Annotated in this window: 55 protein-coding genes (2 of these 55 running past the window's edge); 30 read left to right on the forward strand and 25 right to left on the reverse strand. The window is 72.9% G+C overall.

Annotation, left to right across the window (positions count from 1 at the left end):
* Together treY and treZ are read left to right on the forward strand one after the other, a co-directional pair.
* Positions 1-1467, forward strand: the 3' portion of a protein-coding gene (gene treY, locus ASF78_RS02600) for a malto-oligosyltrehalose synthase (RefSeq protein ID WP_056584582.1). 1044 nt of this gene lie to the left of the window's left edge; 1467 of the gene's 2511 nt are visible here — the last part of the coding sequence; its start codon lies off the left edge, out of view; the stop codon is at positions 1465-1467.
* Positions 1468-1471: 4 nt separating this feature from the next.
* Complete coding sequence (gene treZ, locus ASF78_RS02605) at positions 1472-3259, forward strand: malto-oligosyltrehalose trehalohydrolase (RefSeq protein ID WP_056584585.1); 1788 nt, start codon at positions 1472-1474, stop codon at positions 3257-3259.
* Between the two features lie 2 nt (positions 3260-3261).
* Here treZ and zapE read toward each other — a convergent pair whose 3' ends face one another.
* Positions 3262-4284, reverse strand: a complete 1023-nt coding sequence (zapE, locus tag ASF78_RS02610) for a cell division protein ZapE (protein WP_235518363.1) — start codon at positions 4282-4284, stop codon at positions 3262-3264.
* A gap of 363 nt (positions 4285-4647) precedes the next feature.
* Here zapE and ASF78_RS02615 point away from each other — a divergent pair, with 363 nt between their 5' ends.
* Genes ASF78_RS02615 through ASF78_RS02645 form a run of 8 tightly spaced genes read left to right on the forward strand, consistent with a single transcriptional unit; the run spans position 4648 to position 11980 of the window.
* On the forward strand, positions 4648-6306 hold the full coding sequence (locus ASF78_RS02615) for a nitrite/sulfite reductase (protein ID WP_056584588.1): 1659 nt from the start codon (positions 4648-4650) through the stop codon (positions 6304-6306).
* Positions 6303-6461, forward strand: coding sequence for a hypothetical protein (locus ASF78_RS22675; protein ID WP_200940510.1), 159 nt, complete (start codon positions 6303-6305; stop codon positions 6459-6461). Before ASF78_RS02615 ends, ASF78_RS22675 begins: the two co-directional genes overlap by 4 nt.
* A complete protein-coding gene (locus tag ASF78_RS02620) occupies positions 6458-7156 on the forward strand; it encodes a phosphoadenylyl-sulfate reductase (protein WP_056584591.1) in 699 nt (232 codons plus the stop codon). The genes ASF78_RS22675 and ASF78_RS02620 overlap by 4 nt, the downstream gene beginning before the upstream one ends.
* The gene (gene cysD, locus ASF78_RS02625) at positions 7153-8067 is read left to right on the forward strand and encodes a sulfate adenylyltransferase subunit CysD (protein WP_082494757.1); all 915 of its coding nucleotides are present in this window, start codon (positions 7153-7155) and stop codon (positions 8065-8067) included. Before ASF78_RS02620 ends, cysD begins: the two co-directional genes overlap by 4 nt.
* Positions 8067-9500 (forward strand): sulfate adenylyltransferase subunit 1, encoded by a 1434-nt coding sequence (locus tag ASF78_RS02630; protein WP_082494758.1) that lies wholly within the window; start codon positions 8067-8069, stop codon positions 9498-9500. The genes cysD and ASF78_RS02630 overlap by 1 nt, the downstream gene beginning before the upstream one ends.
* Positions 9497-10693, forward strand: coding sequence for a uroporphyrinogen-III C-methyltransferase (gene cobA, locus ASF78_RS02635; protein ID WP_056584599.1), 1197 nt, complete (start codon positions 9497-9499; stop codon positions 10691-10693). Before ASF78_RS02630 ends, cobA begins: the two co-directional genes overlap by 4 nt.
* A gap of 10 nt (positions 10694-10703) precedes the next feature.
* Positions 10704-11498 carry a dihydrofolate reductase family protein gene (locus ASF78_RS02640; RefSeq protein ID WP_056587999.1) on the forward strand — a complete coding sequence of 265 codons (795 nt, stop codon included), beginning with the start codon at positions 10704-10706 and terminating at the stop codon, positions 11496-11498.
* Entirely contained in the window at positions 11495-11980 is a 486-nt protein-coding gene (locus ASF78_RS02645) for a hypothetical protein (RefSeq protein WP_056584603.1), read from the forward strand. The genes ASF78_RS02640 and ASF78_RS02645 overlap by 4 nt, the downstream gene beginning before the upstream one ends.
* Positions 11981-12038: 58 nt before the next feature.
* On the opposite strand, the gene ASF78_RS02650 is transcribed toward ASF78_RS02645, so the two are convergent.
* Genes ASF78_RS02650 through ASF78_RS22230 form a run of 4 tightly spaced genes read right to left on the reverse strand, consistent with a single transcriptional unit; the run spans position 12039 to position 15551 of the window.
* Positions 12039-13235, reverse strand: coding sequence for an ABC transporter permease (locus ASF78_RS02650; protein WP_056588001.1), 1197 nt, complete (start codon positions 13233-13235; stop codon positions 12039-12041).
* Positions 13232-13924, reverse strand: a complete 693-nt coding sequence (locus ASF78_RS02655) for an ABC transporter ATP-binding protein (protein ID WP_056584606.1) — start codon at positions 13922-13924, stop codon at positions 13232-13234. Before ASF78_RS02655 ends, ASF78_RS02650 begins: the two co-directional genes overlap by 4 nt.
* Entirely contained in the window at positions 13921-14958 is a 1038-nt protein-coding gene (locus tag ASF78_RS02660) for an efflux RND transporter periplasmic adaptor subunit (protein ID WP_056584609.1), read from the reverse strand. Before ASF78_RS02660 ends, ASF78_RS02655 begins: the two co-directional genes overlap by 4 nt.
* Complete coding sequence (locus ASF78_RS22230; RefSeq protein ID WP_056584611.1) at positions 14955-15551, reverse strand: hypothetical protein; 597 nt, start codon at positions 15549-15551, stop codon at positions 14955-14957. Before ASF78_RS22230 ends, ASF78_RS02660 begins: the two co-directional genes overlap by 4 nt.
* A 167-nt stretch (positions 15552-15718) precedes the next feature.
* On the opposite strand from ASF78_RS22230, the gene ASF78_RS02670 reads away from it, so the two are divergent.
* Both ASF78_RS02670 and ASF78_RS02675 read left to right on the forward strand, forming a co-directional pair.
* Entirely contained in the window at positions 15719-16378 is a 660-nt protein-coding gene (locus ASF78_RS02670; protein WP_056588004.1) for a response regulator transcription factor, read from the forward strand.
* Positions 16375-17499, forward strand: a complete 1125-nt coding sequence (locus ASF78_RS02675; RefSeq protein ID WP_056584613.1) for a cell wall metabolism sensor histidine kinase WalK — start codon at positions 16375-16377, stop codon at positions 17497-17499. The genes ASF78_RS02670 and ASF78_RS02675 overlap by 4 nt, the downstream gene beginning before the upstream one ends.
* 34 nt (positions 17500-17533) lie before the next feature.
* Here the strand turns inward: ASF78_RS02675 and ASF78_RS02680 are convergent, their stop codons facing one another.
* Entirely contained in the window at positions 17534-18793 is a 1260-nt protein-coding gene (locus ASF78_RS02680) for a hypothetical protein (protein ID WP_056584616.1), read from the reverse strand.
* Positions 18790-20244 (reverse strand): NADP-dependent phosphogluconate dehydrogenase, encoded by a 1455-nt coding sequence (gene gndA / locus ASF78_RS02685; RefSeq protein ID WP_056588006.1) that lies wholly within the window; start codon positions 20242-20244, stop codon positions 18790-18792. The genes ASF78_RS02680 and gndA overlap by 4 nt, the downstream gene beginning before the upstream one ends.
* 244 nt (positions 20245-20488) lie before the next feature.
* Here gndA and ASF78_RS02690 point away from each other — a divergent pair, with 244 nt between their 5' ends.
* From ASF78_RS02690 to ASF78_RS02720, 7 genes are all read left to right on the forward strand, one after another.
* Positions 20489-22741 carry a carbon starvation CstA family protein gene (locus tag ASF78_RS02690; RefSeq protein WP_056584619.1) on the forward strand — a complete coding sequence of 751 codons (2253 nt, stop codon included), beginning with the start codon at positions 20489-20491 and terminating at the stop codon, positions 22739-22741.
* Entirely contained in the window at positions 22738-22947 is a 210-nt protein-coding gene (locus ASF78_RS02695) for a YbdD/YjiX family protein (protein ID WP_056584621.1), read from the forward strand. Before ASF78_RS02690 ends, ASF78_RS02695 begins: the two co-directional genes overlap by 4 nt.
* Before the next feature lie 98 nt (positions 22948-23045).
* Positions 23046-23630 (forward strand): DUF3000 domain-containing protein, encoded by a 585-nt coding sequence (locus tag ASF78_RS02700; protein ID WP_056588009.1) that lies wholly within the window; start codon positions 23046-23048, stop codon positions 23628-23630.
* 71 nt (positions 23631-23701) lie between these two features.
* A complete protein-coding gene (locus ASF78_RS23370) occupies positions 23702-24217 on the forward strand; it encodes a LuxR C-terminal-related transcriptional regulator (RefSeq protein ID WP_255354791.1) in 516 nt (171 codons plus the stop codon).
* A gap of 91 nt (positions 24218-24308) precedes the next feature.
* Positions 24309-25601, forward strand: a complete 1293-nt coding sequence (locus tag ASF78_RS02710; protein ID WP_082494927.1) for an HRDC domain-containing protein — start codon at positions 24309-24311, stop codon at positions 25599-25601.
* A 121-nt stretch (positions 25602-25722) separates the two neighbouring features.
* A complete protein-coding gene (locus tag ASF78_RS02715) occupies positions 25723-26991 on the forward strand; it encodes a thiolase family protein (RefSeq protein WP_056584624.1) in 1269 nt (422 codons plus the stop codon).
* Positions 26988-29096, forward strand: a complete 2109-nt coding sequence (locus tag ASF78_RS02720) for a 3-hydroxyacyl-CoA dehydrogenase NAD-binding domain-containing protein (protein ID WP_056584626.1) — start codon at positions 26988-26990, stop codon at positions 29094-29096. Before ASF78_RS02715 ends, ASF78_RS02720 begins: the two co-directional genes overlap by 4 nt.
* On the opposite strand, the gene pflA is transcribed toward ASF78_RS02720, so the two are convergent.
* The 3 genes from pflA to dxs form a co-directional block, all read right to left on the reverse strand.
* A complete protein-coding gene (gene pflA / locus ASF78_RS02725; RefSeq protein WP_056584629.1) occupies positions 29093-29956 on the reverse strand; it encodes a pyruvate formate-lyase-activating protein in 864 nt (287 codons plus the stop codon). The two genes, ASF78_RS02720 and pflA, sit on opposite strands and share 4 nt — an antisense overlap.
* A gap of 7 nt (positions 29957-29963) precedes the next feature.
* Entirely contained in the window at positions 29964-32237 is a 2274-nt protein-coding gene (gene pflB, locus ASF78_RS02730; RefSeq protein ID WP_056584632.1) for a formate C-acetyltransferase, read from the reverse strand.
* Positions 32238-32378: 141 nt separating this feature from the next.
* On the reverse strand, positions 32379-34262 hold the full coding sequence (gene dxs / locus ASF78_RS02735; protein ID WP_056584635.1) for a 1-deoxy-D-xylulose-5-phosphate synthase: 1884 nt from the start codon (positions 34260-34262) through the stop codon (positions 32379-32381).
* A 178-nt stretch (positions 34263-34440) separates the two neighbouring features.
* Here dxs and ASF78_RS02740 point away from each other — a divergent pair, with 178 nt between their 5' ends.
* From ASF78_RS02740 to ASF78_RS02770, 7 genes are read left to right on the forward strand one after another with little or no spacing between them, the layout of a single operon-like run.
* A complete protein-coding gene (locus tag ASF78_RS02740; RefSeq protein ID WP_056584638.1) occupies positions 34441-35895 on the forward strand; it encodes a GuaB1 family IMP dehydrogenase-related protein in 1455 nt (484 codons plus the stop codon).
* 5 nt (positions 35896-35900) lie between these two features.
* Complete coding sequence (locus ASF78_RS02745) at positions 35901-36593, forward strand: type 1 glutamine amidotransferase (protein WP_056588019.1); 693 nt, start codon at positions 35901-35903, stop codon at positions 36591-36593.
* Positions 36590-37276, forward strand: coding sequence for a CoA pyrophosphatase (locus ASF78_RS02750; protein ID WP_056584642.1), 687 nt, complete (start codon positions 36590-36592; stop codon positions 37274-37276). The genes ASF78_RS02745 and ASF78_RS02750 overlap by 4 nt, the downstream gene beginning before the upstream one ends.
* A 1-nt stretch (position 37277) precedes the next feature.
* Positions 37278-38147 (forward strand): aminoglycoside phosphotransferase family protein, encoded by an 870-nt coding sequence (locus tag ASF78_RS02755; RefSeq protein ID WP_056584645.1) that lies wholly within the window; start codon positions 37278-37280, stop codon positions 38145-38147.
* Between the two features lie 20 nt (positions 38148-38167).
* A complete protein-coding gene (locus ASF78_RS02760) occupies positions 38168-38602 on the forward strand; it encodes a DUF1801 domain-containing protein (protein ID WP_056584648.1) in 435 nt (144 codons plus the stop codon).
* Positions 38603-38631: 29 nt separating this feature from the next.
* Positions 38632-39525, forward strand: a complete 894-nt coding sequence (locus tag ASF78_RS02765) for an arginase family protein (protein ID WP_056584651.1) — start codon at positions 38632-38634, stop codon at positions 39523-39525.
* Between the two features lie 44 nt (positions 39526-39569).
* Complete coding sequence (locus tag ASF78_RS02770) at positions 39570-40889, forward strand: hypothetical protein (RefSeq protein ID WP_156374012.1); 1320 nt, start codon at positions 39570-39572, stop codon at positions 40887-40889.
* Here ASF78_RS02770 and ASF78_RS02775 read toward each other — a convergent pair.
* From ASF78_RS02775 to ASF78_RS02805, 7 genes are all read right to left on the reverse strand, one after another.
* Positions 40886-41536: a hypothetical protein gene (locus ASF78_RS02775; protein ID WP_056584657.1), complete on the reverse strand. Its 651-nt coding sequence runs from the start codon at positions 41534-41536 to the stop codon at positions 40886-40888. The two genes, ASF78_RS02770 and ASF78_RS02775, sit on opposite strands and share 4 nt — an antisense overlap.
* Positions 41533-42174 carry a hypothetical protein gene (locus tag ASF78_RS02780; protein ID WP_156374013.1) on the reverse strand — a complete coding sequence of 214 codons (642 nt, stop codon included), beginning with the start codon at positions 42172-42174 and terminating at the stop codon, positions 41533-41535. Before ASF78_RS02780 ends, ASF78_RS02775 begins: the two co-directional genes overlap by 4 nt.
* Positions 42171-42857, reverse strand: a complete 687-nt coding sequence (locus ASF78_RS02785) for a hypothetical protein (RefSeq protein ID WP_056584663.1) — start codon at positions 42855-42857, stop codon at positions 42171-42173. The genes ASF78_RS02780 and ASF78_RS02785 overlap by 4 nt, the downstream gene beginning before the upstream one ends.
* Before the next feature lie 87 nt (positions 42858-42944).
* Positions 42945-45689, reverse strand: a complete 2745-nt coding sequence (gene acnA, locus ASF78_RS02790) for an aconitate hydratase AcnA (RefSeq protein WP_056584666.1) — start codon at positions 45687-45689, stop codon at positions 42945-42947.
* Positions 45690-45889: 200 nt separating this feature from the next.
* On the reverse strand, positions 45890-46060 hold the full coding sequence (locus ASF78_RS02795) for a hypothetical protein (RefSeq protein WP_056584669.1): 171 nt from the start codon (positions 46058-46060) through the stop codon (positions 45890-45892).
* An 81-nt stretch (positions 46061-46141) separates the two neighbouring features.
* Positions 46142-47410, reverse strand: coding sequence for a class I SAM-dependent RNA methyltransferase (locus ASF78_RS02800; RefSeq protein ID WP_056584673.1), 1269 nt, complete (start codon positions 47408-47410; stop codon positions 46142-46144).
* Complete coding sequence (locus tag ASF78_RS02805) at positions 47400-49403, reverse strand: APC family permease (RefSeq protein WP_056588022.1); 2004 nt, start codon at positions 49401-49403, stop codon at positions 47400-47402. The genes ASF78_RS02800 and ASF78_RS02805 overlap by 11 nt, the downstream gene beginning before the upstream one ends.
* A 98-nt stretch (positions 49404-49501) precedes the next feature.
* On the opposite strand from ASF78_RS02805, the gene ASF78_RS02810 reads away from it, so the two are divergent.
* The gene (locus ASF78_RS02810) at positions 49502-50152 is read left to right on the forward strand and encodes a TrkA family potassium uptake protein (protein WP_056588024.1); all 651 of its coding nucleotides are present in this window, start codon (positions 49502-49504) and stop codon (positions 50150-50152) included.
* Positions 50149-50823 carry a TrkA family potassium uptake protein gene (locus ASF78_RS02815; RefSeq protein ID WP_056584678.1) on the forward strand — a complete coding sequence of 225 codons (675 nt, stop codon included), beginning with the start codon at positions 50149-50151 and terminating at the stop codon, positions 50821-50823. The genes ASF78_RS02810 and ASF78_RS02815 overlap by 4 nt, the downstream gene beginning before the upstream one ends.
* Here ASF78_RS02815 and ASF78_RS02820 read toward each other — a convergent pair.
* The 4 genes from ASF78_RS02820 to dut form a co-directional block, all read right to left on the reverse strand.
* Positions 50756-51514: a DUF3159 domain-containing protein gene (locus tag ASF78_RS02820; protein ID WP_056584681.1), complete on the reverse strand. Its 759-nt coding sequence runs from the start codon at positions 51512-51514 to the stop codon at positions 50756-50758. The genes ASF78_RS02815 and ASF78_RS02820 overlap by 68 nt on opposite strands.
* Positions 51507-51875 (reverse strand): OB-fold nucleic acid binding domain-containing protein, encoded by a 369-nt coding sequence (locus tag ASF78_RS02825; protein ID WP_056584684.1) that lies wholly within the window; start codon positions 51873-51875, stop codon positions 51507-51509. The genes ASF78_RS02820 and ASF78_RS02825 overlap by 8 nt, the downstream gene beginning before the upstream one ends.
* On the reverse strand, positions 51872-52642 hold the full coding sequence (locus ASF78_RS02830) for a DUF3710 domain-containing protein (protein ID WP_056584687.1): 771 nt from the start codon (positions 52640-52642) through the stop codon (positions 51872-51874). Before ASF78_RS02830 ends, ASF78_RS02825 begins: the two co-directional genes overlap by 4 nt.
* A gap of 64 nt (positions 52643-52706) precedes the next feature.
* Entirely contained in the window at positions 52707-53177 is a 471-nt protein-coding gene (gene dut, locus ASF78_RS02835; RefSeq protein WP_056584690.1) for a dUTP diphosphatase, read from the reverse strand.
* 38 nt (positions 53178-53215) lie between these two features.
* Here dut and ASF78_RS02840 point away from each other — a divergent pair, with 38 nt between their 5' ends.
* On the forward strand, positions 53216-53695 hold the full coding sequence (locus tag ASF78_RS02840) for a DUF3093 domain-containing protein (RefSeq protein WP_056584693.1): 480 nt from the start codon (positions 53216-53218) through the stop codon (positions 53693-53695).
* Positions 53696-53762: 67 nt separating this feature from the next.
* On the opposite strand, the gene ASF78_RS02845 is transcribed toward ASF78_RS02840, so the two are convergent.
* The 3 genes from ASF78_RS02845 to ASF78_RS02855 all read right to left on the reverse strand — a co-directional run bounded on the left by ASF78_RS02845 (position 53763) and on the right by ASF78_RS02855 (position 55725).
* Positions 53763-54062: a DUF4193 domain-containing protein gene (locus ASF78_RS02845; protein WP_055913906.1), complete on the reverse strand. Its 300-nt coding sequence runs from the start codon at positions 54060-54062 to the stop codon at positions 53763-53765.
* 161 nt (positions 54063-54223) lie between these two features.
* Positions 54224-55069, reverse strand: coding sequence for an inositol monophosphatase family protein (locus ASF78_RS02850; protein WP_056584695.1), 846 nt, complete (start codon positions 55067-55069; stop codon positions 54224-54226).
* Between the two features lie 23 nt (positions 55070-55092).
* The gene (locus tag ASF78_RS02855; protein WP_056584698.1) at positions 55093-55725 is read right to left on the reverse strand and encodes a trimeric intracellular cation channel family protein; all 633 of its coding nucleotides are present in this window, start codon (positions 55723-55725) and stop codon (positions 55093-55095) included.
* Between the two features lie 136 nt (positions 55726-55861).
* On the opposite strand from ASF78_RS02855, the gene sepH reads away from it, so the two are divergent.
* Positions 55862-56896 (forward strand): septation protein SepH, encoded by a 1035-nt coding sequence (sepH, locus tag ASF78_RS02860; protein WP_056584702.1) that lies wholly within the window; start codon positions 55862-55864, stop codon positions 56894-56896.
* A gap of 7 nt (positions 56897-56903) precedes the next feature.
* On the opposite strand, the gene ASF78_RS02865 is transcribed toward sepH, so the two are convergent.
* Positions 56904-57545, reverse strand: partial view of a thymidine kinase gene (locus tag ASF78_RS02865; RefSeq protein ID WP_056584704.1) — the 3' portion only. The gene runs 18 nt beyond the window's last position; 642 of the gene's 660 nt are visible here — the last part of the coding sequence; its start codon lies beyond the right edge, outside the window — the gene reads right to left on this strand; its stop codon occupies positions 56904-56906.

Below are 57545 nucleotides of genomic sequence, written 5' to 3' on the forward strand. Positions count from 1 at the left end.
GCGATGGCGGAGCAGGCGAAGCGCGAGATCGTCGACGGTCCCCTGTACGCGGAGGTGCACCGGCTGACCTCGCTGGCGGCGGACATCTGCCGCGACGACCTGCGCCTGCGCGACCACACGTGGCGCGCACTCGAGGACTGCCTGATCGAGCTGCTCGTCGCGTTCGACCGCTACCGGGCGTACGTCGTGCCCGGCGAGCCCGTGCACCCCGAGTCCCTCGAGGTCATGCACACGGCCGCGACCCACGCCCGCGCACGCCTGTCCGCGGAGCGCGGCGCGACCATGGACGTCGTCGTGGACCTCCTGCTCGGTCGCGAGGTCGGCAGCGCCGGGCGCACGCGCGGGGCACGCCGGGACGAGCTGATCGTGCGGTTCCAGCAGACCTGCGGCGCCGTCATGGCCAAGGGCGTGGAGGACACCACGTTCTACCGCTGGACCCACCTGACCGGCCTGTGCGAGGTCGGCGGCGCACCCGAGCAGTTCGCGCTCACGCCCACCGACCTGTCCGCCTGGGCCGCCCAGATGCAGGTGTCCGCGCCGCTCGGCATGACGACGCTGTCGACGCACGACACCAAGCGCGGCGAGGACACCCGGTCCCGGCTCGGGGTGCTCAGCGAGCTCCCGCGCGAGTGGTCGGCCCTCGTCGACGACCTGCGCGCCGCCTCCGCGCCGTACCGCAGCGCGCTGCTCGACGGCCGCACCGAGTACCTGCTCTGGCAGACGCTCGTGGGCACGTGGACCGACGACGGCCCGATCACCGAGGACCGCCTCGTCGAGTACCTGACGAAGGCGATCCGTGAGGCGAAGAGCCGGACCACGTGGACAGCGCCCGACGAGCCGTACGAGGGCGCTGTCCTCGACGCCGCGCGGCAGGCGCTCGTCGACCCGACCGTCGGCGAGCTCCTCTCCGCCTGGGAGCTGCGCACCCGCCCAGCCGTCCGCGCGGCGACCCTCGGCACCAAGCTCGTCCAGCTGACCCTGCCCGGCATCCCGGACGTCTACCAGGGCACCGAGGTGCCGAACCCGGTCCTCGTCGACCCGGACAACCGCCGACCGGTCCCGCTGGAGCCGCTGGTCACCCGCCTGGCGCGGCTCGACGACGGTGCCGGTCCGCGCGACCTGGCCGACGAGAAGCTGCTGGTCACCTCGCGTGCGCTGCGTCTGCGTCGGTCGCTGCCGGAGGCGTTCATCGGTCCCGACAGCGGTTTCCTGCCGCTGGCCCACTCCTCCGGGCACTCCCTCACGTACGCACGGACGGTCGCCGGCCACCCCCGCGTGGCAGTCGTCGCGACGCGGCTGGCAGCCGCGGTCGACCGGCTCGGGGGCTGGGCCGACCACACGGTCGCCCTTCCCGACGGTGACTGGCGCGACGTCCTCACGGACCGACCGGTGGCGGGAGGGGTCGTCGACGTCGGGCCGCTGCTGGACCGGCTGCCGATCGCCCTGCTCGTCCGAGCGGAGGGCTGAGGCGGTGCTCCCCCGCGTCTGGGCGCCGACCGCCGCACACGTCGACCTGGTCGTCGGCGACGAGCACCGGCCGTTGACCGCCGACGGCGAGTGGTGGGTCGGCGAGGTCGACCTGCCGCACGGCACCGACTACGCCTTCGCGGTCGACGGCGGCCCGCCGCGGCCCGACCCCCGCAGCGCGTGGCAGCCGCAGGGCGTGCACGGACCGAGCCGTGTCTACGACCCCGCGACGTTCCCGTGGTCGGACGACGGCTGGTCCGGCGTCGACGTCCGCGGGCACGTGACGTACGAGCTGCACGTCGGCACGTTCAGCGACGAGGGCACGCTGTCGTCCGCGATCGAGCACCTGGACGACCTGGTCTCGCTCGGCGTCGACCTGGTCGAGCTCATGCCGGTCGCCCCGTTCAGCGGTGTGCACGGCTGGGGCTACGACGGTGTCTCGACGTTCGCGGTGCACGAGCCCTACGGCGGCCCCGTCGGCCTGCAGGCCTTCGTGGACGCGGCGCACGCCCGCGGCCTGGGGGTCTGCCTGGACGTGGTCCACAACCACATGGGCCCGTCCGGCAACTACCTGGGCGAGTTCGGCCCGTACTTCACCGACGCGCACCAGACGCCGTGGGGCTCCGCGATCAACCTGGACGGGCCCGGGTCCGACGAGGTCCGCCGCTGGGTGTGCGACAGCGCGCTGCGCTGGTTCCGCGACTTCCACGTGGACGCCCTGCGCCTGGACGCCGTGCACGCCCTCATCGACCTGTCCGACCGGCACGTGCTGTCCCAGCTGTCCGACGAGGTCGCGTCGCTCGCGCAGTCGCTGGGGCGCCCGCTCTCCCTGGTCGCGGAGTCCGACCTCAACGACCCCGTGTCGATCACCCCGACCACCGAGGGCGGCTGGGGCATGACCGCCCAGTGGGACGACGACGTGCACCACGCCATCCACGCCCTGGTCACCGGGGAGCGCCACGGCTACTACGGCGACTTCGGCTCGCCCGAGGTGCTGCGCAAAGCGCTGACCAGCGTGTTCGTCCACGACGGCGAGCTCTCCACGTTCCGTGGACGCCGCTGGGGCCGGCCCGTGCCGCCCGGCACCGACGGTCACCGGTTCGTCGTCGCCGCGTCCACGCACGACCAGGTGGGCAACCGCGCGCTCGGCGACCGCCCGTCGGCCCGCCTCGACCCCGGCCGGGTCGCCGCCGAGGCCGCGCTCGTCCTGCTCGCCCCGTTCAGCCCGATGCTCTTCATGGGCGAGGAGTGGGGCACCCGCACGCCGTGGCAGTTCTTCACCGACCACCCCGAGCCCGACCTGGCAGCCGCCGTCCGCGACGGACGTCGACGGGAGTTCGGCGGCCACGGCTGGGACGTCCTGTACGGCGGCGACATCGAGGTGCCCGACCCGCAGAACCCCGCGACGTTCCGCGCGAGCATTCTCGACCGCTCCGAGCTGGACGACCCGGCGCACCCCGAGCACGCCCGCCTGCGCGACTGGTACCGGTCGCTGATCGCCGTCCGCCGCCAGGTCCCCGACCTCGCGTCCGGCGACCTGTCCGTGACGGATCTGGTGTGGGGCGGGGCGTCGGAGCGCGAGCAGGAGGACGTGCCGTGGGACGGCTGGCTGGTGCTGCACCGCGGCTCGGCGCGGGTGGTCCTCAACCTGTCGGGCGAGGAGGCCGCGGTACCGGTGCACGTCGACGGACCCGTCGACGTCGTCGCTGCGTGGGAGCCCGCGTCGCTGGAACCCGCCCCCGGCGGCGCCCTGGTCCTGACGCCGCCCCGCTCGGTGGTCGTCCTGGCCTGAGGTCAGGCGACGAGCGCGGCGCCGTCCGCGGCGAGGGAGCCCAGGCGGGACAGGGCGCGGTAGTACTTCTTGCGGTAGCCACCGGCGAGCATCTCGGCCGAGAACAGCTCCTTCTCCCCCGCGCCGCCGAGCAGCACGGGGACGTCCCGGTCGTAGAGCCGGTCGACCAGCACCACGAGCCGCAGCGCCACGTCCTGGGTCGGGACGGCGTGCACCCCGGTCAGTGCCACGAGGCCGACCCCGTCGAGCAGGGCGCCGTAGCGGCTGGGGTGCACGGTCGCGAGGTGGGCGAGCAGGTCGCCGAAGTCGTCCAGGGTCGCGTCGGACCGCCGAGCCGCCGCGGAGCGGACCTCGTGGTCGTCGAGCCCGTCGGCGTCGGTGACGACCGACCGGTGCCGGTAGTCGTCGCCGTCGACGCGCAGGACCTCGAACCGGGCGGCGAGCGCCTGGATCTCGCGCAGGAAGTCCTCGGCGGCGAACCGGCCCTCGCCCAGCGACCCGGGCAGGGTGTTCGACGTGGCGGCGAGCGCGACGCCGCGGTCGGCGAGCTCGCGCAGCAGCCGGGACATGAGGACGGTGTCGCCCGGGTCGTCGAGCTCGAACTCGTCGATGCAGACCAGGCGGCGGGTGGCGAGCGCCTCGACGGTGGGCAGGAACCCGAGGGCGCCGACGAGGTTGGTGTACTCCACGAACGTGCCGTAGGCGGCGTCCTGCACGCCCACCGCGTGGGCCAGCGACGTGAGCAGGTGGGTCTTGCCGACGCCGAAGCCGCCATCGAGGTACACGGCGACCGGGGTGGCCCTGCCGCGCTTCCAGAACGACCTCTGCCCACCGCGACGGATCTGCTCCGCGGCGGCCGACAGCCTCGTCACCGCCGCGGCCTGCGACGGGTGTGCCGGGTCGGGGCGGTAGGTGGCGAAGGACTCGTCGGCGAAGTGCCGGGGCGGGACCAGCTCGGCGAGCAGGCGGTCCGGCGGCACGACAGGTCGGCGCTGGGTCAGGCTGGGGACGCCCGGACTGGTCACGGTCGAGCAGCCTACGTCGGGGGCGCGCGAGACTCGAATCGCCACCGGATCAGTCTCCTTTTACCCGGTCATGGACGCTCGTCCCACATGTCGACCGGGACATCTCATGATCCGGACGCCCTCTCCCATGTCACGCCCTGCCGTGACAACCTCTTCAGGTGATCGCCCCCGGGTTCCGCCTCTCGCGGCAGTGCATGTGCGTCTGCACGCGCACCGTCGCTGCGGACCTGTGCGTGTGCTGCTGTCCGCGGAGCAACTGACCCCGCCCCTCGTCCCCCCGGGCGCGCGGTCTGCGTCCGATGACCGCTTCCCCCAGCGGTGGGTGCAGGCGCACGTCCACGTTCTCCCGGAGATATCGCCCCTATGGCGCAGACCAGGATCGCCCCACCCGCTGCTCGCGCCGAGGGCCAGTGGGCCTTCGACCAGAAGGAACCGCTGAACGGCAACGAGCTGTTCAAGCAGCAGGACGACGCCCTCAACGTCCGACAGCGGATCGAGGACGTCTACTCCCGTGAGGGTTTCGCCAGCATCGCACCCGAGGACCTGCGCGGACGGATGCGCTGGTGGGGGCTCTACACGCAGCGCAAGCCCGGCATCGACGGCGGCAAGACCGCCACGCTCGAACCGCACGAGCTGGACGACGAGTACTTCATGCTCCGGGTGCGGTGCGACGGCGGGGCGCTGAGCCTGCAGCAGCTGCGCACGGTCGCGGACATCTCCGTCGAGTTCGGCCGCGGCACCGCCGACGTCACCGACCGGCAGAACATCCAGCTGCACTGGATCCGCGTCGAGGACGTCCCCGAGATCTGGCGCAGGCTCGAGGCCGTCGGGCTGAGCACCCAGGAGGCGTGCGGCGACTGCCCGCGCGTCGTCCTCGGGTCCCCCGTCGCCGGCGTCGCAGCCGACGAGATCATCGACGGCACCCCGGCCGTCCGCGCGATCGTGGACAACTACATCGGCGACCCCCGCTTCTCGAACCTCCCCCGCAAGTTCAAGACCGCGATCAGCGGGTCGCCGCACCACGACGTCGCCCACGAGATCAACGACGTCGCGTTCGTCGGCGTGGTGCACCCCACGCTCGGCCCCGGCTTCGACGTGTGGGTCGGCGGCGGCCTGTCCACCAACCCGAAGCTCGGCGTCCGCCTCGGCGCGTTCGTCACGCTGGAGCAGATCCCCGAGGTGTGGGTCGGCGTCGTCAGCATCTTCCGCGACTACGGCTACCGTCGGCTGCGCACGCGTGCGCGCCTGAAGTTCCTGGTCGCCGACTGGGGTCCCGAGCTGTTCCGGCAGGTGCTGGAGGGCGAGTACCTCGGCTTCACGCTGGAGGACGGCCCCGAGCCTCCCCCGCCGCCCAGCGGCCGTCGCGACCACGTCGGCGTGCACCCGCAGGTCGACGGGAACTTCTACGTCGGCATGGCCCCGACGGTCGGTCGCATCTCCGGCGAGCTCCTGCAGCAGCTGGCCGACCTCGTGGAGGACGCCGGGTCCGACAAGGTCCGGCTGACCGTCGAGCAGAAGATCGTGGTCCTCGACGTCGCGCCGGAGAAGGTGGACCCGCTGGTCGAGCAGCTCGAGGCCCTCGGACTCCCGGTCCGGTCCGCGAGCACGTTCCGCCGCGGCACGATGGCCTGCACCGGGATCGAGTTCTGCAAGCTCGCGATCGTCGAGACCAAGGCGCGCGCCACGCACGTGATCGGCGAGCTGGAGAAGCGCCTGCCGACCTTCGACCAGCCGATCACCATCAACCTCAACGGCTGCCCCAACTCGTGCGCGCGCATCCAGACGGCCGACATCGGCCTCAAGGGCGCGCTGGCCGGCGGCGAGGACGGCTACCAGGTGCACCTCGGCGGCGGTCTCGGCCTGACCAGCGGGCTGGGGAAGACCCTGCGCGGTCTGCGCGTCCCGGCCGAGGAGCTCCCCGACTACATCGAGCGCGTCACGCGCAAGTTCGACGAGCAGCGCCTCGACGGCGAGCTGTTCGCGCAGTGGACCCAGCGGGCGGACGAGGAGGACCTGCGATGAGCGGAACGTCTGGCGAGCGCGCGGTCCCCTACTACTGCCCGTTCTGCGCCAGCGAGGACCTCTGGCCCGCCGGCGAGAAGCACGGCGAGTGGGAGTGCCGCTCGTGCACCCGGGCCTTCGCGCTGCGGTTCGTCGGGCTGGTGGCGCGCTCATGAGCACCCTCGACACGACGAACCTGCAGGAGCTCGCGGAGCAGGCCGGCCGCGACCTCGAGGGCGCCCACCCCGCCGAGATCCTGCGCTGGGCGTTCGCGACGTTCGGCACCGACCTGGTCCTCGCGTCGTCGATGGGCGACGAGGTGCTCGTGCACATCGCCGCCGAAGCCGTGCCGGGGATCGACGTGATCTTCCTCGACACCGGCTACCACTTCGCCGAGACCCTCGGGACGCGCGACTACTACGCCGACTTCACCAACGTCTCGCTCCGCACGATCCTGCCGCTGCGCACGGTCGCCGAGCAGGACGCCGAGCACGGACCGCAGCTGCACGACCGCGACCCGAACCTGTGCTGCGCCCTGCGCAAGGTCGAGCCGCTGGAACGCGGGCTCGCGCCGTACACGGCGTGGGTCACGGGCATGCGCCGCGAGGACGCCCCGACGCGCACCGACATCACGGTCGTCGGCTGGGACGCCAAGCGCGGCAAGGTCAAGCTCAACCCCCTGGCCGCGTGGACGCAGGACGACGTGGACGCCTACGTCGACGAGCACCACGTGGTGCTCAACCCGCTGCGCCAGGCCGGCTACGCGTCCATCGGCTGCGCCCCCTGCACGCGGGCCGTCGCCCCCGGGGAGGACCCGCGCGCGGGTCGCTGGTCCGGTACCTCCAAGATCGAATGCGGGTTGCACACATGACCACTCTGCCCGCGGCGCCGCCGCTCACTCAGCTGGACGCCCTGGAGTCCGAGGGCATCCACGTCATGCGTGAGGTGGCCGGCGAGTTCGAGCGTCCCGTCCTGCTGTTCAGCGGCGGCAAGGACTCGATCGTCATGCTGCACCTGGCGCGCAAGGCGTTCTGGCCGTCGCCGGTGCCGTTCGCGCTCATGCACGTCGATACCGGGCACAACTTCCCCGAGGTCATCGAGTACCGCGACCGCGTCGTCGCCGAGCACGGCCTGCGGCTCGTCGTGGCCAGCGTGCAGGACGCCATCGACGACGGCCGCGTGGCCGAGCGTGCCGACGGCTCCCGCAACCCGCTCCAGACCGTCCCGCTGCTCGACGGCATCACGGCGAACAAGTTCGACGCCGTGTTCGGCGGCGGTCGTCGCGACGAGGAGAAGGCGCGCGCCAAGGAGCGGGTGTTCTCGCTGCGCGACGAGTTCGGCCAGTGGGACCCTCGCCGGCAGCGACCGGAGCTGTGGGACCTCTACAACGGTCGCCACAAGCCGGGCGAGCACGTGCGCGTCTTCCCGCTGTCCAACTGGACCGAGCTCGACGTGTGGCGCTACATCGAGCGCGAGCAGATCGAGCTCCCGGCGATCTACTACTCCCACCAGCGCGAGGTCTTCCTGCGCGACGGCATGTGGCTGGCTCCGGGCGGCTGGGGCGGGCCGCGACCGAGCGAGATGCTCGAGGTCCGGACGGTCCGCTACCGCACCGTCGGCGACATGAGCTGCACCGGCGCCGTCGAGTCCACGGCGTCGACCATCCCCGAGGTCATCGCCGAGGTCGGCGCCAGCCGGCTCACCGAGCGGGGCGCCACCCGCGCCGACGACCGCGCGTCCGAGGCCGCGATGGAAGACCGCAAGCGCGAGGGCTACTTCTGATGGGCGCCCCCACCATCCAGCTGGAACCGACCGAGGAGACGCAGCACGTGACCGAGCACGCGACGCGGGACCTCCTGCGCCTGGCCACCGCCGGCTCCGTCGACGACGGCAAGAGCACCCTGATCGGCCGCCTCCTGTACGACACGAAGTCGGTGCTCGCCGACCAGCTCAGCGCGGTCGAGGCCGCGACCCTGGCGCGTGGCGGCGGCGAGGTCGACCTGGCGCTGCTCACCGACGGCCTGCGGGCCGAGCGCGAGCAGGGCATCACGATCGACGTGGCGTACCGGTACTTCTCGACGGCCACCCGCGCGTTCGTGCTGGCCGACACCCCGGGGCACGTGCAGTACACCCGCAACATGGTGACCGGCGCGTCCACGGCCGAGCTCGCGATCGTGCTCGTCGACGCCCGCAAGGGTGTGCTGGAACAGACCCGTCGGCACGCCTCGATCACCGCGCTCCTGCGCGTGCCGCACGTCGTGCTCGCCGTGAACAAGATGGACCTGGTCGACTTCGACGAGGCCACGTTCCGCGCGATCGCCGACGAGTTCACCGCCTACGCGCTGAGCCTCGGCATCCCGGACGTCACGGCGGTCCCGCTGTCGGCACTGACCGGCGACAACGTCGTGGACCGGTCCGCACGGACGCCCTGGTACGACGGTCCGACACTCCTGGAGCACCTCGAGGCGGTGCCGGTGGGTCGCGACGCCCTGTCCGAGCCGTTCCGGTTCCCCGTGCAGGTGGTCATCCGCCCGCGGACCGCCGAGCACCCCGACTACCGCGGCTACGCAGGCCGGGTCGCGTCGGGCGTCGTCTCCGTCGGCGACGAGGTCACCGTGCTCCCGTCGGGCAAGCGCACCACGGTCGTCGGCATCGACACGTTCGACGGTCCGCTGACCGAGGCGCACGCGCCCCAGTCGGTCACGCTGCGGCTGGCCGACGACGTCGACGTGGCGCGCGGCGACGTCCTGGTCCCCACCGCGGCCACGGTCAACGTCGGCTCCGACCTGGAGGGCACCGTCTGCTGGCTGGCCGAGAAGCGCAGCGTCCTGGGCGCCCGCCTCCTGGTCCGCGTCGGCACCCGGACGGTCCGCGCGCTGCTGCGCGAGGTCAACGCCCGGCTCGACGTCGACACCCTCACGGTGGAGGCCTGGGACGGCGTGGACACGCTGCACGCGGTCGACGCCACCGACACGTCCTCGGACATCCCGCCGCGCGCGCTGACCCTCAACGCGATCGGCCGGGTCAAGATCCGGCTGGCCGAGCCGATCGTGCTCGACGAGTACGCGACGCACCGCCGCACGGGTGGGTTCCTGCTGGTCGACCCCGCGGACGGCACCACCCTGGCCGCCGGGATGATCGGTGCCACCCTGCTCGACCGGCTCGCGCCGACGCCGAGCGACGACGACGACTGGTTCGCCGGGGCGGGGATATGACCGGCCCGCAGCACCCGCTCTTCCTCGACGTCACCAGCCGTCGTGTCGTCGTCGTCGGCGGCGGCCCTGTCGCGGCCCGGCGTGCCGCCCGGCTCGTCGAGGACGGCGCGGACGTCCTCGTCGTGGCGCCCGCACTCTGCGAGGACCTCGCGGACCACGCCGCTACGGGACGCATCACCTGGCGGGCGCGTGACTACCTGACCACCGACCTCGACGGCGCGTGGCTGGTGCACACCGCGACGGGCGACCGCGCGGTCGACGACGCGGTCGCCGCCGACGCCGAGTCGCTGCGGCTGTGGTGCGTGCGGGCCGACGACGCGAGCGCGTCGAGCGCCTGGACCCCGGCTGTCGCGCGCTCCGGCGACGTCACGGTCGCGGTCGGCACGGGCGGCGACCCCCGCCGGGCCGTCGCCCTGCGCAACGCGGTCGCGCTCCTGCTCGACACCGGCAGGCTCCCCGTGCGCCACCACCGGCCCAGCACCGGGCGGGTCACCCTCGTCGGCGGTGGCCCGGGCGACCCGGGGCTCATCACCACGCGCGGTCGCCGAGCGCTGGCCGAGGCCGACGTGGTCGTCGTCGACCGCCTCGCACCCCGTGCCCTGCTCGCGGAGCTGGACCCCGCCGTCGAGATCATCGAGGCCGGCAAGTCCCCCCACGCGCACACGCTGACCCAGACCGAGATCAACGCGGTGCTCGTCGAGCGCGCGCAGGCAGGCCACCGCGTGGTGCGGCTCAAGGGCGGCGACCCGTACGTGCTCGGCCGCGGCGGCGAGGAGGTGCTCGCGTGCGTGTCCGCGGGCGTCCCGGTCGAGGTCGTCCCCGGCGTGACCAGCGCGCTCGCCGTACCTGCGTCCGCCGGGATCCCCGTCACGCACCGCGGGCTCGCGCGCCAGCTCACCATCCTGTCCGCGCACGACCAGGCGCCCGACTGGGAGACGCTCGCGCGTCTGGACGGCACGCTGGTGCTGCTCATGGGCGTCGCCCAGCTGCCGTCGCACACCCGGGCGCTGCTGGCGCACGGCAAGGACCCGGGCACGCCGGTGGCGATCGTGGAGAACGGCACCCTGCCCGGGCAGCGCACCACCGTCGGGACCCTCGCGGACATCGCGCGCGTCGCCCGGGAGCGCGGCGTCGGCAACCCGGCCGTCGTCGTGATCGGTGACGTCGCCGCCCTGGCGGACGTCCTGGCCTAGGTTGGCGGACGTGCCCGACCTGCCCGCGCTCGACGTCCTCCTGCCCGCCGACGCGCCCGCGCGCGTGCTCGCACCACGTCCCGACGAGGCCGAGCTGATCAGCCTGTTCACGAGCGACCCGACGACCGGGGTCCACGTGCGCGCCAACATGGTCAGCACCGTGGACGGTGCCGCCACGGGCGCAAACCGCGTCAGCGGCTCCATCAACGGACCAGCGGACCTCCGCGTCTTCCGCGTCCTCCGGGCCCTGGCGGACGTGGTCCTGGTCGGCGCGGGCACGGTGCGCGCGGAGCGATACACGCCGCTGGCGGTCCCCGTCGAGCTCCGGGCGGCACGAGCGGCACTCGGCCGTGCCGACGCGCTCGAGCTCGCCGTCGTCACGGCGAGCGGCGACCTCCCGGACTCGCTGCTCGTCACCGACCGCCCCCCGCTCGTGCTCACCACCGCGTCGGCCCCGTCGCTCGACGCGCTCCGGTCCCGCCTCGGCGCCGACCGGGTGGTCGTCGCCGACGGTGGCGTGCCGGGGGCCGTCGACCCGCATGCGGTCCTCGCAGCCCTCGCGGACCGCGGGTTCGTGCACGTCCTGGCCGAGGGTGGCCCGACGCTGCTGGCCCAGCTGGTGGACGCGGACCTCGTCGACGAGCTCTGCCTGACGTGGAGCCCGCAGCTGGTCGGCGGACCGGCTGGGCGCGTCGCGCACCTGCCCACGTGGTTCGCTCCGGCCCGGGCACTGACCCTGGCGCACCTGCTCCACGCGGACGGCGTGCTGCTGGGTCGCTGGCGGGTGGCTAGGCTCGGCGCGTGACCGACACGATCATCGTCCTCACGGAGGACACCCTCGCCAGCGCCGACGTCGAGAAGCTGCTCGCCCTGCACCAGGGCGAGACGTACGCGTACCGCGTGCTCGTCCCGGCGGATACCGACCGCCCGCTCGTCTCGACGATCATCGACAACCTCAGCCTCGGCGAGCTCAAGGAGGCGTGGCACCGCGCGATCGGCAAGGAGCCGTCGTCTCACGAGGCCAAGGCCACCGCCGACGAGCAGCTCGCCGGCAGCGTCGCGGCGTTCGTCGCCGTCGGGCGGGAGGCCACCGGCTCGGTCGTCGAGGACGACCCGCTGCCCGCCCTGCGGGCCGCCGTCGCCGACGGTGACGTGGTCGAGGTGGCCGTCGTCACCTACCCGCACGCGATCGAGGACACGTTCCACCGCGACTGGGCGTCCCGCGCACGCGAGGAGCTCCAGGTGCCCGTGCTGCACCTGTACTCGGGCACCAGCGAGCTCGGCTGACACCTCGACGACGGGTGGCACGTCCCCGCACGGGGTGTGCCGCCCGTCGTCGCGTCCGTCAGACCGACCGCAGCGCCTCGGTCGGCGGCACCCGCGCGGCTCGCAGCGCCGGATAGAGTCCGACGACCGACCCGACGGCGAGCGAGCAGACGAGTCCCGCGGCCACCGGCTCCCACGGCATCGTCACAGCCCACCCCTGGCTGTCCGCGAACACCCAGGTCACCGCGACGCCGAGCACCACCCCGGCGAACCCGCCGAGGAGCGAGAGCAGCACCGACTCGACGAGGAACTGGCCGCCGATCGAGCTCCGCGGCGCACCGAGCGCCCGGCGCACCCCGATCTCGCGGCGCCGTTCGAGCACCGAGACCACCATGACGTTGGCGATGCCGACACCGCCGACGAGCAGCGCGACCGCCCCGAGCCCGACCGCGAGGAGCGTGAACGACCGGTCGGCGGCGGCCCCGGCCGCCAGGGCGTCGGACGGTCGGGACACCCGCACCTCGTCGGGCGCGGCGGGGTGGGCCGTGCGCCCCAGCACGGTCCGGGTGGCCTCCACCTGGTCGGGCTGGACGCGCACGTACACGGTGGACGGCGGGAGGTCGTCATCGACGAGCGTGTGCGCGACGACCGTCCCGATCAGAGCCGCCTCGTCGAGCTCCGGGGCGAGCACCACCGGGTCGAGGATCCCGACGACCGTGAACGGACGTCCCGCGACCGACACGTCGATGCCGCCGGCGAGCGGCCCGACGCCGAGCCGGCGGGCGGTCGTCGCGCCGAGGACGACCGCGGGGTAGCGCTCCGTCGCGTGGTCGAGCCACCGCCCCTCGCGGACCGTCGCAGCCACCGAGTCGAGCAGGTCGAGATCGGCGGCGGCCACGAGGACCCCGCTCGTCCGGCTCTCGGGGACCCCGTCGGACCGGCGCACGGTGGCGTCGACGGCACGGACGGCCGAGGCCGTGGTGACGGTGGGGATCCGCTCGATCATCGCGACCGACGCATCGGGCAGGGTGCCCTCGTCGCCCAGGAGCCCCTGCCCCGGTGCGACCGTGAGCAGGTTGGTGCCCAGCGCGTCGAGCTGGGCGCGCAGGTCGGCCCGCGACGACTCCGACAGTCCCAGTACCCCGACGAGGGCGGTGATCCCGATCGCGATGCCCAGGGCGGAGAGGGCGGTGCGGCCGGGACGGACCGTGAGCCCGCGGGCGCTCAGCCGGAGCAGGTCGACGGTGGACATGCGACGGACCTCGGTCAGGGTCATGCGCGCACCCCCGGGCACGTGTCGTGCTCGACACGACCGTCGCGCATCGAGACCACCCGCGGGAGCCGGCCCGCGATCCGCTCGTCGTGCGTGACGACGACGATCGTCGCGCCGTCCGCGTGCAGCGAGTCGAACAGCTCGAGCACCGCGGACCCGGACGCCTGGTCGAGGTTGCCCGTGGGCTCGTCGGCCAGCAGGATCTGCGGCTCGTGCACGAGCGCGCGGGCGACCGCGACGCGCTGGCACTCACCGCCGGACAGCTCGGTCGGCGTGTGCCGCACCCGGTCGGCGAGCCCCACCCGTTCGAGAGCCGCGCGCGCCCGACGCAGCCGCTCCGGGCGCCGGACACCCTGGTAGAGCAGGCCGTCGGCCACGTTCTCCAGCGCCGACCGGCCGTCGAGCAGGAAGAACTGCTGGAACACGAAGCCCAGGCGGACGGCACGGACCCGGGACAGCGCGGCGTCGGACAGCGCCGTCACGTCGTCGCCGACCAGCCGCACCCGGCCGCTCGTGGGTCGGTCGAGCGCGCCCATGACGTGCAGCAACGTCGACTTGCCCGAGCCCGACGGGCCGACGACGGCCAGGTAGTCGCCCGTCTCGACGGCGAGGTCGACGCCGTGCAGCACCGTGAGCGCCGACGCGCCGCGACGATAGGTCTTGGTGACGTCCTCCAGGTCGAGGACGCTCACGGGGTCACCACCACGTCGTCGCCCTCGGCGACGTCCTCGCCGGAGATCTCGACGGAGGTGCCGGCGAACGCGCCCGCCGTCACGGTGACGTAGCGCGACGTGCCGTCGGCGAGCACCTTCTGCACGCCGTACCCGCCGTCGGCGAGCGCGACGAGCGCCGTCACCGGCACGAGCAGCACGTCGCTCGCCACGGTCTGGTCGAGGCCGACCTCGACGGGTGTGCCCTCCACGAGCCCGTCGACGAGGGCGTCGGCCGGCGCGATCGTGACCCTGAGCTGCGGCTGCTCGTCGACGGTGACGACCCCCGTGGCCGTGATCGTGCCGTCCGTCGACGTACCGTCCGGCAGCGTGAGGGTCGCGGCACCGCCGACGGGTGCCAGAGCCGCCTGGCTGGTGCGCAGCGTGACGGTGACGAGCCGCTGCGTCGAACCGACGGACAGCACCGGTGCGCCGGGCTCGACGAGCGCGCCGAGGTCGGCCAGGTGCTCGTCGACGCGCATGTCCTCCGGTGTGAACAGCACGTCACCGAGCCGGACCGTGCCCGTCCGCGCGACGCCCAACGCCTTCTGCCAGCGCCTGACGGCGGCGGTGGTCACCGACGTCCAGTCGTCGTCGACCGTCAGGTCCAGGCCCGCGGCGTGTCCGAGGTCGGTCAGCGCCTGCTCGAGCTGGCGGACGTCGACGCCGTCCACGGAGGCGGGACCGAGGTCGCGCCACGCCGGGGCGGCCCCCGGCAGTCGGACGACCGGCCGCGCGTCGATCGCGTACACGGGCTGCCCGGTCGCCACCGTCGAACCGACGGGGGCGAGCCACGTCACGGTGCCGGGCACTCGCGCCGCGAGCGAGGTCGTCGTGCCGTGGCCGACCTCGCCGCTCGTCGTCGTGGTCGACACCAGGTCCGACCGGGCGACCGTCCGGGTGGTGAACGCGGCGGGCGTCGCGGAGGGGTCGGCGGCGTCGGACGGCGCACCGCACGCGGCCAGCGGGACCACGAGCACGGCGACCAGGCCGGCGATGCGTGCTGGCGCCGTCACTTCTCCTGCCCGTCGGTCGAGTCGTCCGGCGTCTCCACGCCCGCCTCGACGAGGCACTCCTGCATGTCCTCCTGGAACTGCGGGTCGTCCGGTGCGGGGGCGCCCTCCGAACCGCGCCGGAACTCCGACTCCACCCGTCCGCCGTCGAACGTCGGGTCGGGCATGTCCCAGCCGCGGTCGCGCATGCACTGGGCGTGGTCGAGGAACGACTGCTTCTGCTCCGCCGTCAGAGGTTCGGAGCCCGCACCCGACTCGGCCATCCGCTGCCACGGCTCGCAGGCGTCGTCCGCGGCCTCGGCCTGCCCGGGCGTGAGGCCCTCGGCGTCCCCGAGCCGGTAGTGACCGTCGGTCGAGTCGGGCACGTCCACGCCGTGGTCGCGCATGCACTGGGCCCACGCGAGCATCGCGTCCTCGGGGGCGAGGACGGACGAGGACGGCGACGGGGCGCCGGAGGTCGCTCCCCCTGCTCCGGGCAGCTGGGGACCCTGCGTCGGAGTGCAGGCTGCGGCGACCGCACCGAGCAGGCACGTGGCTGCGAGCGCTGACGCGACGCGCCGACGGGCGGTCGGTGGGACGGAGGGAAGGGGGCTCATGGTGGTTCTCCTCGTCGTGGTCGGGCTGACCGGACCAGCACACCGGGTGGTCGGTTCGGGCAGCGTTCGGTCCCGGACCGCGCACGGCGCCCACCCTTACGCTGGCTGAACACGACGGGGCCGATGCTGCGATGGCGGTCCACCTGCGGCCGGGACGGAGGTATGCGGTGCGGGTGCTCGTGGCCGAGGACGAAGAGGTGATGGCCGACGCCCTGGCCCGGGGCCTGCGCCGAGCCGGGTACGCCGCCGACGTCGCCATGGACGGCGGGACGGCCTTGGAGCTGGCGGCGCTCAACCCGTACGACGTGGTGCTGCTCGACCGGGACCTGCCGGTGGTGCACGGGGACGACGTGTGCCGCGCGCTGCTCGCGTCCGGGTCGGCCGCCAGGATCCTCATGCTCACCGCTGCCGGTGGGCTGCAGGAGAAGGTCGACGGGTTCGGGCTCGGCGCGGACGACTACCTGGCCAAGCCGTTCGCGTTCGTCGAGCTCCTCGCCCGGGTGCAGGCACTGGCCCGTCGCACCGCCCCAGCACAACCACCTGTCCTCGAGGCGGCCGGCCTGCGGGTGGACGTCGCGCGGCGGGCCGTGACGCGCGACGACCGACCGGTCGACCTCACGCTCAAGGAGTACGGCGTCCTGGTCGAGCTGGTCAGGGCGGCCGGCGCCGTCGTGTCGGCCGAGGACCTGCTGGCACGCGTGTGGGACGAGAACGCCGACCCGTTCACGAACGCCGTCCGGGTCACGATGGTGGGGCTGCGCCGGAAGCTCGGGGACCCGCCCGTCGTCGAGACGCTCCGCGGCGCCGGGTACCGGGTGATCGCGTGAGGCGGTCCCTCAGCGTCCGGTGGCGGCTCACCATCGTCTACACCGTCATCGTCGCGGCGTCCGGCGCCGTGCTGCTCGCGCTCGTCTACGGGCTGGTCACGGGCGGCGAGGTGCGCTCCGGCAGCGTGACGACCGAGGTGACGCCGGGGTCGGACGACGACGACCCACCGCCCGTGCCACCCGAGCTCCGCGACGACGAGCGCACCGACGGGTCCGGGGAGCTCCTCCAGAGCTCGTGGCTGGCCCTGGCCTTCGTCACGGTGGTGTCGGTGGGTATCGGCTGGGTCGTCGCGGGACGCCTCCTGGCCCCCGTGCACACCATCACGGCGCGCGCGCAGCGCATCTCCGCCGACTCGCTCGACGAACGCATCGCCCTGGGTGGTCCGCGCGACGAGCTGCGCGCGCTGGCCGACACGTTCGACGCGCTGCTGGGCCGGGTGCAGAGCACGGTGACGTCGGAGCGACGGCTCGTGGCCACGATGTCCCACGAGCTGCGGACGCCCCTGGCCAACCAGCGGGCGGCCCTCGAGGTCGCACTCGCCGACCCCGATGCCGACGCCGGCGATCTGCGGGCCGCCGCGACGACCGCCCTCGAGCAGAGCCAGCGGGCCGCCCGGAGCATCGACGCACTCCTCGTGCTCGCCCGCGCCCAGTCCGGCGAGGCGACCGGCCCGCCCCGCCCGGTGGACCTGCGGGCAGCGGTCGCCGACGCCGTCGACCAGACCCGCGCGCCCGACGATGGGCTCACCTGGGACGTGCACCTCGTCGACCTGACGGTGGCCGGAGAGCCCGACCTGCTGGCCCGCGCCGTGGCGAACCTCGTGGACAACGCGGCACACCACAACGTCGAGAACGGCCACGTCGCGGTCCGGATCACCGCCGAGGCGGGCACCGGCCGAGTGGTCGTCGAGAACACGGGCCTGCCGGTCCCGCCGGAGACCGCCGCGGACCTCGTCCTCCCGTTCCGGCGGGGCGCGGCCGACCGGACGGCGGCCGGGGGCGGTGTCGGTCTGGGACTGACCGTGGTGCAGGCCGTCGCCGACCACCACGGGGGTGCGCTCGTGCTCACCCCACGTCCCGGCGGCGGCCTCGTCGCGGAGCTGCGGCTCCCGGCGCAGTGATCGACCCGCGCACCGCGCGGGCCGACCACCACCGTCAGAACCCGGTCGAGGTGACCTCCGGGTAGTACCGGCGGAACTTGCGCACCTGGTTGACCAGGGCCATCCACACGTAGAGGCGACGTCGCGGTGACAGGTCGGTCCGGTAGGCCAACGGGCGTGCCACCGCGTTCGCCTTGATGAGCCGACGGACCCGCGCAGCGAGCTGCGGGTCGCGCACGTAGCGCAGCAGCAGGCGGTTGGGCACCACCGAGTAGAGGATCTCCGTGTCGACGACGACCGGCGGGACCGACCGGCCCTCGACGGCGTCCTCGACCACGAACCGCATCGGGTTGGCCCCCGCCGCGGTCACGTAGTAGTTGTTCCGGCCGATCCGCGGGTTGACCTCGAAGAACCGGAACGCACCCGTGCGCGGGTCGACCTTGACGTCGAAGTTGGCGAACCCGCGGTAGCCGGTCGACGCGAGGAACGTCTGCGCCTGCTCGAGCATCGGGTCGTCGCGGTACGTGATCATCGCCGCCGGGTTCCCGAGGCCGGACGGCGTGTGCTCCTCGAGCAGCACGTGCGCCGAGCAGAGCAGCGTGATCTCGCCGTGGGTGTCGACGTAGGCGGTGATGGACCGCATCTGCGTGTCGTCGCCGGGTACGAGCTCCTGCACGACGAACCTGCCGCGGTACCCCGCCGTCCGCAACGCACCCCAGAGCCACGTGAGCTCCTCGGGCGTCGCGATCTCGAAGACCTTCTTCTTGCCCTCGAACTCGACGTCCTGGTAGTCGGCGCTGCTGGCGGCCTTCGCGATCAGCGGGTACTCCAGGTCGACCGCCACGGCCTCCCAGGGCTCGGCGGCGCCGAACTCCTGCACGAGGGTGCGCGGCACGGAGATGCCGAGGTCGTCGCAGATCTGCGCGAACGTGGCCTTGTCCGAGATCTGGTCGAGCAGGTGCTCGGACAGGAACGGGACCACGTAGTACTGCTCCAGCAGCGCGCGGTGCTGCACGACGACCCGGACCAGCCAGTCCGAGTTGGCCATGAGCAGCAGCCGCCGGTCGGACATCGACTGTGCGACCGCCACGAGCCGGTCCACCAGCTGGCGGGGGTCGTGGCCGTCGTCGACGATCTCGTGCCGGACGATGCGCGAGTGGGCGACGGGCCCGAGGGCGGCACCGGCGACGACGACGGACGTGACGCCGTAGGCCTCGTGGAACGAGCGGGCCAGGGCGTACACGCCTATGTCGGCGCCCAGGATGACCGGCTGCAGCGGTCCGGAGGCCGCCGCAGCCGAGGACCCGTCGCTCACGCCGTCTGCTCGGAGCGGTCGCCCGACCAGGTGGTGTGGAACGTGCCGTCCTTGTCCGTGCGGCGGTACGTGTGCGCGCCGAAGAAGTCGCGCTGCGCCTGGATCAGGGCCGCGGGCAGCCGCTCGGCGCGGACACCGTCGTAGTAGGCGAGCGACGACGAGAACGCCGGGGTCGGGACGCCGTGCAGCGCCGCGCCCGCGACGATCCGGCGCCACGCCTCGACGCCGTTGCCGACCGCACCGGTGAAGTACTCGTCGGCGAGCAGCAGCGGCAGGTGCGCGTCGCGCTCGTACGCCTCGGTGATCCGGTTCAGGAAGCGCGCGCGGATGATGCAGCCGCCCCGCCAGATGCGGGCCATGGCGCCCCGGTCGATGTCCCAGCCGAACTCGGCGGACGCCGCGGCGATCTGGTCGAAGCCCTGCGAGTACGCGACGACCTTCGACGCGTACAGCGCGAGCCGCACGTCCTCGATGAACGCGTCGCGGTCGGTGACGTCCCACGCGGTGGTGTGCGCCTGCAGGACACCGGCGGCGGCCGAGCGCTGCGGCACCGAGCCGGACAGCGCGCGGGCGAACGTGGCCTCCGCGATGCCGGTGATCGGGACGCCGAGGTCGAGACCGTTCTGCACGGTCCAGCGCCCGGTGCCCTTCTGCTCCGCCTGGTCGAGCACGACGTCGACGAACGCCGACCCGGTCTCGGCGTCGACGTGCTGCAGGACGTCGGCGGTGATCTCGATGAGGAACGACTCGAGGTCGCCGGTGTTCCAGTCGGCGAAGATCTGCCCGATCTCCGCGGCCGAGGCACCCAGCCCCTGGCGCAGCAGGTCGTACGCCTCCGCGATGAGCTGCATGTCGGCGTACTCGATGCCGTTGTGGACCATCTTCACGAAGTGACCGGCACCGTCCGGGCCGACGTAGGTGCAGCACGGCACGCCGTCGACCTTGGCCGAGATCTTCTCGAGGATCGGGCCGAGCGACTCGTACGACTCCTTGGTGCCGCCGGGCATGATCGAGGGGCCGAGCAGCGCACCCTCCTCACCGCCGGAGACCCCCGAGCCGACGAAGTGCAGGCCCTTCTCGCGCAGCGCCGCCTCACGTCGGATCGTGTCCGGGAAGTGCGCGTTGCCGGCGTCGACGACGATGTCGCCCTCCTCCAGGAAGGGCACCAGCTCGTCGATGACCGCGTCCGTGGGGCCGCCGGCCTTCACCATGACGACGACCTTGCGGGGGCGGGCCAGCGACGCGACGAAGTCCTCGACCGACTCGGACGGGACGAACACACCCTCGTCGCCGTGGTCCGCCACGAGCGACTCGGTCTTGGCGTAGGAGCGGTTGTGGATCGCCACCGTGAAGCCGTTGCGGGCAAAGTTCCGGGCGAGGTTGCGGCCCATCACCGCCAGCCCGGTGACACCGATCTGCGCGGTTCCGGTGGCGGTTCCTGAGGCGACCATGCGGGAGAGCTCCTTCGATCGACGGCCCGGCTCGTGCGCGTCCGCGACGGCGCACGGCACGTGGGGGGCACGTGCGGGCGCAGGTCGGGCAGGGCGACGTCCGGGGGTTCTGGGTGCGCGATCAGCCTAGTCCGGCGAGCACGGGGACGGGCAGGCGCCCGGACGGCGAGACGGGTGCGGTTGCGCAGCCGCTCCCCCCGCGTAGCGTCGGTGCTGCTCGACGACGCCGTCGAAGGGGACAGCCATGGATGCGCGCACGCAGACCGAGCAGATCCGGACCGACCCGGACCTGCCTCCGGTCGCCGTCCTCGAACGGGGGCCGATGCCCGCGTCGCGTCGCGTCCTGTTCACCGTCGTCGCCGTGGTCGGCGCGGTCGCGTGGTCGGTGGTCGCCCTGGTGCGCGGCGAGGAGGTCAACGCGGTCTGGTTCGTGTTCGCCGCCGTGTGCACCTACGTCATCGCGTACCGGTTCTACTCGCGGCTCGTCGAGGCGAAGCTCGTGCGGCCGCGCAACGACCGGGCGACCCCGGCCGAGCTGCACGACAACGCCAAGGACTTCATGCCGACGGACCGGCGCGTCCTGTTCGGGCACCACTTCGCCGCGATCGCCGGTGCGGGCCCGCTCGTCGGGCCGGTGCTGGCGGCGCAGATGGGCTACCTGCCGGGCACGGTCTGGATCATCGTCGGCTGCGTCCTGGGCGGCGCCGTCCAGGACTACCTGGTCCTGTCGATCTCGACCCGGCGTCGTGGGCGCAGCCTGGGTCAGATGGCGCGCGACGAGCTGGGCCGGTTCGGTGGCGTCGCGGCGCTGATCGCCGTGTTCGTCATCATGATCATCATCATCGCCGTCCTGGCGCTCGTCGTGGTCAACGCTCTGGCCGAGAGCCCGTGGGGTGTGTTCTCGATCGCGATGACGATCCCGATCGCGCTGTTCATGGGCGTCTACCTGCGGTTCCTGCGCCCCGGCAAGGTCTCGGAGGTCACCGTCATCGGGGTGGCCCTGCTGCTGCTCGCGATCGTCTCCGGCGGCTGGGTGGCCGAGACGCAGTGGGGGCAGGACTGGTTCACGCTGAGCCCGGTGGCGCTCGCGTGGTGGCTGGCCGCGTACGGCTTCGCGGCCTCGGTGCTGCCGGTGTGGCTGCTGCTCGCACCGCGAGACTACCTGTCGACCTTCATGAAGGTCGGGGTGATCGTGCTGCTCGCGGTCGGCATCCTGATCGCGCGGCCGGAGGTGCAGGCGCCGGCCGTGTCGACGTTCGCGAGCAGCGGCGACGGCCCGGTGTTCGCCGGCGCCCTGTTCCCGTTCCTGTTCATCACGATCGCGTGCGGTGCGTTGTCCGGGTTCCACTCGCTCATCGCCTCGGGGACCACCCCGAAGCTGCTGGAGAAGGAGAGCCAGGCACGGCCCATCGGGTACGGCGCGATGCTCACCGAGTCGTTCGTCGCCGTGATGGCTCTCATCACCGCCGTGATCATCGACCAGCACCTCTACTTCGCGATGAACGCGCCGGCGGGGGTGACGGGCGGTACGCCCGAGACGGCCGCCGAGTACGTCAACGGTCTCGGCCTGAGCGGACCACCCATCACGCCCGGGGAGATCGAGCGTGCAGCCGAGTCCGTCGGCGAGGAGTCCATCGTGTCCCGCACCGGCGGCGCCCCCACGCTCGCGTTCGGCATGTCCCAGGTGCTCAGCTCGGTCTTCGGCGGCAGCGGGCTCGCCGCGTTCTGGTACCACTTCGCGATCATGTTCGAGGCGCTGTTCATCCTCACGACCGTCGACGCGGGAACCCGCGTCGCGCGGTTCATGCTCTCCGACAGCCTCGGCAACATCGGCGGACCCCTGCGCAAGTTCCGCGACCCGTCGTGGCGTGTCGGCGCCTGGATCTGCTCGGTCGTCGTCGTGGTGCTGTGGGGGGCGATCCTCCTCATGGGCGTCACCGACCCGCTCGGGGGCATCAACACGCTCTTCCCGCTCTTCGGGATCGCCAACCAGCTGCTCGCCGCGATCGCGCTGACCGTCGTGACGGTGGTCGTCGTCAAGAAGCAGCTCTACCGCTGGGTGTGGATCCCCGCCGTCCCCCTGGTGTGGGACCTGATCGTCACGATGACCGCGTCGTACCAGAAGATCTTCTCCTCCGAGCCGCGCATCGGGTACTGGGCGCAGCACCGCGCGTTCCAGGACGCGAAGGCGGCCGGCGAGGAGACCTTCGGCGTCGCGACGAGCCCCGAGGCGATGGACGCGGTCATCCGCAACACAGCCATCCAGGGCACGCTGTCGATCATCTTCGCGGTCCTGGTGGTGGTCGTCGTGGCGGTCGCGGCCGTCGTGATCGTGCGGTCCGTGCGCGCCGGTGGTCTGCCGACCACCGAGGAGCCGGACGAGCCGTCCCGCATCTTCGCGCCGCGCGGGATGATCCCGACGGCGGCCGAGCGCGAGGTCCAGGCCCTGTGGGACGCCCGGGAGCGGGAACGCGCCACGACCGGAGCGGGATCGTGAGCGTGCGTCGCGCCCTGGCGGCGCTCGTCCGGGCGGGCCGCGCCGTGCACTGGTACACGACGACGCTGCTGGGCGACCACGACTACGCCCGCTACGTCGCGCACGTCGCACGGGTGCACCCCGGCACCGACCCTGGCTCGGAGGCGGCGTACTGGCGCGCACGTCACGCGGAGCAGGACGCACACCCGGGGGCACGGTGCTGCTGAGCGCGCGGCGACCGGCAGCGCGGACACCCGCGGGATCGCGCGGCGCGGGCGGCGTGCCGGACACGCGTACAGAGTCGCTCAGCCGTACGCTCCACAGCGTGACACCCGCTGGTCCGGAGGACGTCCCCGTCGAGTTCGTCAATGCGCTGCGCTCGCTGCGCCGGGTGACCGTCCGCCCCGAGGTGGTCCTCGACGAGGTCCCGGGCCCGTCCCGCATCGCCCCCTTCTCCGCTGCGCTCACCGCCGAGGTCCGTACGGCGCGGCGGTCGGTCGCCGCGGCCGAGCTCGCGTCCGGGCGGTTCGTCGTCCTGTACGACCCCGCGGGCCAGGAGGCCTGGGAGGGTCGGTTCCGGCTGGTCACCCTCGTGCGGGCGACGCTCGAGGCCGAGGTCGGCGCAGATCCTCTGCTCGCGGAGGTCGCGTGGACGTGGTTCACCGACGCGCTCGAGGAGTCGGGCCTCGACACGCACGCCGCCGGGGGGACCGTCACCCGGGTGCTGTCGCAGAGCTTCGGCGCCCTGGAGCGCCGTTCCGAGCAGACCGAGCTGGAGATCCGCGCCTCGTGGACCGCCTCCGACGAGGATCTGGGTCGTCACCTCCAAGCCTGGGGCACCCTGTTGTGCACCGCCGCAGGCCTCGAACCACTGCCCGACGGCGTCATCGCCTTCGGGCCAAGGCGCTGATCACAGGCTCGGGGGGGCCCACTCACAAGATCTGGCTCAAGTCAACGGGTCACGATGCCGATGACTGGCACGTGACCATCGAGCCTCTGCGACGCGACCTGGCCCCGGCCCGACGGCCCGAGCTCAGGCCCGCCATGCCTGGCTCGCGCACGCCACCGCCGTCCGCACAGCAGATGTGCGTCGTCGTGACCGAGGTCGCCGACGGTGACGGCGCTCCCCTGGTGCGCAACCTGCGCCGCCGCGGCGCCCCGCGCGTCGTGGTGCTCACCCGCCGCGCCAGCCGCCCAGAGCTCGGCATCCTGCTGCAGGGCGGGCTGCGCGGCGTCGTCGCCGGCTCGACCGCGCCGAGCCTGCAGCGCGCCGCCGTCGCTGCTGCTCCCCCGCCGCCGCTGCCGGACCTGACCGCACGGGAGATCAGCGTCCTGAAGCTCGTCGCCGACGGGCGGACCAACCGCCTCATCGGCGAGGACCTGGGCCTGTCCGCCCTCACGGTGAAGAGCCACCTCGCCCGGATCTCCCGCAAGCTCGGCACGGGTGACCGCGCGGAGCTCGTCGCCATCTCCATCCGCGGCGGCGTGCTCGCCTGACCTGCGTGTACAGGCGCCGTCGGGGTGGAAGTACCTCGCCGACAGCGCGGCCTGCACGGAAGCGTCCGCGTCGTCGCTTACCGTGGTGCTCATGCGACCCGAGGTGACCACCGGCGCCCCTGCCGAGGGGCCCGTGCCGCCTCCGACCCCGGATCCCGAGGCCGAGGTCGACCTCCCCCAGATCACCATGCTCACCGAGCCTGCCGACGGCATCCCCCCGGTCGTGGAGACGCCCGAGGCCCTCGCCGCGGTCGTCGCCGCGTTCGGCGCAGGCACCGGGCCGGTCGCCGTCGACGCCGAACGCGCCTCGGGATATCGCTACGGCCAGCGGACCTATCTGGTGCAGCTGCGGCGCGAGGGCGCCGGGACCGCCCTCATCGACCCCATCGCGGTGCCCGACCTCTCGGCGCTGTCCGAGGCGCTGGTCGGTGTCGAGTGGGTGCTGCACGCCGCCTCGCAGGACCTGCCCGGGCTCGCCGAGCAGGGGCTGCGGCCCAGCCGGGTGTTCGACACGGAGCTCGGCGCGCGGTTGCTGGGCCTCGACCGCGTGGGGCTCGCCGCGGTCGTGGCCGACGCGCTCGGGCTGGGCCTGGCGAAGGAGCACTCGGCGGTCGACTGGTCCACCCGCCCGCTGCCGTCGGAGTGGCTGCGGTACGCGGCGCTCGACGTCGAGGTGCTGGTCGAGCTCCGTGAGGTGCTGGCCGAGCGCCTGGCCGTCGCGGGCAAGGCCGAGTGGGCCGCGCAGGAGTTCGAGGCCGTCCGCACCGCACCGCTGCCGCCCCCGCGGGTCGAGCCGTGGCGGCGGGTCTCCGGCCTGCACGCCATCCGCGACGCGCGTCGCCTGGCCGTCGTCCGCGAGCTGTGGCTCACGCGCGACCAGAACGCTCGCACCCGCGACATCTCCCCCGGCCGCGTCCTGCCCGACCACGCGATCGTCGCCGCGGCGCAGGCCCTCCCGCGCTCGGTCCCGGAGCTGACGGCGCTCCCGGCGTTCGCCGGCAAGGGCACCCGACGCCGGGCGGCCCTGTGGCAGGCGGCTGTCGATCGTGGTCTGGCGACGCCCGACGCCGACCTGCCGTCGGTGCGCGGCCCCAAGAGCGACGCACCGCCGCCGCCCCGGGCGTGGGCGGAGAAGGACCCTGCTGCCGCTGCTCGCCTCGTCGCGGCGCGCGAGGTGGTCGTCGCCCTGTCCACCACCCACGAGGTCCCTGCGGAGAACCTGCTGCAGCCCGACCTGCTGCGCCGGCTGTGCTGGACGCCGCCCGCCGTCCTGGACGTCGAGGGCATCTCGGGGTTCCTGCGGGCCGGCGGCGCCCGGCCCTGGCAGATCGGGCTCGTCGCGCAGCCACTCGCGGACGCGTTCGAGGCCCTCCCGCACGACTGACGCCGGTGTTACTCTGGAGTAACTTACGGCTGGCCACGCCCGGGAGACCCGGGTAGCGTCGGCCGTCGCGGGCCCGCTCTCGCGTGCTCGTCGGACACCGCCGTCCCGCCCTGGAGGCTCGATGCCCACCGATACGTCGCGGCCCGCCGCCCGATCCCCCCGCCCCGCAGCACTGGTCCGCCGCGTCGTGTTCGTCGACGGGGTCCGCACCCCGTTCGGGCGCGCGCGCAAGGACGGGCTGTACGCCCACACCCGCGCCGACGACCTCTCGGTCAAGACCGTCCGCGAGCTGCTCCGGCGCCACCCCGAGCTCCCGCCCGAGCGCATCGACGAGGTCGCCATCGCGGCGACCACGCAGCAGGGCGACCAGGGTCTGACCCTCGGCCGCACGGTCGGCGTGCTGGCGGGTCTCCCCCGGTCCGTCCCCGGCTACGCGATCGACCGCATGTGCGCCGGCGCGATGACCGCGGTGACGAACACGGCGGCCGCGATCGGCTTCGGCGCGCAGGACGTGGCGCTGGCCGGTGGGGTCGAGCACATGGGGCACCACCCGATGGGCTTCGACGCCGACCCGAACCCGCGGTTCCTGTCCGAGCGGCTCGTCGCCAACGACGCGCTCAACATGGGGGTCACGGCGGAGAACCTGCACGACAAGTTCCCCGCGCTGACGCGCGAGCGGGCCGACGCGTACGGAGTCGCCAGCCAGGACAAGTACGCCGCGGCGCTGGCCGCCGGCAAGATCGAGCCGGACCTGGTCCCCGTCGCGCTGCGGGACCCGGAGCACGGCTGGGGCCTGGCCACGGCCGACGAGCCACCGCGGCCGGGCACCACGGTCGAGGCGATCCAGAAGCTGTCCACGCCGTTCCGGGCCGGCGGCCGCGTGACGGCCGGAACGGCCGCTCCCCTGACGGACGGCGCCGCGTCGTGCCTGCTCGCCGCCGAGGAGACGGCCGCCGAGCTCGGTCTGCCCACGCGCATGCGGATGGTGTCCTTCGCGTACGCCGGCGTCGAGCCCGAGATCATGGGCATCGGCCCGGTCCCGGCCACCGTCAAGGCGCTCGACCGGGCCGGTCTGTCCATCGAGGACATCGGCCTGTTCGAGATCAACGAGGCGTTCGCCGTCCAGGTGCTCTCGTTCCTCGACGCGTTCGGCATCGCCGACGACGACCCCCGCGTCAACCAGTACGGCGGTGCGATCGCCGTCGGCCACCCGCTGGCCTCGTCGGGCGTGCGCCTGATGACGCAGCTGGCCCGCCAGTTCGAGGAGAACCCGGACGTCCGCTTCGGCCTGACCACCATGTGCGTCGGTCTGGGCCAGGGCGGCACCGTCATCTGGGAGAACCCGCACCACGCCGACTACGAGCCTCTCGAGGGGACGACCGCCAAGTGAGCACCTCCACGGAAGCGCGCGCCGAGCGCGTCTCGCACGCCATCGCCCGCGACGTCATCCTGCCCGGCGGCGCCGGCACCCTGGTGCTCGTCACCATCGACAACGGCCTCGACCACACCAAGCCGACGACGCTCGGCCCGCTGGGCATCGCCGAGCTGACCGCCACGCTCACCGCCGTCCAGGCGCGCGTCGCGGCCGGCGAGGTCGCCGCCGTCGCGGTCACCGGCAAGCCGTACTACCTGGCCGCCGGCGCCGACCTCACGCAGATCGGCACCGTCCCCGGCCGCGAGGGGTCGCTCGAGCTCGGGCGCAACGGGCACCGCGCGTACGAGCTCCTGCACACGATGGGCGTTCCGACGTTCGCGTTCGTCAACGGCGTCGCCCTCGGCGGTGGCCTCGAGCTCGCGCTGAACTGCGACTACCGGACGGTCGCCTCCGACGTCCGGGCGCTGGCCCTCCCGGAGACCGGGCTCGGCCTGGTGCCCGGCTGGGGCGGCGCGTACATCGTGCCGCGGCTCGTCGGCATCGAGAAGGCGCTCGACGTCATCCTCACGCGGCCCGCGGCCAACAAGCCGTTCGCCGCGGTCGAGGCGACGACGATCGGGCTGATGGACGTCGTGCTCGACCCGGCGGACTTCCTCGAGGAGTCCATCCGCTGGGCTGCCCGCGTGGTCACCGGCGAGGTCGTCGTGCCCCGTCGCGAGCTCGACAGCGCGGAGGTCTGGGACGGTGTCGTCGCTGCGGCCCGCCAGCGCCTGGATGCGGTGATCAACCGGTCCCGGCCCGCGCCCTACCGCGCGCTCGACCTGGTCGCCGCCGCGCGCACCGCGTCCCGCGAGGAGGCCTTCGCGGCCGAGGACGAGGCGCTCGCCGACCTGATCATGAGCGACGAGATGCGCGCCTCGGTGTACGCGTTCGGGCTCGTGTCCGGCGGCAAGAAGCCCGTCGGCGCCCCCGACCGGTCGCTCGCGCAGCCCGTCACGCGGGTCGGCATCGTCGGCGCCGGGCTCATGGCCGCGCAGATCGCGATGCTCTTCGCGCAGCGCCTCGGCGTCCCGGTCGTCATGCGCGACCTCGACCAGGAGCGCGTCGACAAGGGTCTGGCCGCCGTGAAGTCGTCCGTGGACCGCCTCACGTCGACGGGTCGCATGAGCGTGTCCGCCGCGAGCAGGCTCATCGGCTCGATCCACGGCACGACCGACCTCGCCGAGTTCGCGACCTGCGACCTCGTCATCGAGGCGGTCACCGAGATCCTCGACCTGAAGAAGAAGGTGTTCGCGGAGCTGGAGACCGTCATCTCCCCGACGACGATCCTCGCGACCAACACGTCCGCGCTGTCCGTGACCGCGATGGCGGCCGACCTGCAGCACCCCGAGCGCGTCGTCGGGCTGCACTTCTTCAACCCCGTGGCCGCGATGCCGCTGGTGGAGGTCGTGCAGGCCGAGAAGACGTCGCTCGAGGCGCTCGCCACCGGGTTCGCCGTCGCGGCGAAGCTGCGCAAGACGGCCGTCCTCGTCGCGGACCGTCCCGGCTTCGTCGTCAACCGGCTCCTCGTGCTGCTGCTCGGCGTGATCGTCGACGCGGTCGAGAAGGGCACGCCGGTCGAGGTCGCGGACCGTGCGCTGCGTCCGCTCGGCCTGCCGATGCCGCCCTTCGAGCTGTTCGACCTCGTCGGACCCGCCGTCGGGCTGCACGTGCTGACGTCGCTGCGCGAGGAGCTGGGCGACCGGTTCCCGCGCTCCCCCGGACTCGAGAAGCTCGTGGCCGAGGGCACGACGGTGGTCCTGCCCGCGAAGGCGAAGGGCTTGCCCAAGCCGGTCGACCCCGCGATCCAGGCCGCGTTCAGCGAGACGACAGGGACCGGCCTCGACGAGGCCGGCGTGCTCGACAGCGTGCTCACCGCGCTCACGGTCGAGGTGGGCCACATGCTGGAGGAGGGCGTCGTCGCCACCCCGCAGCAGATCGACCTGTGCATGATCCTGGGCGCGGGCTGGGGCTTCCACCTCGGTGGGCTCACCCCGTACCTGGACCGCACCGGCTACTCGGAGCGCGTGCTCGGCCGACGGATCCTGCCCGACGGCGTCGCGAACGTGCCCGCCGTCTAGAAGACGCTCAGCCCCCGGTCCCGGAACGTCGCGCGCACGCGCTCGACGAGCTCCGGGGTCGGGGGTTCTGTCTCTCCCAGCTCGTAGCGCATCCCCAGTGCATCCCACTTGTCGCGGCCCATCTGGTGGAACGGCAGCACCTCGACGCGCTCGACGACGTCGCCGAGGGCCGTGACATGGTCCGCGACGGCCGCGACGTTCTCCGGGTCGTCGGTCAGCCCGGGGACGAGGACGAACCGCACCCACGTGCGCGTGCCGCTCTCGCGCAGGCGCTGCCCGAAGTCCAGCGTCGGCTGCAACGCCCGGCCCGTGACGCGGCGGTACGTCTCCGGCAGCCCGGACTTGATGTCGAGCAGCACCAGGTCGACGTCCGCCAGCATCGCGTCCGTGCACTGGCTGCCCAGGAAGCCCGACGTGTCCACCGTGGTGTGCACGCCCATGGCCTTCGCCCCGCGCAGCAGCCGCGCGACGAACGCCGGCTGCATCAGCGGCTCACCACCCGAGATCGTCAGACCGCCGCCCGTCGCCGTGAAGACGGTCCGGTACCGGGCGACCCGCGCGAGGATCTCGTCGGCCGTCACGTCCGTCCCCCGGCGCATCTGCATGGTGTCGGGGTTGTGGCAGTACAGGCACTGCAACGGGCAGCCGGCCAGGAACACGGTCAGCCGCGTGCCCGGCCCGTCGACGGCCGTGACCAGCTCCCAGGAGTGGACGGACCCGATCGACCCGGATCGGACCGCCGCCATCTTCGCCGCGTGGTCGAGCTCGACCGACGACAGTCCCGCCGTCCCCGACCGGGACCTGGGCAGACCCAGGTGCACGGTCGGCCACGGCGCCGCGTCGTGCACCTGGGTGGTCATGACCGCGTCAGACCGATCCGTGGAACGTGCGGGACAGCACGTCGAGCTGCTGCTCACGGGTGAGCCGCACGAAGTTCACGGCGTAGCCCGACACCCGGATGGTCAGCTGCGGGTACTCCTCGGGGTGCTCCATCGCGTCCTCGAGCGTCTCGCGGTTCAGCACGTTGATGTTCAGGTGGTAGCCCGACGACATCATGTACGCGTCCAGCAGGCCGACCAGGTTGGTCACCTGCTCGTCGCGCGTGCGTCCCAGTCCGGTGGGGATCACCGACGACGTCAACGAGATCCCGTCCATCGCCTCGGCGTACGGGAGCTTCGCCACGGACAGTGCGGAGGCGAGCATCCCGTGCGAGTCCCGGCCGTTCATCGGGTTGGCGCCGGGCGCGAACGGCTGGCCGGCCTTGCGCCCGTCGGGGGTGTCGCCCGTGGACTTCCCGTAGACGACGTTCGACGTGATGGTGAGCACCGACTGCGTGTGGATCGACTCGCGGTACGTGGGGGTGCGACGGATCTTCGCCATGAACGTCTCGACCAGCCGGACGGCGATGTCGTCGGCCCGGTCGTCGTCGTTCCCGTAGGTGGGGAAGTCGCCGTCCACCGTGTACTCGGTGACCAGGCCGTCGACGTTCCGGACCGGGTGCACCTCGGCGTGCTTGATGGCCGAGAGCGAGTCGGCGACGACGGACAGGCCAGCGATCCCGCACGCCATCGTCCGCAGGACCTCCCGGTCGTGCAGCGCCATCTCGAGCCGCTCGTACGCGTACTTGTCGTGCATGAAGTGCACGCAGTTGAGCGCGTCGACATAGGTCTGCGCGAGCCAGTCGAGGGTCACGTCCAGCTTGGCGACGACGTCGTCGTAGTCCAGCAGGTCACCGGCGACCGCCGGCGCGACCGGGGCGACCTGCTTGCCGGTGAGCTCGTCACGACCGCCGTTGATGGCGTAGAGCAGGGCCTTGGCCAGGTTCACCCGGGCGCCGAAGAACTGCATCTGCTTGCCCACGCGCATGGGCGAGACGCAGCACGCGATCGCGGCGTCGTCGCCCCACGACTCACGGATGAGGTCGTCCGACTCGTACTGCAGCGCGGAGGTGTCGATGGAGACCTGCGTGCAGAACCGCTTGAACCCGTCGGGCAGCCGGTCCGTCCAGAACACCGTGAGGTTCGGCTCCGGTGCCGGTCCCAGGTTGTAGAGCGTCTGCAGGTACCGGAACGAGGTCTTGGTGACCAGCGTCCGTCCGTCCTGCCCCATCCCCCCGAGGGACTCGGTCACCCACGTGGGGTCGCCGGAGAACAGCTCGTCGTACTCGGGGGTGCGCAGGAACCGCACGATCCGGAGCTTGATCACCAGGTCGTCGACGAGCTCCTGGGCGTCCTGCTCGGTCAGCCGGCCCGCGGCGAGGTCGCGCTGCAAGTACACGTCGAGGAACGTGGAGGTACGTCCCAGCGACATCGCCGCACCGTTCTGCTCCTTCACCGCACCGAGGTAGGCGAAGTACAGCCACTGCACGGCCTCGCGAGCGGTCGTCGCCGGACCGGAGATGTCGTAGCCGTAGGACGCTGCCATGACCTTGAGCTCGCCCAGCGCGCGGATCTGCTCGGCGTTCTCCTCACGGTCACGGATGACCCGCTCCGACGAGCGCTCGAGGTCCAGCTCGGCGCGGTCCGTGCGCTTGGCGGCGATGAGCGCGTCGACGCCGTACAGGGCGACCCGGCGGTAGTCGCCGATGATCCGACCGCGCCCGTAGGCGTCCGGCAGACCGGTGATGAGGTGCGCCGAGCGGGCCGCGCGGACGTCCGGCGGGTAGACGTCGAACACGCCGTCGTTGTGGGTCTTGCGGTACTTGGTGAAGATCTCGCCGACGACCGGGTCGGGCTCGAACCCGTAGGTCTCCAGCGCCTTCTCGACCATCCGGTAGCCACCGTTGGGCATGATCGCGCGCTTCAGGGGCGCGTCGGTCTGCAGGCCCACGATCAGCTCGTTGTGCCGGTCGATGTAGCCGGGCGCGTGCGACGTGATCGTCGACGGCGTGTGCTGGTCGACGTCGTGGACGCCGCGGGCGCGCTCGGCCGGGAACATCGCCGTCAGCCGCGCCCACATCGCCGTCGTGCGCGCCGTGGGACCGGCCAGGAACGAGGCATCACCCGTGTACGGCGTGTAGTTGCGCTGGAGGAAGTCCCGCACGTCGATCTCGCCCGTCCAGGGCCCGTCGGCGAAGCCGCGCCACGCCGGCTGCAGCGCGGGCTGGGAAGGTGCGTTCACGGACAGGGTGCTGGTGGACATCTGTTGCTCCTCCGACGGTGGTCGATATCTCGACGCTACGGAGGCAGTGATCCCATGTCTCGGGACGAAAGACCCTAAGTCCCTGGTGAGCCGATCGACAGCCGGGTCGCCGTCCTTACCGATGGGACGGACGACTCACTCTCAGGCGGGCCGGCCGAGAGCTGCGAGGGTGTCCCGGGCGATGTCCGCGGGCCGCAGCCGGAGCTCGGTGACCAGCTGCTCACGGGTGGCGTGGTCGAGGAACGCGCGAGGGATCCCGACGGCCTGCACGGGCGTCCCGATGCCTGCCTCGCGGGCCCGCTGCGCCACCAGCGACCCGAGGCCGCCGTCGACGACGCCGTCCTCGATGGTGACTACGTGGTCGTGGTCCCCCACCAGCTTGGTGAGCGCCGCCGAGACGGGCATGACCCACCGCGGGTCGACGACAGTGACGCGCAGACCGTGCGCCGCGAGCAGCTCCGCGGTCTCGAGCGCGGTCGGCGCCATGGCGCCGTAGCCGACGACGAGCACGTGCTGCGCGTCGGTCGGACCGTCGTGCCGGGCCAGGACGTCGACGCCGTCGAGGTGGTCGACGGCGGGCACCGGGTCGACGAGCGCGCCCTTCGGGTAGCGGACGACCGTGGGGGCGTCGTCGACGTCGACCGCGGTGCGCAGCGCGTCGCGCAGGGTCTCCTCGTCACGCGGCGCCGCCAGCCGCAGGCCCGGGACGACTCCGAGCATCGCCATGTCCCACATGCCGTTGTGGCTCGCGCCGTCGGAACCGGTCAGCCCGGCACGGTCGAGCACGAACGTGACGCCGGCCCTGTGCAGCGCGACGTCCATGAGCACCTGGTCGAACGCGCGGTTGAGGAACGTGGCGTACACCGCGACGACGGGGTGCAGCCCCCCGAAGGCCATCCCGGCAGCGGACGTCGCGGCGTGCTGCTCCGCGATCCCGACGTCGAACACCCGCGTCGGGAACTCCGCCGCGAACGGGGCGAGCCCGACCGGCTGGAGCATGGCCGCGGTGATGGCGACGACGTCCGGGCGCCGACGGCCGATGCGCACGAGCTCGTCGGCGAAGACGCTCGTCCACTCGAACCGCGACGGTGCGACGGGCAGCCCGGTCTCCGGGTGGATCTTGCCGACCGCATGGAACCGGTCCGCGACGTCCTGCTCGGCCGGGACGTATCCGCGGCCCTTCTCGGTGATGACGTGCACGATCACAGGCCCGCCGAACGCCTTGGCGTTGCGCAGGGCCTTCTCGACAGCGCGCACGTCGTGCCCGTCCACCGGGCCGACGTACTTGATGCCCAGGTCCTCGAACATGCCCTGCGGCACCAGGACGTCCTTGAGCCCGCGCTTCATGCCGTGCAGCGCGTCGTACGTCGCACGGCCCGGCGCGCCGGACCGGCGCAGCGTGCGCTTGCCCCAGGAGAGGACGTTCTCGTAGCCGCGCGTGGTGCGCAGCGTGTCGAGGTGGTGCGCCAGGCCCCCGATGGTCGGCGCGTAGGAGCGGCCGTTGTCGTTGACCACGACCACCAGACGACGGTCCTGCCCGGCGGCGATGTTGTTGAGCGCCTCCCAGGCCATCCCGCCCGTCAGGGCACCGTCACCGATGACCGCCACGACGTGCCGGTCACCTCGGCCCTGCAGCTCGTTGGCCTTGGCGATGCCGTCGGCCCAGCTGAGCGCGGTGGAGGCGTGCGAGTTCTCGACGACGTCGTGCTCGGACTCCGCCCGGCTGGGGTACCCGGACAGCCCGCCCTTGCTGCGCAGCTGCGAGAAGTCGCGGCGGCCGGTGAGGAGCTTGTGCACGTACGCCTGGTGGCCGGTGTCGAACACCATGGTGTCCAGCGGCGACTCGAAGACCCGGTGCATCGCGATCGTCAGCTCGACGACGCCAAGGTTCGGTCCGAGGTGCCCCCCCGTGCGGGAGACCTGGTCCACCAGGAACGTGCGGATCTCGGCGGCGAGGTCGTCGGCCTGGCGCGAGGTGAGCCGGCGCACGTCGTCCGGGGAGCTGATGCGGTCCAGCTGACCCATGGTGGTGCCTCCTCCTCCGGTGTGCGGCGACGATGCCGCACCGTGCGGACGCCGAAAGCTTGTCCACACTGTAGGCCGACCCGGCGGTGCCTACGCGCTGACGCAGGTCAGGGCCGTGTGGAGGCCCCGTGAAGACGGCCGCCGGACCGACTACCATGGACCGGAAAGGGGGAAACCCATGCGCTTCCTGCCCGGCCACGCGGCCACCTCCGACCTCACCTACGGAGACGTCTTCCTCGTCCCGTCGCGTTCCGAGGTCACCTCCCGTTTCGACGTCGACCTCACGGCCGTCGACGGCACCGGGACCACCGTCCCGATCGTCGTCGCCAACATGACGGCCGTCGCCGGCCGCCGGATGGCCGAGACGGTCGCCCGACGCGGCGGCATCACCGTCCTGCCGCAGGACGTCCCGACGGACGTCGTCGCCGAGGTCGTCGCCTCGGTCAAGGCGCGGCACCCGGTCATCGAGACCGCCGTCGTCGTCAGCCCGCACGACACGGTGCACACCGCGCTGACCCTCATCGGCAAGCGCGCGCACGGCGCCGCGGTCGTGGTCGACGACGGGAAGCCGGTCGGTGTCGTGACCGAGGCGGACTGCCAGGGCGTCGACCGCTTCACGCAGGTCGACCAGGTCATGACCGCCCACCCGACCACGGTGGACCTCGCGATCGTCGAGCAGGGCGGTCTGCGCGGCCTCGAGGCGGCGTTCGAGAAGCTGCACGTCTCGCGCCGCAAGTTCTCCCCCGTGGTCCGCGACGGCGAGCTGGTCGGCGTCCTCACCCAGGTGGGCGCGCTGCGGTCGTCGATCTACCAGCCGGCCCTCGACGTCGACGGACGCCTGCGCGTCGCCGCGGCCGTCGGGATCAACGGCGACGTCAAGCAGAAGGCGCTCGAGCTGCTGGAGGCCGGGGTCGACGTCCTCGTCGTCGACACCGCGCACGGGCACCAGCGCAAGATGCTCGACGCGCTCGGGGCGGTCCGCTCGCTCGACCCGCAGGTCCCCGTCGTCGCCGGCAACGTGGTCACCGCCGAGGGCACGCGGGACCTGATCGCGGCGGGCGCGGACATCGTCAAGGTCGGCGTCGGGCCCGGGGCCATGTGCACCACCCGCATGATGACCGCCGTCGGACGGCCGCAGTTCTCCGCGGTGCTGGAGTGCGCCGCCGAGGCACGTCGCCTGGGCAAGCACGTCTGGGCCGACGGAGGCGTCCGCCACCCGCGCGACGTCGCCCTGGCCCTCGCGGCCGGCGCGTCGCAGGTCATGGTCGGGTCCTGGTTCGCCGGCACGCACGAGTCCCCGGGGGACCTGCACGAGGACGGCAACGGCCGCCTGTACAAGGAGAGCTTCGGCATGGCGTCCGCGCGTGCCGTGGCCGCCCGCACGCGTGGCGGCTCGGCGTTCGACCGGGCGCGCAAGGCGCTCTACGAGGAGGGCATCTCGTCCTCCCGGATGTTCCTGGACCCTCGCCGCCCCGGTGTCGAGGACCTCATCGACCACATCACCGCGGGCGTGCGCTCCGCGGCGACCTACGTCGGTGCGACGTCCCTCGACGAGCTCCACGAGCGTGCCGTGGTCGGCATCCAGTCGGCCGCGGGCTACGAGGAGGGGCGCCCGCTGCCCGACGGCTGGTGAGCGGCATGCGTCCTGTCCTGGTGGTCATGCATGCCCCGCACGAAGGCCCCGGGCTGATCGCGCGCGGTCTCGACGCACCCGTCCGCGTCCGCACCGTCCTCGACCTGGACGACGCCCGGCTCCCCGCCCTCGACGAGGTGTCCGGGGTGGTCGTCATGGGTGGTCCGATGGACGCCGACGACGTGGCCGGTCATCCCGGTCTGGCCGCCGAGCGCAGGCTGCTCGCCGCGGCGGTCGACGCCGACGTGCCGGTGCTCGGGGTGTGCCTCGGCATGCAGCTGCTGGCCATGGCCCTCGGTTCCCCGCTGCACCTGCGCGCCGCCACCGAGATCGGGTTCGCGCCGGTCGACATCGTGGCGGAGGACCTGATGCTGGGCGCGCTCGGCGAGCGGCCGACGGTGCTGCACTGGCACTCCGACACCGTCGACCTGCCGGTCGGAGCCACGCTGCTGGCCTCGACGCAGGCCACGCCGGTGCAGGCGTTCCGGGCCGGCAGCGCACTGGGCGTGCAGTTCCACCCCGAGCTCGACGACGGGATGCTCGACCTGTGGCTCTCGACCCCGGACATGGTCGGGGACCTGTCCCCCGACGAGATCGACGAGATCCGCGCGGCGGGCGCCGAGCACCTGCCCGGGCTCGTCCCCGCCGCGACGAAGATGTTCGCCGCGTTCGGAGAGCTCGCGCGGGCTCGCGGATGACGGGACCGACGCCGGAGGTGCGTGGGGCGCGCGCCGAGCTGCTCGACCTGTGCGCCCGGGGCCTCGACTGGCGCGTCGACCCGGCCCGGGTGCTGGAGGACCCCTCGACGGCCCGGCCGGCCGCGGTGCTGGTCCTGTTCGGGGTGCTCGACGCGACCCCGTCGCGGACCGACGACCCCGTGGTCGCCCGCGATCTCGACGTCCTGCTCCAGCGGCGCTCCCGGACGCTCGGCCACCATGCCGGGCAGATCGCCTTTCCCGGCGGCCGGCTCGAGCCGGTCGACGCCGGCCCTCGCGAGGCAGCCCTCCGGGAGGCGGTCGAGGAGGTCGGGCTCGAGGCGTCGGGCGTCGAGGTCCTCGGTACCCTGCCGTCGATGCCCGTGCCCGTGAGCAACCACCTGGTCACGCCCGTCCCGGCGTGGTGGACACGACCGTCGCAGGTCGCGGCCGTCGACCACGCCGAGACGGTGGACGTGTTCCGCATCCCGGTGGCGGACCTGCTGGAGCCGGCCAACCGGGCGAGCGTCGAGCACACGCGCTGGGGCCGGACCGTCCGCACGCCCGCGTTCACCGTCGGTGGCGTGCTGGTCTGGGGGTTCACCGGCATCGTCCTGGCGAGGATGTTCGACGCCCTCGGCTGGGCCGTGCCCTACGACGTGCACCGCGTCGTGCAGGCCCGCTGACGTGGTGCATCCCGTCCCCGAGATCGAGGTCACGGCCGACCTCGCGCGCACGCTGCTGGTCGAACAGCATCCCGACCTCGCCGGCCTGCCGCTGACCTGGGCGGGCACGGGATGGGACAACGCGCTGTGGCGCGTCGGCGACCACCTGACCGCGCGGTTCCCCGTGCGGGCGGTCGCCGCGCCGATGGTGGTCCACGAGCAGCGCTGGCTGCCCGTCCTCGCGCCCCGGCTCCCTGTCGACGTACCGACGCCCGTCCGCGTCGGCATGCCGTCGTCCACCTACCCGTGGCCGTGGAGCGTCGTCCCGTGGTTCGACGCCGTCGCCGCGCACCACACCGGCGTGGCGAGCCGCTCGCGGTGGGCGTCGCAGCTGGCCGAGGTGTTCGTCGCGCTGCACCGCGCAGCCCCGCACGACGCCCCGGTGAACCCGTACCGCGGCGTGCCGATCGCCCCGCGCGAGCAGCCGCTGCGCGAACGGCTCGAGAAGCTCGCACTGCCCGACACCGACCGCATCCTCGAGCGCTGGCGTGACCTGGCCGCCGCCCCCCCGTGGGACGGTCCGGCCCTGTGGCTGCACGGCGACCCCCACCCCGCCAACCTCCTGGTGCACGACGGCCGGCTGCGCGCGGTCATCGATTTCGGCGACGTGACGTCCGGCGACCCGGCGTCCGACCTGTCGACGGCGTGGCTGACCTTCGACGCCGACGGCCGAGCGGCGTTCCGGGAGCGGCTGGCGCCCGACGACGCGACGTGGCGACGTGCGCAGGCCTGGGCGCTGCACATGGCGGTGGTGCTCCAGATGCACCCGGTCGACCACCCCACCCTCGCGGAGATCGGGCGGCACGGGGTCGCGCAAGCGCTCGCCGACTGACCCGGCGGCATACTGGTCCGATGGCGAACGAGCCCAACAAGACCGTCGCGACCGACGCAGACGTCGACGCGTTCCTCGCTGCCGTGGAGCACCCGGTGCGTCGCCGGGACGCGCTCCGCCTGGTCGAGCTGATGAGCCGCGTGACGGGTGAACGGCCGCAGCTGTGGGGACCGAGCATCGTCGGCTTCGGCAGCTACCACTACAGCTACGCGTCGGGCCGCCAGGGCGACGCGATCGCCGCGGGGTTCTCCCCGCGCAAGGCCTCGACGACGGTCTACCTCGCCGACGGGGTGGAGGCGCACGCCGACCTGCTCGCGCGCCTCGGTCCGCACACGAGCTCGGTGAGCTGCGTCTACATCAAGGACCTCGACAAGGTCGATCTCGGTGTCCTCGAGGAGGCCGTCCGCCGCTCCTATGCCGTCGTGACCGCGGAGGGCTTCGGCAACGCCGGGTGAGTGTCGGCGCCCGCACCTAGCCTGGCCGGGTGCCGCACCGACCTCTGGGTGTCCTCGGGGTGCCGTCCAGCGCCGCCGCGCACGCCCCCGGCCTCGAACGCTCCCCCGCCGCCCTGCGCGCCGCGGGGCTGGTCCCCGCCCTGGAACGCTCCGGTCGTCGTGTGGTCGACCACGGCGACACGACGCCCGCCCGCTGGCGCCCCGACCCGCCCGAACGCACCAACCCCCACGACGTGGACCGGGTCGCCACGGTCCTGCAGGAGGCCAGGTCCGCGCTGGCGCCGGTGCTCGCGGCGGGACAGGTCCCCGTCGTGCTCGGCGGCGAGTGCACGGTGACCCTCGCGGTCCTCGCCGCGTGCGCGGACGCCGGGCTCGACGTGGGTCTGGTCTACGTCGACGGTGGGCAGGACCTGCAGCTCGCCGCGGACCACCCGGAGGAGCCCATCGCGGACTCGATGGGAGTGGCTCACCTGCTGGACCTGCCGGGCACCCACGACGCCCTCGCGGGGCTCGGGCCGCGTCGCCCGCTCCTGACCGCGGACAGGCTGTGCTTCGTCGGGTACGCCGACGACGAGGAGGACGTGCACGGTCTCGTCCCGTCCGTCCGGATCCCCGCGTCGTCCGTCCTGGCGGACCCGGGCTCCGCCGCACGGCGCGCCGTCGCCGCCGTCGGCACCGGCTTCCTCGTGCACCTCGACGTGGACGTCCTGGACATGTTCACGCTGCCGCTCGCCGACGTCCCGCAGTACGGGAGGGGGCTGACCCCGCCGGTGCTGACCGACCTGCTCGCCGCGCTCGTGTCCACCCCCGGCTGGTCCGGCCTCGTCGTCGCCGAGGCGAACCCCGACCGCGACGACGAGCACGCGACGTCGATGCGCACCCTCGTCGGCCTGCTGGAGGCTGCACTCACCCCCGCCTCCTGAGACCACGGCCCCACGAGGAGGTCCCGCAGGGGATGATGTCCGCCGTGACCGACGCCCCGACCACCGCCGCCCCCGCACCGGCCTCCGGCCTGCGCCCCTGGCTGCGCGACCTCGGTGCCGTCGTGGCCCGGGGAGCACGGCTCTGGGTCCGCTCGTGGCCGCTGCTGCTGGTGATCGCGCTGCTCGCCGTGGCCGCGCGGCACGCCGCCGGATGGGCGGCCGTCAACGCCTCCACCGTGAACAACACGCTCGGATGGGCGGTGCTCGTGCTCGCGCCGTTGAGCATGGTCGCCGGCATCGTCGCCATGCTGCACGTGCTGCGCCGTGACCTGCCCGCGCTGGCCGCCATCGGTCGGGCGCGCGGCCCCGCGGACGCCGCGTCCGGGCACGAGCGCGGCCTGGTCGACGTGCTCGCCTCGGTGTTCGTCCCGTTCCTCGCGCTGTACGCGTCGTACGGGCTGCTGGACGAGGACCGGTCGAGGTTCCTCAACACGGCGGCGTTCCGGGAGTTCCGGGAGAACGGGTTCTCCCTGACCGGTGAGCGTCCCGACGGCGGGTTCGCTGAGCTCGCCACCGGGTGGAGCCTGATCGCCCTCGTCGTGGTGGCGGTCGTGCTCCGCTGGCTGCTCGGCCGGTGGGAGGGGCGGAGCCACCGCCGTGCGCTCGCCTTCGCCGGTGCGTATGTCGAGGCGTTCTGGCTGCTGGCCGTGGCGGCGGTCGCGTCGGACCTCCTCGACGAGCTCTGGTCGTGGGTCGAGAGCCGGCGTGCCGTGTCGATCGTGCTGGACTGGTGGCTCACCGCGCTCGACGCGCTCGGCCCGGTCGCCGCGCCGGTCGACGCCGTCGTCGACGTGGTGGCCGGCGTGCTGGGCAACCTCGACGACCTCGTCGTCATCCCGCTCGCGTGGCTCACCGTGGGCGCGGTCGTCTACGGGCACAAGCTGGCGGCACCGGCGCCGCTGCGGCCGCGCGTTCGCCTGGCCGCGTGGCAGCGGGTGCCGGCCCCGGTGCGTCGCTGGACGACCGAGGCCGCCGCACCCGTCGTCGGCGACGTCCGGGGCCGCTTCACCGCACTCACCGACGGGCTGCGCCGTCTCGCGGTCGCCGGACTCGGGCCCATGCTGGTGTTCGCGCTCGCGTTCCTCGCCGCGACCCGCATCGAGGAAGGGATCCTCCTGCTCGGCCGGGCCGTCGTCGGTCCGCAGGCTCTCTTCACGTGGCTCGCGTTCGTGCCCATGGTGGCCTCCGTCGCGACCGCCGTCGGCCTGACGGTGACCATGGCGCTGCTCGCGGCCGGCGTGGACCGCATCCTCGCGGGCCAGGCGGCCGCCGCGACACCGGAGCCGGTCGGGACCGAGGTCTAGCCGGGCACCTCGAGCAGCAGGTACTGCGGCTTCTGCCACCACAGCACCACCTCGGTGACCTCGGTCCCCTCGGGGACGACGACCACCCGGGAGACGGACCACGTGTCCGGGCGGGGTGGTTCCTCGGGGTCGCTGAGCTTGTCGTCGAGTTCGCCCAACGACGCCCGCGGACCGGGGGTGTCCTCGGGGACGCACGGGATCACGGCCTGGAACGCACCCCAGGCGTTCGCCACGTAGTCGTACCGCGCGCCGTTCGCGTCGCGCACCGCGAGCACGCACCCAGAGATCACGCTGTCCGGGTCGGCGCTCAGGGTCAGGTCGACCTGCACCGCTCGGGTGCCGTCCGGCAGCTCCATCTCGTCGGGCAGGGTCGTCGCGTCACCGACCTCGTCGAGGCGCACCTGCACGTCGATCGGCAGGGTGCCGCCCACGCCGTCGTACACCCGCTGGTGGAAGTCGCCGGTCCCGCCGGCAGCGACCGTGGTCGGGCGACGCAGGTCCTGCTCCCACCACAGGGTGCGGACGCGGTCACCCGACGCGACCAGCGCGAGGGCGAGCGCGACGGGCAGGGCGACCAGGGCCCACCGGTTGCGGCGCCACCACCCGGCGGGCGCCTCCCGGGGCGACGTGACGGTCGGGGTGCTCACGGCTGCTCCGGCGGCTCGTCGGAGCGCGGGGGCACCGGCACGGGCGTGTCCTGCGCCGCCCACGCGTCCGCGTCGGCCTGCGTGAGGCCCAGGTCGATGTCGGCGAGGTCGTCGGCCCGCTGGTCCTCCTGGTTCAGCCCGATGCGCAGGTGCGCGCCCGGCAGGGCCTCGGGCGGGACCTCGACGCTCACGGTGGCGTAGCGCGGCACACCGGGCTGCGCCGTCCCGGCCAGGAACGAAGAGCGTCCGCTCGTGAACACCGTGTAGGTGCGACCGTCGCCGCCGAGGAGCTCCGCGAAGGAGAGCAGGCGCGGCTGCCCGCTCGCCACGATGGTCAGGGGGACCGTGAGGAACACGCCGGGCGTGGAGAGCAGCGACGAGGCGGCGGGGCTCACGACGGTCGAGCCGGTCGGTTCGCCGACCGTCAGCCGCGCGTAGCGGAGCTCGACCGTCTCACCGACGACCGTCGGCCGGACGAACGGCGCCGACACGCGGTCGTCGACCGGGAAGGCGCTGACGACGACGTGGCCGACGGCCAGTGCAGCGAGCACGGCCGCAGCCGCGCCGACGGTCTGCCCGCGGGACCGGCGCACCCGGGTGGCGGGAACGACCGGTGCCGTGGGCTCGGGAACGCTCACGACTCGCCCTCCGCGTCCGCGTCCGAGCGGGCCTCGCGGACGTCGAGCTCGCCCCGCAGGGTCGTCGTGGGCTCCCGCCAGCTGACGGTGTCGTCGAGGATGCCGGTGCCCCACGTCTGCCGCTGCACGAGCACGGTCGCGCTCGTCGGCGGCGCGACGGACCCGTCCTGCTCGAACAGGAACGCGGCCTCGTAGGTCAGACCCGGCTGCACGGGGCTGAGCGACGAGCCGTCCTCGAGGAGCGCGATCGAGCTGGCCGCCACACCCGGGGTCAGCGTCCCGGGCTTCTGCACGAGGCCGTCGACGTCGGTGAGCGTGAGTGCGTCGCCCAGGGTGTTCCCCAGGACACCCGCGTCGGTCGTGTTGCGCACGGTGGTGACGACCCCCACCCAGCGGTTGCCGTCCTCGGACAGGTACTGCCCCGGCAGCTCCGTGGTCCACACGACGCGGTGCACGGTCAGCTCGAACGGCGCGACGTCGACGGGGGCGTCGACCACGAGCACCTCGGGGCCGTCCTGCGTCTGCTCGCGCAGACCGCCGAACGCCGCCGTGACCGCCAGGAGCACGACCGCACCGCCGATCCCGATGCGCCGCAGCGGCTGGTCGAGGGCGCGACGCGCGACCTTGCTGCCGCTCTGCCGCGCACGGGCGCGCAGGTCGGGCGGGGCGGCGGGTCCGGACACGCGCCCGAGTGTAAGGCCCGCGCAGCCACGGACGCCGCGAGCCCGGCCCGCGTGGACGGGGACCGGGCTCGCGGTGACGCGGGTGTGTCAGGCCTTGACGAGCGACCGCAGCACGTACTGCAGGATGCCGCCGTTGCGGTAGTAGTCCGCCTCGCCGGGGGTGTCGATGCGCAGGACCGCGTCGAACGCGACGACCGTGCCGTCGGTCTTCGTCGCCGTGACGGCCAGGGTGCGCGGCGTGGTGCCCTCGTTGAGCGCGGTCACACCCGTGATGTCGAACGTCTCCGTGCCGTCCAGGCCGAGCGAGTCGGCCGACTCACCCTCCGGGAACTGCAGCGGCAGGACGCCCATCCCGATGAGGTTCGAGCGGTGGATCCGCTCGAAGCTCTCGGTGATGACGGCCTTGACGCCCAGCAGGCTGGTGCCCTTGGCGGCCCAGTCGCGCGACGAGCCGGAGCCGTACTCCTTGCCGCCGAGGACGACCAGCGGGATGCCCGCCTCCTGGTAGGCCTGCGACGCGTCGTAGATAGACGACTGCTCACCGGTGAGCAGGTTCGTGGTGAACCCGCCCTCCACCCCGGGGACCAGCTGGTTGCGCAGGCGGATGTTGGCGAACGTGCCGCGGATCATGACCTCGTGGTTGCCGCGGCGCGAGCCGTAGGAGTTGAAGTCACGCCGACCCACCCCGTGCTCGGCCAGGTAGAGGCCCGCCGGGCTGTCGGCCTTGATCGAGCCGGCCGGGCTGATGTGGTCGGTGGTCACCGAGTCGCCCAGCTTGGCCAGCACGCGAGCCCCGTGGAAGTCCACGACCGGCGCCGGCTCGGCCTGCATGCCCTCGAAGTACGGGGGCTTGCGGACGTACGTCGACTGGGGGTCCCACTCGAACGTGTCGCCCTCGGGCGTCGGCAGCGCGCGCCACCGGTCGTCCCCGCTGAACACGTCCGCGTAGTCCTTGGTGAACATCGCGCGGTCGATCGACGCGTCGATCGTGGACTGGACCTCGTCCGGCGTCGGCCAGATGTCCCGCAGGAAGATCGGCTGACCGGCCTCGTCACGGCCCAGCGGGTCCGCCTCGAAGTCGAAGTCCATCGTCCCGGCCAGCGCGTAGGCGATGACCAGCGGCGGGGACGCCAGGTAGTTCATCTTGATGTCGGGGTTGATCCGCCCCTCGAAGTTGCGGTTGCCGGACAGGACCGCGGCCACCGCGAGGTCGTGCTCCTGCACGGTCTCCGAGACCTTCTCGTCGAGCGGGCCGGAGTTGCCGATGCAGGTGGCGCAGCCGTAGCCGACCAGGTGGAAGCCGAGCTTCTCGAGGTACGGCCACAGGCCGGCCTTCTCGTAGTAGTTGGTGACGACCTGTGAGCCCGGCGCCATCGACGTCTTGACCCACGGCTTCGCCGTCAGGCCCTTCTCGACCGCCTTCTTCGCGACGAGGGCCGCAGCGATCATCACGGACGGGTTCGACGTGTTGGTGCAGCTGGTGATCGACGCGATCGCGACCGCGCCGTGGAACAGGTCGAACGACCGGCCCTGGGTGTCGGTCGTCGGGTAGACGCGGGTCGCCGACGACGTGATCGCGGGCGAGTCGGACGCGGGGAACGACTCGCGCTCGGCCTCGTCGACCCCGTTGGTGACCTCGGGGGCGTACGTCGGCAGGTCGCGCTGGAACTGCTCCTTGGCCCGCGACAGCTCGATGCGGTCCTGCGGGCGCTTCGGGCCGGCGATCGACGGCACGACGGTGGACAGGTCGAGCTCGAGGTACTCCGAGAACACCGGCTGGACATAGCCCTCCGACGTCGGGTCGAGCCACATGCCCTGCTCCTTGGCGTACGCCTCGACCAGAGCGAGCTGCTCCTCGGAACGACCGGTCAGACGCAGGTACTCGATCGTCACGGAGTCGATCGGGAAGATCGCGGCGGTGGAGCCGAACTCGGGGCTCATGTTGCCGATGGTCGCGCGGTTGGCCAGCGGCACGGCGGCGACGCCCTCGCCGTAGAACTCGACGAACTTGCCGACGACGCCGTGCTGACGCAGCTTCTGCGTGATGGTGAGCACGATGTCGGTCGCGGTGACCCCGAGCGGGATGGTGCCGGTGAGCTTGAAGCCGACGACGCGCGGGATCAGCATCGACACGGGCTGGCCGAGCATGGCCGCCTCGGCCTCGATGCCGCCGACGCCCCAGCCGAGCACGCCGAGGCCGTTGACCATCGTGGTGTGCGAGTCGGTTCCGACGCACGTGTCGGGGTAGGCCTTGCCGTCGCGGACCATGACACCGCGGGCGAGGTACTCGATGTTCACCTGGTGCACGATGCCGGTGCCGGGCGGGACGACCTTGAAGTCGTCGAACGCCGTCTGGCCCCAGCGCAGGAACTGGTAGCGCTCGAAGTTGCGCTCGTACTCGAGGGCGACGTTCCGCTCGAACGCGTCGGCGCGACCGGCGACGTCGATCTGCACGGAGTGGTCGATGACGAGCTCGGCGGGGGCCAGCGGGTTGATCCGGCTGGCGTCTCCGCCCAGCTCGACGACGGCCTCGCGCATGGTGGCCAGGTCGACGACGCACGGCACGCCGGTGAAGTCCTGCATGATCACGCGGGCGGGCGTGAACTGGATCTCGGTGTCGGGCTGGGCGTCCGGGTCCCACTCGGCGAGGGCGCGCACGTGGTCGGCCGTGATGTTGGCGCCGTCCTCGGTCCGCAGGAGGTTCTCGGCGAGGACCTTGAGGCTGAACGGCAGGCGCTCCACCCCCGGGACGGCCGAGAGCCGGTACACCTCGTACGAGGCGTCACCGACCTCGAGTGTTCCCTTCGAACCGAAGCTGTCGACGCTGCTCACGGGGGGCTCCTTCGCTGGCGAGTCTGCCGGTGGTGCTGCCGGGGATGGGTAGTCACCCGGACCGCTGGGCGGTGCGACCTCTCAGCCTAGGTGGCCGGGGTCGCGATTTATCTCGACATCAAGATACATGCTCGCGGGCCCCTGCGCACGCGAGTCCACGTCGGGCGTGGCGCGTGCGCAGGGGCCCGCGGGACCCGCGCTCAGCTCCGCGCGGCCTGCTCCGCGTCGACAGCGTCCTGCGCCTTGCGCTCCGCCTCGATCGCACGCTCGTGCGACCGCGGGTCGTACTCGGGCGTGCCCTGCTTGTGCAGCTCCTGGGTGACCAGCCGCTTGGCCTCCGCCAGCCGGCTGACCGCGTCCTTGTCGCTCACGGTGTCGCTCCTCCCTGCCGGGCCGGGTCCGGTCCGGCGACGCGTTCCACGCTAGTCCGGCACCCCGGGCCCCGCACCCAGTCAGCGGGTCAGGACGGCCACGGCCTCGACGTGGTGCGTCATCGGGAAGAGGTCGTAGGCCTGCAGGTCCGCGAGGGCGTACCCGGCGTCGGCGAAGAGCGCGATGTCGCGGGCCAGCGCGGCCGGGTCGCACGCCACGTAGACCACGCGCTCGGGACGCAGCTCGGTGATCCCGGCGACGACCTTGCGGCCGGCACCTGTCCGCGGCGGGTCGAGCACGACGGCGTCCGCGTGCACCACGTCGGAGTCGGCGTCGACGCGCCCGGTGAGCACCTGGGCGACGTCCCCGGCGTGCAGCTCGACGTTGCGACGGTCGTGGAGGTTACGACGGGCGTCCTTCACGGCTCGTGCGTCGCCCTCGACCGAGATCACCTCACCGCTCTCCCCCACGGCGTCGGACAGCGGCGCCGTGAACAGACCGGCACCGGAGTACAGGTCGAGGACCGCGGCCCCGTCGACGTCACCCAGGCCGGCCAGCACCGCGGCGACCAGCAGCTCGGGCGCCTCGCGGTGGACCTGCCAGAAGCCCGCACCTGCCACCCGGAAGTCGTACCCGACCGCACCGTGCCGCACGTGCTCCTTGACCGCCGTGCGGGCGTTGGGCCGGCCGTCCATCCGTCCGCGGCCGATGTCGAACGGCGCACCGTCGACCAGGACGAGGGGTGCGTCGCCGCTCGACGGGGCGATCGCCTCGACCCGCGCGCCGCCGGACCAGCGACGGCCGAACAGGTCGAGCGCCGCGATCGCGTCGCCGGCCAGCGGCATGGAGTCCAGCAGGTGGATGTCGTGCGACCGGAAGCCGTGCATGCCTGCACGACCCTCGGCGTCCGTGACGAGGTCGATGCGCGTACGCCACCCCAGGCCACCGCGCTCGTCGTCACCGGGAGCCGCCTGCACGGGCACCTCCAGGTCGAGCTTGGCCAGACGACGCAGCTGCTCGGCGAGCACCGCCGTCTTCCACGCCCGCTGGCCCGCCAGGGACACGTGCGCGAGCTCCCCACCGCCCACGCCACCGGCGCCGGCCGCGGGCCACGCGGACTCGACCCGGTCGGGCGACGCCTCCAGCACCTCGACCGCGTCGGCACGCCAGAACTTCGCGGTCTCCCCCGCGTCGGTCAGCCGCGCCCGGACGCGCTCGCCCGGGAGGGTGTGCCGGACGAAGATGACGCGGCCCTCGTGACGAGCCACGCAGTGCCCGCCGTGGGCCACGGGGCCGACCTCCAGCTCGACGAGCTGGGCCGTGCTGTCGGAAGACGTCTCAGTAGCCACGCGGAACCGTACCCCGGACCGGCTCCTCCAGCCCCGTCTGCCCCTCGGAGGACGCCAGCTGCCACGGCACGGACGCGACGACGACACCCGGCGTGAACAGCAGCCGGCCCTTGAGCCGCAGCGCCGACTGGTTGTGCAGGAGCTGCTCCCACCAGTGCCCGACCACGTACTCGGGGATGTAGACCACGACCAGGTCGCGCGGGCTCTCGCGTCGGATCGAGCGCACGTAGGTGAGCACCGGACGGGTGATCTCCCGGAACGGCGAGTCGAGCACCCGCAGCGGCACCGGGATGTTCAGCGCCTCCCACTGCTCGCGGAGCACAACGACGTCCTCGGGGTCGACCCCGACGGTCAGCGCCTCCAGCAGCTGCGGGCGCGACGCGCGCGCATAGGCCAGCGCGCGCATCGTCGGCCGGTGCAGGTGCGACACCAGCACGATCGCGTGCACGCGGCTGGGCAGCGCCCGGGCGGCCTCGGCGTCGGTGCCCAGCGCCAGCTCGGCGCGCACCAGGGCGTAGTGGCGGTGGATGGACTGCATGAGGACGTAGATGATCACCATCGCCAGGATCGCGATCCAGGCCCCGTGCGTGAACTTCGTGACGAGCACGACGACGAGCACCGTCGAGGTCATCGCCAGGCCGACCGAGTTGATGACCCGGGACCGCTTCATCCGCGTGCGCCTGGCCGGGTCCGGCTCTGTGCGCAGGTGCCGTGTCCAGTGCCGGACCATGCCCAGCTGGCTCACGGTGAACGAGACGAAGACGCCCACGATGTAGAGCTGGATCAGCCGGGTGACCTGCGCGTCGAACGCCCAGATGAGCGCGATCGCGACGAGCGCGAGGGTGACGATGCCGTTGGAGAACGCCAGCCGGTCGCCACGCGTGTGGAGCTGGCGGGGCAGGTAGCCGTCGCGCGCGAGGATCGAGCCGAGCACCGGGAACCCGTTGAAGGCGGTGTTGGCCGCGAGCACGAGGATGAGCCCGGTGACGATGGCCACGAGGACCGCGACGACCGGCACGCCCGAGAACACCGCGGACGACAGCTGGCTGATCACGGGGTGCTGCACGTAGCTCTCCCCCACCGGCACGCCGTTGTCCAGCAGCTGGGTCTGCGGGTCGTCGGCGAACACCACCCCGGTCGCCCGGGACAGCAGCAGGATCGACATGATCATCACGATCGAGAGGCCACCCAGCAGCGCCAGGGTCGTCGCCGCGTTCTTCGACTTCGGCTTCTTGAACGCCGGCACGCCGTTGCTGATCGCCTCGACACCCGTGAGGGCGGCACACCCGGACGCGAACGCCCGCAGGATCAGGAAGAACCCGGCGAGCCCGGTGAGGCCCTGGTCGAACGCGGCGTCCGGCGCCAGCTCGTAGCCCGAGCTCTCCGCCATCGTGAGGTTGCCCGTGAGCAGCTGGATCGAGCCGATGACGGCGATCGCACCGATGGCCAGCATGAACAGGTAGACCGGCAGCGCGAACAGGCTGCCCGACTCCTTCACCCCCCGCAGGTTGGCGACGGTCAGGAGCACGACGAGGCCGATCGCGAACGTCGCCTCGTGCCCGCGCAGCGCCGGGAACGCGGACGCGGCGTACTGGGCGCCCGAGGAGATCGACACGGCGACCGTCAGGACGTAGTCCACGAGCAGCGCGCTGGCCACGGTGACACCGGCGTTCTTGCCGAGGTTCGTCGTGGCGACCTCGTAGTCGCCGCCGCCGGACGGGTAGGCGTGGACGTTCTGCCGGTACGACGCGACGACGACGACCATCACCGCGACCACGGCGAGGCCGACCCACGGGGAGATGACGAGCGCCGCCATCCCGGCGAGCGAGAGCGTCAGGAGGATCTCGTCGGGCGCGTACGCCACCGACGAGAGCGCGTCCGACGCGAACACCGGGAGCGCGATGCGCTTCGGCAGGAGCGTGTGACCGAGCCGGTCGCTGCGGACGGGACGTCCGAGCAACAGGCGTTTGGCGGCATCCGAGAGGTCCGACACGATCCGCAATGCTAGGCCCGTGAACCGCCGCTTACACCACAGGCGCGACGCGCAGCGCGACGCACGGTATAGCGTGCCGCACTGTGCACTTCGTGATCATGGGATGCGGCCGGGTCGGTGCGACGCTGGCGAAGAGCCTCGAGGACAACGGGCACTCGGTGTCCGTCATCGACCAGAACCCCGAGGCGTTCCGGCGGCTCGACCCCGAGTTCGGCGGGAACAAGGTCACCGGGCTCGGGTTCGACCGGGACACCCTCAGGCAGGCGGGGATCGAGGAGGCGTTCGCGTTCGCGGCCGTGTCCGACGGCGACAACTCGAACATCCTCGCCGCCCGGGTGGTGCGCGAGACGTTCGGGATCGAGAACGTCGTCGCCCGGATCTACGACCCGCACCGCGCCGAGATCTACCAGCGGCTCGGCATCCCGACGGTCGCGACGGTCCGCTGGACCGCCCACCAGGTCCTGCGCCGGCTGCTCCCCATGGGCGCCACGGACGAGTACCGGGACGCCTCCGGCCAGATCCAGCTGTCCCAGGTCGACGTCCACCCGGGGTGGGTCGGCAAGCCGCTGCGCACCCTCGAGGACGCCGCCGGCGCCCGCATCGCGTACGTGACCCGCTACGGCGACGGACTCCTGCCGACGTCGACCACCGTCCTGCAGGAGAACGACACCGTGCACGTGCTCATGCGGGCGGACACCTCCGCCCTGGTCGAACGCATCCTCACCAGTGCCCCGGCGGTGACCGCGTGAGGGTCGTCATCGCCGGCGCCGGCTCGGTCGGCCGCTCCATCGCGCGCGAGCTCCTCGGGCACGGTCACGAGGTCACCCTGATCGACCGCCAGCCGTCCGCGATGCGGGTCTCGCAGGTGGCCGAGGCGGACTGGCTGCTGGCCGACGCGTGCGAGCTGCCCACGCTGCGCCAGGTCAAGACCGAGGAGTGCGACGTCGTCGTGGCGGCGACCGGCGACGACAAGGCCAACCTGGTCATCTCGCTGCTGGCCAAGACCGAGTTCGGTGTCCCGCGCACGGTCGCCCGCGTGAACAACCCGAAGAACGAGTGGATGTTCGACGAGGCGTGGGGCGTCGACGTGGCCGTCTCCACGCCCAGGATCATGACGGCGATGGTCGAGGAGGCCGTCACCGTCGGCGACCTCGTGCGCATCTTCACGTTCCACCAGTCCCGTGCCGACATCCTCGAGCTCACGCTCCCGGACGACTCGCCGCTGGCCGGGGTGCGCGTCGGTCAGATCGAGTGGCCCACCGACACGGTCCTCGCGTGCATCGTGCGCGATGCACGGCCGATCGCCCCGAGCCCCGACGACACGCTCGAGGGCCGGGACGAGCTGCTGTTCGTCACTGCTCGGGAAGCGGACGAGGCTGCTCTCGAGGAGCTGTTGACCCGCGGACCAGCAGCCAGCTGACCCACAGCGCGAGGGCTGTTCCGGGCACGCCCATGACGAGCTTCGCGGTGCCCAACCAGGTGACCTCGGAGCTGAAGTAGAGCGGCAGCTGCACCGCGAGGCGCAGACCGAAGAGCGCGACGAACGGCACCGTCGCGAGCGCATAGCGCCTCCGCAGCGGGCGGTCCTGTCGCCACGCGACGGCCCCGGCCCACGACCCGCCCTCGTTCAGCGGGCCGGCCTTCGAGAACAGGCCGACGACGAGACCGACGAGCGGCCAGCCGATCACGATGGTCAGCAGCGTCCCGAGGAACCACGAGACGTTCACCCACAGCCCGTAGGCGAAGAAGTCCTTCGCGTCACCGGTCCGCCACGCCCACAGCACACCGATCCCGACGCCGAGGAAGCCCCCGAACGCCTGCGTCGGCGACTGCCGCTGGACGAGCCGGGCGACGACGGTCACCACCGCTGCCGCCAGGGCGACGACGAGCGCCGGCATGAGCTGCTGCCCGGTCGCGACGTAGACGACGACGAACAGCATGCCGGGCGCCACGGACTCGACGATCCCGCGCACCCCGCCGACGGCGTCCGACGCCGAGAAGGTGTCGGACGACAGCACCTTCATGCCGCGCGCGGGGCCGTCCTGCGGGTCTGTGCCGTCGTCGACGGCGGCGAGGACGTCCTCCGGGTCCCTGCGCTCCGGCTCACTCACCGGGACGCGGCCTGAGCTCGTAGCGAGGGTTGAACACCGTCCGGCGACCGTCGATCAGGCACACGAGGCCCTCGATCTTCAGCCGGCGACCGGGGGTGACGCCACCGATCTCACGTCGCCCGAGCCAGACCAGGTCGAGCGCCCCGCTGCCGTCGTACAGCTCCGCCTCCAGGGCAGGCACACCCTCGCGCGGCCGCAGGGTGACCGACCGGATGACGCCGGAGACGCTGGCGCGCGAACGGTCCGCCAGCTGGTCGACGGGCGTGCACCCGACCGAGCGGTGGGCGTCGGCACGCTCCTCGTCGGCCTCGATCTCGGCCTGGGACGCGACCGCCTTCTTCAGGCGCTCCTTGAGGCTCATCGGATCTCCGTGATCTCCGGGCCGCGGGTCAGCGGGTCGAAGGCGGGAGCCGCAGGCGTCTCGGGGACCTCCTCCGGACCGTTCTCGTCGGAGGACTTCAGGTTGGGTGTGCCCGGTCCCGGGAGATGCAGCGTGAGCAGGTCACGGGGCGGGCGGGCGTCCGTCCCCCGGACCACGACGATGCCGGCGAACAGCTGCTCGAGCGCGGTCGCGGCCGACGGGTCGACCGCCGCGCGGCCGGTGATGACACCGCGCACGAACCACCGCGGACCGTCGGCACCGACGAACCGGGCCGGCCGGTGCCCCGTGCGCCCCTCGGGCGTCCGGACGGGGAGCCGCGCGAGCAGCTCGCGGCCGAACGGACCCGGCAGGTCGTCGGCCGACCCGCCCTGCTGGGTCACGGACTCGGCGATCTCGGCGCGGATCTCGTCCCAGATGCCGTCGGTGCGGGGTGCGGCGAACGCCTGCACCTGCAGCGAGGAGCCGTCCAGGAGGATCGAGGCGGCCGACACCACGTTCGTCGCCTTGTCGATCTCCATCCGCAGCTCCATGCCCTGCACGCCCGGCAGGAGGATGGCACCGAGGTCGACGCGCGGCACGTCGTCGTCGACCTGCGACGCGTCCCACGGACCACCCGTCCGCTCGACCGGGCCGGGCCGGACGTCGTCGACCTCGTCGCCGACGTCGACCGCGGTCGTCTCGTCGATGTCGGTCTCCACCGCGTCTTGGGGGGCGGGATCCTTCCCACCACGCCGGAACAGCGCCACGTGCTCACTCCTCTTCGACGCGCTCGCACGCATCAGTTGCCAACAGATCGACAGTAGTCCCGACCTAGCGCGTCGGCGCAGCCTTCCAGCCACCGCTCGACCCGAAACCGCCGTCGCCGCGGTGCGACCCGGGCAGCTGCTCGGCCTCGACGAAGCGCACCCGCTCCACCCGCTGGACGACGAGCTGCGCGATCCGGTCTCCCCGGTGCAGCTCGATCGGGTGGTCCACGTCCGTGTTCAGCAGGGTCACCGCGATCTCGCCGCGGTAGCCGGCGTCGACGGTCCCGGGGGCGTTGACGATCGTCAGCCCGTGCCGCATGGCCAGCCCCGAGCGCGGGTGCACGAACGCGGCGTACCCGTCGGGCAGTGCGATCGCGACTCCCGTGGGGACGGTCGCCCGGCCCTGCGGCGGGATGACGACGTCGATCCTGGAGACCAGGTCGGCGCCGGCGTCGCCGGGGTGCGCGTAGGCGGGCGCGGGAAGCTCGGGGTCGAGGCGCAGCAGGAGCACCTCGATGCTGGGGTCGGCTGTCACGGGGCCCGACCCTACCCGCCGGATGGGATGCTGGGTGCATGCCTGAAGCTCCCCGTGGAACTCCTCTGCCCTCGTCCCGGGCGGCCTCGCCGACCTACGCCGAACGGCTGTGGCTCGGTCCGCTCGGCTGGATCCTGCTCGTCGTGTTCGCGGCCATGATGGCGGTCGCGTTCATCCCGCTGGACCCGCGCGTCGCAGTCGTCGTCGGGGTCATCGTGGTGGTGGTCGGTGCGGTGGTCCTGGTGGGGCTGGCGCCCCGCATCGAGGTGCAGGACGGCGTCTTCCGGGCCGGTGGTGCGCGCATCCCGGTCGATCTCCTGGGCGCGGCGCAGGCCCTCGACGCCGAGGCGACCAGGGCCGAGCTGGGTCCGCGGCTCGACGCGCGCGCGCACGTGTGCCTGCGCGGCTGGATCCACACGGCCGTGCGGGTGGAGGTCCACGACCCGCAGGACCCGACGCCGTACTGGGTCGTGTCCACCCGTCGGCCGGCGGAGCTCACCGCAGCGCTGCACGCCTGAGGGCCGGCTGCCCGGTGGTGCGGGGCGGCCGACCCTCAGGTGAGTCGTGCGGTCTCGGTACGGACGGTCAGGCAGCGCACTCCGAGCAGACGGGGCGACCGTCGCGCTCGTAGGCGAGCTGGCTGCGGTGGTGGACCAGGTAACAGCTCGAGCAGGTGAACTCGTCCGCCTGCCGAGGCAGCACGCGCACGGAGAGCTCTTCGCCGGACAGGTCCGCGCCCGGGAGCTCGAACCCTTCGGCCGCCTCGGTCTCGTCCTCGTCCACCACGCCCGAGTTCTTGTCGGAGCGCCGAGCCTGAAGCTCCTGGAGCGAGTCCTCGCTCAGGTCCTCCTCGGTCTTGCGCGGGGCGTCGTAGTCGGTAGCCATGTGTGGCGTCACACTCCGTGGTCTTGATGGAAACTCATACGCGGGATCAATGCACGCGACGCGCTTTTTGTTCCCGCGCGCGGTGGGATTCTGCACCACTTTCGAGCCCCGTGCGAACCGGACGCGCGACCGATTTCGTCACACGTGCTGTGGGAGCGTTTTCATCCGTCGGAGTCGGCGTCGAGAGCCTCGAGGAACGCCCTCAGCTCCTCGACCCGCCCCGGAGGTCCGGCGACCGTCATCGACTCCTGTGCCGCCTGCCCCCGAAGGCCCGTGACCAGCGCGCCTGCCTCCTGCGCGACCAGGGCACCGGCCGCGACGTCCCACGGCTGCAGACCCCGCTCGTAGTACAGGTCGAGCGTTCCGGCGGCGATCCCGCACAGGTCGAGTGAGGCGCAACCCACACGACGAATATCACGTACCTGCGGCAACAGTTCCGCGACGATTCGTCCTTGCACCCGCCTCCTGGCGGCGACGTATCCGAAGCCCGTACCCACGAGCGAGTCGATCAACGGTCGCGCCGGACCCACGCGCAAGCCGATCCCGTCGAGCGCCGCCCCCAGCCCCCGGCCCGCGGTGAACGTCCGCCCGTCCTCGGGGGCGAACACGCACCCGGCGAGCGCCGTCCACGTGGCCGGGTCCGGCGCGGCCCCGGGGTCGGGACCGACCACCGCGGCGACCGACACGGCGTACGCCGCCGAGCCGTACAGGTAGTTGACCGTGCCGTCGATCGGGTCCACCACCCAGGTGATCCCTGACGTGCCGGGCCGGAAGGCCTCCTCCTCGCCCAGGATCGCGTCGTCCGGGCGCAGCTCGGCGAGCCGGCTGCGCAGGAGCGCCTCGGACGCCAGGTCCATCGCCGTCACGACGTCCTGGTCACTGGACTTGGTGGCGGCCACGGTGACCAGCTGCCGTCGCCCGTCCCGGATCAGCGCCCCGGCCTCCCTGGCCAGCGCCTCGGCGACCTCGACGAGCGTGCGGACCTGGTCAGGAGAGTCGGGGTTCACCCGTCCATCCTCTCAGCGCGCGGTCAGCGCACCGACCCGCGCCACGGTCCCGGGGCCTTGAGCTGGAACCGCAGCGCCATCACCCGCAGGACGAACACCGCGACCACCACGATCACGCTCGTCACGGTGGTGATCGCACCCTGCCACCACAGGATCGCCGTGATCGTCGACCCGAGCAGCGCCGGGATCGCGTAGAGCTGCCGGTGGTGCAGGACCACCGGCACCTCGCCCGACAGCAGGTCGCGCAGCACTCCCCCGCCGACGCCGGTCATGACGCCCACGATGACCGCCGCGGTCAGCGTCGTCCCGTACTCGAGCCCCTTGATGGTGCCGACGACACTGAACAGGGCCAGCGCCCCGGCGTCGAGCACGACGATGAAGCGGCGCGCACGCTCGAGGCGCGGGTGGAAGAAGTAGATGACGGTCGCGCCGGCGACCGCCGTCACGATGAACCGCCAGTTCGAGATCCCGACGGGCGGGACCGCGCCGATGAGGACGTCGCGCAGGATGCCCCCGCCCAGCCCGGCGGCCCAGGCGAGCACCATGATCCCGAACACGTCGAACTGCTTGCGCACCGCGGCCAGAGCGCCGGACATCGCGCCGACGAAGACCCCGACCAGCTCGAGGACGGGCTCCAGGGGGATGTCGGTGTCCACGGGACGATCCTCGCAGCGGGACGCCGGGATCCGACGAAGGCGGGCCGTTGCGGGGCGATCATGCGCCGCACCGCCCCGGGTGCACGCCGTCGGGGCGGATCGGTGGCAGGCTCGTGCCGAGTTCCCGGGAGGTCGCATGGGTGAGCTGGAGCTGGTGGGTCTGCACGAGGACGGGGAGCACCTCGTCCTGGTGGCCCCGGACGGGGCGCGCTTTCGTGTGCGCATCGACGAACCGCTGCGCGCCGCCGTGCGCCGCGACCGCCCGCAGCTCGAGCAGCTGCGCGCGGAGAGCGCCGGGACGCTGAGCCCGCGGGAGATCCAGGCGCGCATCCGCGCGGGCGCGACGACGCAGGAGGTCGCGGACTCCGCCGGCCTTCCCGTGGAGCGTGTCCGCCGGTACGAGGGGCCGGTGCTCGCCGAGCGCGAGCACGTCGCGGAGCAGGCCCGGGGTACACGTGTCGGCCGGGACGTCGGCGCGCCGACGCTGGGCGACCTGGTGACGGACCGGCTCGCCGCCCGCGGCGTCGACCCTGCGTCGCTCGCGTGGGACGCCGCTCGCGACCCGTCCGGACCGTGGGTCGTCCTGGCCCGGTTCGCGGTGGGTGACGTCGAGCACGAGGCGCGGTGGACCTTCGACCTGGCCAAGCGGACCGTCGTCGCCGACGAGGACGAGGCCCGCTGGCTCTCGGAGACCGAGCTGCCCGACGAGCCCGTCTCCCGACGTCACCTCGCCGCCGTGCGCGACGTGGTGTTCGACTTCCAGGGCGACGGCTCCCTGAGCACCCCGCAGGACGTCTCCCCGGAGGAGCCTGAACCCGTCCCGGACCCGCGCGACGAGACGGCGTCGCTGCTGGACGACCTGCGCAGCCGACGCGGTGTCCGGCAGGCCGTGGAGCTCGACGACGACGACGACGCCGAGGAGTTCGAGGGCTTCGGCCCGCAGCACGCGTTCGACTTCGGGCGGCCCGACGCGACCGTGCCCGGTGCACACCCCGCCGACGCCGACCCCGCAGCCGAGGCCCAGGTCTACCCGGCGCCCGCAGCCGTGCCGGAACCGGTCACCACGCCGGCCGCCGAGCACGAGGACGCCGAACGACCGCGTGCGGCGCGGCGCGGCCGCGCCAAGGTGCCCAGCTGGGACGAGATCGTCTTCGGGGCGAAGCCCGAGTAGGCGCCCGTCAGATGCTCAGCTCCTCCGCGGAGGTGAGCGTCTGCGGGCTCGGGGAGGACGCCCGGGCGGTGGCGGCGGTCATCCGTCGCATGTGGTGGCGACGGCACAGCACCTCGTAACCGACCTCGTCGGCACCCGCCTCGACGTCTCCGACGACGACCTGCGCACCCTCGACCACCATGGTCCCGCCGACGGTGCGAGCATTGTGCGTCGCCCGTGAGCCGCACCAGCACAGCGCGCGGACCTGCAGGACCTCCACCCGGTCCGCCAGCTCGACCAGCCGGGCGGCACCGGGGAAGAGCCGGGCACGGAAGTCCGTCGAGATGCCGAAGACGTAGACGTCGACCCCGAGCTCGTCGACGACGCGCGCCAGCTGCTCCACCTGGTCCGCGGTGTAGAACTGCGCCTCGTCACCGATGAGGTAGTCGACCGGCCGACCGCGCGTCCGGCGCGAGATGACGTCCGACCAGAAGTCCGTCGAGTCGTCCACCTCGTGCGCCCGCTGCGTGAGCCCGAGCCGGGAGGAGATGGTGGCCGCTCCGGCGCGGTCGTGGCGGGTGAACAGGACACCGTCGCGTCCGCGTGCCGCGTGGTTGTGGTGCATCTGCAGCGCCAACGTCGACTTGCCGCTGTCCATGGTGCCGGAGAA

Source organism: Cellulomonas sp. Leaf334, assembly GCF_001424195.1.
Classification (GTDB): Bacteria; Actinomycetota; Actinomycetes; order Actinomycetales; family Cellulomonadaceae; genus Cellulomonas.

Coding starts and splice junctions, on each gene's coding strand:
- ASF78_RS02615 (WP_056584588.1), top strand. CDS start 4,648: ATGGCGCAGACCAGGATCGCCCCACCCGCTGCTCGCGCCGAGGGCCAG.
- ASF78_RS22675 (WP_200940510.1), top strand. CDS start 6,303: ATGAGCGGAACGTCTGGCGAGCGCGCGGTCCCCTACTACTGCCCGTTC.
- ASF78_RS02620 (WP_056584591.1), top strand. CDS start 6,458: ATGAGCACCCTCGACACGACGAACCTGCAGGAGCTCGCGGAGCAGGCC.
- cysD (WP_082494757.1), top strand. CDS start 7,153: ATGACCACTCTGCCCGCGGCGCCGCCGCTCACTCAGCTGGACGCCCTG.
- ASF78_RS02630 (WP_082494758.1), top strand. CDS start 8,067: ATGGGCGCCCCCACCATCCAGCTGGAACCGACCGAGGAGACGCAGCAC.
- cobA (WP_056584599.1), top strand. CDS start 9,497: ATGACCGGCCCGCAGCACCCGCTCTTCCTCGACGTCACCAGCCGTCGT.
- ASF78_RS02650 (WP_056588001.1), bottom strand. CDS start 13,235: ATGACCCTGACCGAGGTCCGTCGCATGTCCACCGTCGACCTGCTCCGG.
- ASF78_RS22230 (WP_056584611.1), bottom strand. CDS start 15,551: ATGAGCCCCCTTCCCTCCGTCCCACCGACCGCCCGTCGGCGCGTCGCG.
- gndA (WP_056588006.1), bottom strand. CDS start 20,244: ATGGTCGCCTCAGGAACCGCCACCGGAACCGCGCAGATCGGTGTCACC.
- ASF78_RS02690 (WP_056584619.1), top strand. CDS start 20,489: ATGGATGCGCGCACGCAGACCGAGCAGATCCGGACCGACCCGGACCTG.
- ASF78_RS02710 (WP_082494927.1), top strand. CDS start 24,309: ATGCGACCCGAGGTGACCACCGGCGCCCCTGCCGAGGGGCCCGTGCCG.
- ASF78_RS02715 (WP_056584624.1), top strand. CDS start 25,723: ATGCCCACCGATACGTCGCGGCCCGCCGCCCGATCCCCCCGCCCCGCA.
- pflA (WP_056584629.1), bottom strand. CDS start 29,956: ATGACCACCCAGGTGCACGACGCGGCGCCGTGGCCGACCGTGCACCTG.
- pflB (WP_056584632.1), bottom strand. CDS start 32,237: ATGTCCACCAGCACCCTGTCCGTGAACGCACCTTCCCAGCCCGCGCTG.
- dxs (WP_056584635.1), bottom strand. CDS start 34,262: ATGGGTCAGCTGGACCGCATCAGCTCCCCGGACGACGTGCGCCGGCTC.
- ASF78_RS02740 (WP_056584638.1), top strand. CDS start 34,441: ATGCGCTTCCTGCCCGGCCACGCGGCCACCTCCGACCTCACCTACGGA.
- ASF78_RS02745 (WP_056588019.1), top strand. CDS start 35,901: ATGCGTCCTGTCCTGGTGGTCATGCATGCCCCGCACGAAGGCCCCGGG.
- ASF78_RS02750 (WP_056584642.1), top strand. CDS start 36,590: ATGACGGGACCGACGCCGGAGGTGCGTGGGGCGCGCGCCGAGCTGCTC.
- ASF78_RS02760 (WP_056584648.1), top strand. CDS start 38,168: ATGGCGAACGAGCCCAACAAGACCGTCGCGACCGACGCAGACGTCGAC.
- ASF78_RS02810 (WP_056588024.1), top strand. CDS start 49,502: ATGGGATGCGGCCGGGTCGGTGCGACGCTGGCGAAGAGCCTCGAGGAC.
- ASF78_RS02825 (WP_056584684.1), bottom strand. CDS start 51,875: ATGAGCCTCAAGGAGCGCCTGAAGAAGGCGGTCGCGTCCCAGGCCGAG.
- ASF78_RS02840 (WP_056584693.1), top strand. CDS start 53,216: ATGCCTGAAGCTCCCCGTGGAACTCCTCTGCCCTCGTCCCGGGCGGCC.
- ASF78_RS02845 (WP_055913906.1), bottom strand. CDS start 54,062: ATGGCTACCGACTACGACGCCCCGCGCAAGACCGAGGAGGACCTGAGC.
- sepH (WP_056584702.1), top strand. CDS start 55,862: ATGGGTGAGCTGGAGCTGGTGGGTCTGCACGAGGACGGGGAGCACCTC.